Annotated in this window: 41 protein-coding genes and 6 pseudogenes (2 of these 47 only partly in view); 26 read left to right on the plus strand and 21 right to left on the minus strand. The window is 53.6% G+C overall.

Annotated elements, in window-relative coordinates; genetic code table 11:
• On the minus strand, positions 1-1,004 hold the beginning of the coding sequence (locus WH277_RS15740; RefSeq protein ID WP_445235320.1) for a hypothetical protein. The gene continues 1,150 nt to the left of window position 1, outside the view; 1,004 of the gene's 2,154 nt are visible here — the first part of the coding sequence; it begins with the start codon at positions 1,002-1,004; the stop codon falls past the left edge of the window.
• A 312-nt stretch (positions 1,005-1,316) separates the two neighbouring features.
• Between WH277_RS15740 and WH277_RS15745 the strand changes: the two genes are divergently transcribed.
• From WH277_RS15745 to WH277_RS15775, 7 genes are read left to right on the plus strand one after another with little or no spacing between them, the layout of a single operon-like run.
• Complete coding sequence (locus WH277_RS15745; protein ID WP_339505911.1) at positions 1,317-6,923, plus strand: Ig-like domain-containing protein; 5,607 nt, start codon at positions 1,317-1,319, stop codon at positions 6,921-6,923.
• 32 nt (positions 6,924-6,955) lie between these two features.
• Entirely contained in the window at positions 6,956-8,452 is a 1,497-nt protein-coding gene (locus tag WH277_RS15750; RefSeq protein ID WP_133843514.1) for a TolC family protein, read from the plus strand.
• Between the two features lie 16 nt (positions 8,453-8,468).
• On the plus strand, positions 8,469-9,260 hold the full coding sequence (locus WH277_RS15755) for an efflux RND transporter periplasmic adaptor subunit (protein ID WP_339505912.1): 792 nt from the start codon (positions 8,469-8,471) through the stop codon (positions 9,258-9,260).
• Positions 9,257-10,576: an efflux RND transporter periplasmic adaptor subunit gene (locus WH277_RS15760; RefSeq protein WP_339505913.1), complete on the plus strand. Its 1,320-nt coding sequence runs from the start codon at positions 9,257-9,259 to the stop codon at positions 10,574-10,576. Before WH277_RS15755 ends, WH277_RS15760 begins: the two co-directional genes overlap by 4 nt.
• A 2-nt stretch (positions 10,577-10,578) precedes the next feature.
• Positions 10,579-10,890 carry a hypothetical protein gene (locus tag WH277_RS15765; RefSeq protein ID WP_339505914.1) on the plus strand — a complete coding sequence of 104 codons (312 nt, stop codon included), beginning with the start codon at positions 10,579-10,581 and terminating at the stop codon, positions 10,888-10,890.
• Positions 10,805-12,658: an HlyD family efflux transporter periplasmic adaptor subunit gene (locus WH277_RS15770; protein ID WP_339505915.1), complete on the plus strand. Its 1,854-nt coding sequence runs from the start codon at positions 10,805-10,807 to the stop codon at positions 12,656-12,658. The genes WH277_RS15765 and WH277_RS15770 overlap by 86 nt, the downstream gene beginning before the upstream one ends.
• Before the next feature lie 33 nt (positions 12,659-12,691).
• A complete protein-coding gene (locus WH277_RS15775) occupies positions 12,692-13,357 on the plus strand; it encodes a phage tail protein (RefSeq protein ID WP_227536161.1) in 666 nt (221 codons plus the stop codon).
• A 157-nt stretch (positions 13,358-13,514) separates the two neighbouring features.
• On the opposite strand, the gene WH277_RS15780 is transcribed toward WH277_RS15775, so the two are convergent.
• The 3 genes from WH277_RS15780 to WH277_RS15790 all read right to left on the minus strand — a co-directional run bounded on the left by WH277_RS15780 (position 13,515) and on the right by WH277_RS15790 (position 18,608).
• Positions 13,515-15,056, minus strand: coding sequence for a methyl-accepting chemotaxis protein (locus tag WH277_RS15780; RefSeq protein ID WP_339505916.1), 1,542 nt, complete (start codon positions 15,054-15,056; stop codon positions 13,515-13,517).
• 213 nt (positions 15,057-15,269) lie between these two features.
• Positions 15,270-16,916, minus strand: a complete 1,647-nt coding sequence (fumA, locus tag WH277_RS15785) for a class I fumarate hydratase FumA (protein ID WP_339457457.1) — start codon at positions 16,914-16,916, stop codon at positions 15,270-15,272.
• Positions 16,917-17,096: 180 nt separating this feature from the next.
• On the minus strand, positions 17,097-18,608 hold the full coding sequence (locus WH277_RS15790) for a DASS family sodium-coupled anion symporter (protein WP_339505917.1): 1,512 nt from the start codon (positions 18,606-18,608) through the stop codon (positions 17,097-17,099).
• Between the two features lie 593 nt (positions 18,609-19,201).
• Here WH277_RS15790 and WH277_RS15795 point away from each other — a divergent pair.
• Positions 19,202-21,979, plus strand: a complete 2,778-nt coding sequence (locus WH277_RS15795; protein ID WP_339505918.1) for a flavocytochrome c — start codon at positions 19,202-19,204, stop codon at positions 21,977-21,979.
• Positions 21,980-22,483: 504 nt separating this feature from the next.
• Positions 22,484-23,446, plus strand: a complete 963-nt coding sequence (locus WH277_RS15800; protein ID WP_339505919.1) for an FAD:protein FMN transferase — start codon at positions 22,484-22,486, stop codon at positions 23,444-23,446.
• Here the strand turns inward: WH277_RS15800 and dcuR are convergent.
• From dcuR to WH277_RS15820, 4 genes are all read right to left on the minus strand, one after another.
• On the minus strand, positions 23,427-24,140 hold the full coding sequence (gene dcuR, locus WH277_RS15805; protein WP_339505920.1) for a two-component system response regulator DcuR: 714 nt from the start codon (positions 24,138-24,140) through the stop codon (positions 23,427-23,429). The genes WH277_RS15800 and dcuR overlap by 20 nt on opposite strands.
• On the minus strand, positions 24,137-25,777 hold the full coding sequence (locus WH277_RS15810; RefSeq protein WP_133843400.1) for a sensor histidine kinase: 1,641 nt from the start codon (positions 25,775-25,777) through the stop codon (positions 24,137-24,139). The genes dcuR and WH277_RS15810 overlap by 4 nt, the downstream gene beginning before the upstream one ends.
• A gap of 183 nt (positions 25,778-25,960) precedes the next feature.
• Positions 25,961-26,191, minus strand: a complete 231-nt coding sequence (locus WH277_RS15815; RefSeq protein ID WP_133843402.1) for a YgdI/YgdR family lipoprotein — start codon at positions 26,189-26,191, stop codon at positions 25,961-25,963.
• Between the two features lie 15 nt (positions 26,192-26,206).
• Complete coding sequence (locus WH277_RS15820) at positions 26,207-26,437, minus strand: YgdI/YgdR family lipoprotein (RefSeq protein WP_133843404.1); 231 nt, start codon at positions 26,435-26,437, stop codon at positions 26,207-26,209.
• A gap of 341 nt (positions 26,438-26,778) precedes the next feature.
• Here WH277_RS15820 and WH277_RS15825 point away from each other — a divergent pair, with 341 nt between their 5' ends.
• Positions 26,779-26,982 carry a hypothetical protein gene (locus WH277_RS15825; RefSeq protein WP_212816041.1) on the plus strand — a complete coding sequence of 68 codons (204 nt, stop codon included), beginning with the start codon at positions 26,779-26,781 and terminating at the stop codon, positions 26,980-26,982.
• Between the two features lie 24 nt (positions 26,983-27,006).
• On the opposite strand, the gene WH277_RS15830 is transcribed toward WH277_RS15825, so the two are convergent.
• From WH277_RS15830 to WH277_RS15840, 3 genes are all read right to left on the minus strand, one after another.
• Positions 27,007-27,516 carry a biofilm/acid-resistance regulator YmgB/AriR gene (locus tag WH277_RS15830; protein WP_339505921.1) on the minus strand — a complete coding sequence of 170 codons (510 nt, stop codon included), beginning with the start codon at positions 27,514-27,516 and terminating at the stop codon, positions 27,007-27,009.
• A gap of 253 nt (positions 27,517-27,769) precedes the next feature.
• Positions 27,770-28,015, minus strand: a complete 246-nt coding sequence (gene ycgZ, locus WH277_RS15835; RefSeq protein WP_133843411.1) for a regulatory protein YcgZ — start codon at positions 28,013-28,015, stop codon at positions 27,770-27,772.
• 51 nt (positions 28,016-28,066) lie between these two features.
• Positions 28,067-28,780 carry a helix-turn-helix domain-containing protein gene (locus WH277_RS15840; RefSeq protein WP_339505922.1) on the minus strand — a complete coding sequence of 238 codons (714 nt, stop codon included), beginning with the start codon at positions 28,778-28,780 and terminating at the stop codon, positions 28,067-28,069.
• A gap of 133 nt (positions 28,781-28,913) precedes the next feature.
• Here WH277_RS15840 and WH277_RS15845 point away from each other — a divergent pair, with 133 nt between their 5' ends.
• Genes WH277_RS15845 through WH277_RS15870 form a run of 6 tightly spaced genes read left to right on the plus strand, consistent with a single transcriptional unit; the run spans position 28,914 to position 34,947 of the window.
• On the plus strand, positions 28,914-29,831 hold the full coding sequence (locus WH277_RS15845) for a carbon-nitrogen hydrolase family protein (RefSeq protein ID WP_339505923.1): 918 nt from the start codon (positions 28,914-28,916) through the stop codon (positions 29,829-29,831).
• Positions 29,824-31,455 (plus strand): ATP-binding cassette domain-containing protein, encoded by a 1,632-nt coding sequence (locus WH277_RS15850; RefSeq protein ID WP_339505924.1) that lies wholly within the window; start codon positions 29,824-29,826, stop codon positions 31,453-31,455. Before WH277_RS15845 ends, WH277_RS15850 begins: the two co-directional genes overlap by 8 nt.
• Positions 31,456-31,457: 2 nt before the next feature.
• A complete protein-coding gene (locus tag WH277_RS15855) occupies positions 31,458-32,468 on the plus strand; it encodes an ABC transporter substrate-binding protein (protein WP_133843421.1) in 1,011 nt (336 codons plus the stop codon).
• Between the two features lie 9 nt (positions 32,469-32,477).
• The gene (locus WH277_RS15860; protein ID WP_133843423.1) at positions 32,478-32,699 is read left to right on the plus strand and encodes a hypothetical protein; all 222 of its coding nucleotides are present in this window, start codon (positions 32,478-32,480) and stop codon (positions 32,697-32,699) included.
• Positions 32,696-34,069 (plus strand): amidase, encoded by a 1,374-nt coding sequence (locus WH277_RS15865; RefSeq protein ID WP_339505925.1) that lies wholly within the window; start codon positions 32,696-32,698, stop codon positions 34,067-34,069. The genes WH277_RS15860 and WH277_RS15865 overlap by 4 nt, the downstream gene beginning before the upstream one ends.
• Positions 34,070-34,074: 5 nt before the next feature.
• Positions 34,075-34,947 (plus strand): DMT family transporter, encoded by an 873-nt coding sequence (locus WH277_RS15870; protein WP_374760126.1) that lies wholly within the window; start codon positions 34,075-34,077, stop codon positions 34,945-34,947.
• A gap of 46 nt (positions 34,948-34,993) precedes the next feature.
• Here the strand turns inward: WH277_RS15870 and WH277_RS15875 are convergent, their stop codons facing one another.
• Complete coding sequence (locus WH277_RS15875) at positions 34,994-35,695, minus strand: dTMP kinase (protein WP_339505926.1); 702 nt, start codon at positions 35,693-35,695, stop codon at positions 34,994-34,996.
• A 182-nt stretch (positions 35,696-35,877) separates the two neighbouring features.
• On the opposite strand from WH277_RS15875, the pseudogene WH277_RS15880 reads away from it, so the two are divergent.
• The 6 genes and pseudogenes from WH277_RS15880 to WH277_RS15905 all read left to right on the plus strand — a co-directional run.
• Positions 35,878-36,371 (plus strand): annotated as a pseudogene (locus WH277_RS15880) (hypothetical protein).
• Positions 36,372-36,382: 11 nt separating this feature from the next.
• Positions 36,383-37,141 (plus strand): hypothetical protein, encoded by a 759-nt coding sequence (locus tag WH277_RS15885; protein ID WP_159337306.1) that lies wholly within the window; start codon positions 36,383-36,385, stop codon positions 37,139-37,141.
• 47 nt (positions 37,142-37,188) lie between these two features.
• A pseudogene (locus WH277_RS15890) lies at positions 37,189-38,525 on the plus strand (lipopolysaccharide biosynthesis protein).
• On the plus strand, positions 38,522-38,761 hold the full coding sequence (locus WH277_RS15895; RefSeq protein ID WP_339505927.1) for a hypothetical protein: 240 nt from the start codon (positions 38,522-38,524) through the stop codon (positions 38,759-38,761). Before WH277_RS15890 ends, WH277_RS15895 begins: the two are co-directional and overlap by 4 nt.
• Positions 38,762-38,795: 34 nt before the next feature.
• Positions 38,796-39,548, plus strand: a pseudogene (locus tag WH277_RS15900) (LptF/LptG family permease); the annotation flags it as partial.
• A gap of 8 nt (positions 39,549-39,556) precedes the next feature.
• Positions 39,557-40,462 (plus strand): annotated as a pseudogene (locus WH277_RS15905) (LptF/LptG family permease); the annotation flags it as partial.
• Between the two features lie 18 nt (positions 40,463-40,480).
• On the opposite strand, the gene spt reads toward WH277_RS15905, so the two are convergent.
• From spt to WH277_RS15925, 4 genes and pseudogenes are all read right to left on the minus strand, one after another.
• Complete coding sequence (gene spt, locus WH277_RS15910) at positions 40,481-41,635, minus strand: serine palmitoyltransferase (RefSeq protein ID WP_339505928.1); 1,155 nt, start codon at positions 41,633-41,635, stop codon at positions 40,481-40,483.
• On the minus strand, positions 41,565-41,852 hold the full coding sequence (locus WH277_RS15915; protein WP_339505929.1) for an acyl carrier protein: 288 nt from the start codon (positions 41,850-41,852) through the stop codon (positions 41,565-41,567). The genes spt and WH277_RS15915 overlap by 71 nt, the downstream gene beginning before the upstream one ends.
• Positions 41,853-41,881: 29 nt before the next feature.
• Positions 41,882-42,793 carry an NAD-dependent epimerase/dehydratase family protein gene (locus WH277_RS15920; protein WP_339505930.1) on the minus strand — a complete coding sequence of 304 codons (912 nt, stop codon included), beginning with the start codon at positions 42,791-42,793 and terminating at the stop codon, positions 41,882-41,884.
• Between the two features lie 5 nt (positions 42,794-42,798).
• Positions 42,799-44,285 (minus strand): annotated as a pseudogene (locus WH277_RS15925) (AMP-binding protein).
• A gap of 169 nt (positions 44,286-44,454) precedes the next feature.
• On the opposite strand from WH277_RS15925, the pseudogene WH277_RS15930 reads away from it, so the two are divergent.
• The 4 genes and pseudogenes from WH277_RS15930 to WH277_RS15945 form a co-directional block, all read left to right on the plus strand.
• Positions 44,455-45,372: pseudogene (locus tag WH277_RS15930) on the plus strand (N-acetyltransferase); the annotation flags it as partial.
• A gap of 132 nt (positions 45,373-45,504) precedes the next feature.
• A complete protein-coding gene (locus tag WH277_RS15935; protein ID WP_339505931.1) occupies positions 45,505-46,131 on the plus strand; it encodes a hypothetical protein in 627 nt (208 codons plus the stop codon).
• A gap of 342 nt (positions 46,132-46,473) precedes the next feature.
• Positions 46,474-46,932 carry a hypothetical protein gene (locus WH277_RS15940; protein WP_339505932.1) on the plus strand — a complete coding sequence of 153 codons (459 nt, stop codon included), beginning with the start codon at positions 46,474-46,476 and terminating at the stop codon, positions 46,930-46,932.
• Positions 46,865-47,452: a hypothetical protein gene (locus WH277_RS15945; protein WP_339505933.1), complete on the plus strand. Its 588-nt coding sequence runs from the start codon at positions 46,865-46,867 to the stop codon at positions 47,450-47,452. The genes WH277_RS15940 and WH277_RS15945 overlap by 68 nt, the downstream gene beginning before the upstream one ends.
• A gap of 175 nt (positions 47,453-47,627) precedes the next feature.
• On the opposite strand, the gene WH277_RS15950 is transcribed toward WH277_RS15945, so the two are convergent.
• From WH277_RS15950 to WH277_RS15970, 5 genes are all read right to left on the minus strand, one after another.
• The gene (locus WH277_RS15950; protein ID WP_339505934.1) at positions 47,628-49,454 is read right to left on the minus strand and encodes a hypothetical protein; all 1,827 of its coding nucleotides are present in this window, start codon (positions 49,452-49,454) and stop codon (positions 47,628-47,630) included.
• A gap of 279 nt (positions 49,455-49,733) precedes the next feature.
• Positions 49,734-50,240 carry a hypothetical protein gene (locus WH277_RS15955; RefSeq protein WP_339505935.1) on the minus strand — a complete coding sequence of 169 codons (507 nt, stop codon included), beginning with the start codon at positions 50,238-50,240 and terminating at the stop codon, positions 49,734-49,736.
• A gap of 11 nt (positions 50,241-50,251) precedes the next feature.
• On the minus strand, positions 50,252-54,355 hold the full coding sequence (locus tag WH277_RS15960; protein WP_339505936.1) for a contractile injection system tape measure protein: 4,104 nt from the start codon (positions 54,353-54,355) through the stop codon (positions 50,252-50,254).
• 4 nt (positions 54,356-54,359) lie between these two features.
• Positions 54,360-56,555 (minus strand): hypothetical protein, encoded by a 2,196-nt coding sequence (locus WH277_RS15965; RefSeq protein WP_339505937.1) that lies wholly within the window; start codon positions 56,553-56,555, stop codon positions 54,360-54,362.
• A gap of 238 nt (positions 56,556-56,793) precedes the next feature.
• Positions 56,794-57,671 carry the final stretch of a hypothetical protein gene (locus WH277_RS15970; RefSeq protein WP_339505938.1) on the minus strand. 1,615 nt of this gene lie beyond the right edge of the window, so only the last 878 of its 2,493 coding nucleotides appear in the window; the start codon falls outside the window, past its right edge; it ends in the stop codon at positions 56,794-56,796.

The following is a 57,671-nucleotide window of genomic DNA, read 5'->3' on the forward strand; positions in this document are numbered from 1 at the left end:
CTTTGCAGCTTCAGATCGTTTTCTGCGATCAGCGCAACAATCTCATCATTATTCGTGGCCGCTTCCAGCGCCTCCTCATAGTGATCTGCCAGCAGGTCCCAATCCTCCCGATACCAGTCGATACGGCGTAGCATGCTGTAGGCGGAGTGCGCATATTGCCCTTTGGGCCAGGCGGTCAGATAGGCCAGTGCTGCCGTACGCGCCTCAGTGGCGGCATTTTTGTCGACCTTTTTGACATCGAAATCACCGTATTCACCGTTGGCATTCTCGCTGCTCTGGTTGAGTGCCGTGCGCATCAGCATATAACTGGCGGTTTCTGCCACCCACGGCTGTTTTGCCGTTTGCAGCGCCGTGAAGGTCTGCGCGGCAGCCGGATAGTCGCCCTGATAGAAGTCGCTGGCGGCCAGCAGATAATCACGGAAGGCGCGTGCCGATGATCCTTCAGGATAATCCAATGCCCCCGTCTGCTGGCGGTATTCAGCGCTATCAGACAGTGACATACGGGCAGTGCCCAGTGCCTGGCGCTGTTCTGCGCTTAGCGAGGTATCCGCCAGCAGTGCCCCGAAGAAAAGCGAAACGGTAGTCAGCGTATAAGAGACAAAACGATTTTCCTCTTCGCCGGGGGCCATCGGGGTAACTTTAAGGATGCTGTCGTTCAGACCCAGCGCGGCAATCTGATTTTGCAGTGTTGCAGACAGGGTATCTTCGGTAGCAGCAGGGCTGGCAGCGGCAGGAGCGGCATCATCATGGTAGCCGAAATAGAACGAGCGGCTGCGCGTCATATCTTGCGGTATGGGCTGCGACGTCAGGGTGACAGCTTTGGTTTCGCTGACCAGGCGTAGCAGGTTGTCACGGGTGTCGTTGGTCACGTCCAGCACAGGAGGGCTGACAATAAAACAGTCTTTACTGCCCCACATACAGGCCTCGATATCTGAAGAGGCAAACGTCTGGAAACTGGCGGTTAATGACGCCAGCACGGTCAGGGCAATCCTTGATTTACGCATAATCCTTTTCCGGCAGATGATGAAGCGTTGATAAGCTGGCGAATTCTAAGCTGAAAACGGGCTTTTCATCAATGTGATAACCCCGCCACTGTAAACTTTTGTTAATTTATTGAAATTTTTGCACACAAAAACATTTCGAAAATAACACTTTTATTAATTAATGTTTTTTGATAAAAGTCTGTTTGGTTAGTGTTATTAATAGGACTTTTCTTAATGTCGGTCATGCCAGAAAGCTTCTGAAATAGCGCTCAGCCCAAAAATGTTCAAATTTATAGCCCATTGCCAGCGGCTGTGTGGCTCAGGAGTCTCATCATGGCATGGCAAAACTGGTTCACTGGCGCGAAGCTCTCTGCGGCCAAAAAAGCAACAGATAATAAAGCATTCATAAATAATTCATCCGATCGCATCCTGCCTTCCGCCTGGCTGCTGGAACCGCGCATGCTATTCGATGGGGCGATAGCCGCCACGGTCGCGGATACTGCCGCCAGCACGCCTGCGGCAGATGCCCACGCCACGGCTATTGCAGACAGTCAGGCAGAGAGCAGTGACAGCAGCCACACCCAGGCCACAGCGGACAACAGCAGCGACACGGCAACGGCTAACGATCAGAGCCAGACCAGCGATACCCCGAGCGATGCCGTGGCGACCAGTGCCAGCTACACGCGCCACGAAGTGGTGTTTATCGATACCTCCCTCAAAGATTATCAGACGCTGGTGGATGGCATTCAGCCGGGCGTCGAGATCGTGTTGATTGATGGCAGCAAAGATGGCTTGCAGCAGATCGCCGACTGGGCCTCGACCCACAGCGGTTATGATGCGATTCACATTTTCTCGCACGGTTCGGAAGGCACGCTTAACCTTGGCAGTACGGTTCTGACCGACACCTCGATTAAATCCGCAGATGTGCAGGCGGCGCTGGCAATTATCGGCCAGTCGCTGACGGCGGAGGGCGACCTGCTGCTGTACGGCTGTGATGTCGGTGCTGGCAGTGCAGGCGATGCACTGCTGACCGATTTAGCCACGGCGACGGGCGCGGATGTGGCCGCCTCGGTAGATGCGACAGGCAGCAGCCTGATTGGCGGCGACTGGGTGCTGGAAAAAACCGTGGGGGATATTGACACCGCAGCACTGCATGTTGATGGCTATCAGGGTGTGATGACGGTACTCAATTTCAATGAGTCTCAGAATGACATTGCCAGCGGGAATAACGTCAGTGTTGTGCGCGTGGTTGATGGGCAAAACATCACGTTTACTTCCGGCGGTTATATGGGGCTGGATGGGTCATTTGGGGCGTTGGCACTCTATTCCTACGACGGTACGTCCGGGACACGACTGGTGATCAGTGCACCGACGGGCTACACCTTCGACCTCAGCGGATTAAGCGCGGGGGGATACTCGGGAATGCTGCATTTTGAGCTCACCTACGCGAACGGCACCACCAGTGTATTTGATGTGTCGATGAGCAGCTCTACGGTGGGCGCTATCAGCAGTTTACCGGCCATTAACGATGTGACTCAGGTGGTGATTTCGTCCGACGACTTTTCCGTACAGCAGGATATCAATATTGTCGATGTGAAACAGATCGGCCCGACGGTCAGCTCCGTTAGCTCAACCACGGCAGACGGTGCTTACAAAGCCGGGAGTACGGTGCTGGTCAGCGTCGATTTCTCCACAGCGGTGACCGTCAGCGGTGGGATACCCACACTCCTGCTGGAAACCGGGGCAATCGATCGTCTGGCGACCTATGTCGGCGGATCGGGCACCTCAACGCTGGTGTTCAGCTATGTGGTGCAGAGCGGCGATCAAAGTGCCGATCTTAACTATGTCAGCAGCAGTTCACTGGTGTTGAATGGTGCGACCATCATCGACAGCAGCAACGGGAAGAATGCCTCGGTGACGCTGCCGGACACCGGGGCGTTGACTTCGCTGGGTGGAGCGAAAAATATCGTCATTGATACCCAACTGCCGACGGCCATCATCTCGCTCAGCGATACGGCGTTGAAGGTGGGGGATACCTCACTGGTCACCATCACCTTTAGCGAAGTGGTCAGCGACTTTACCAATGCGGATCTGACGGTTTCCGGCGGCACATTGAGTGACGTGTCCTCAGCCGATGGCGGCAAAACCTGGACGGCGACCTTTACGCCATCCAACGGCACCACCAGCAGCGGGAATCAGATTACCCTGGGGATGAGTGGGGTGCAGGATGCAGCAGGTAACAGCGGCAGTGGCACTGTTATTTCTGCCAGCTACGCCATTGATACCGTGCGCCCGACGGCCAATATTGTGGTGGCAGATAACGCGCTGTCTGTCGGGGAAACCTCGCTGGTGACCATCACCTTTAGTGAAGCGGTAAGCGGGTTTACCAATGTCGATCTGACCATCCCTAACGGCACGTTAACCCCCGTCAGTTCGGTAGACGGGGGCATCACCTGGACCGCCACCTTTACCCCGAGTGCGAATATTACAGACACGACCAACCTGATCACGCTAGATAATACCGGCGTGACAGATCTGGCAGGCAATACTGGCAGCGGTACAACAGATTCGAACAATTACAGTATTGATACCCAGCGGCCAACGGCGACGATTGTGGTGGCAGATAATGCCCTCAAAGTGGGCGAAACCTCGCTGGTGACTATCACATTTTCAGAAGCTGTCACAGGTTTCAGCAATGGAGATCTGACCGTCGCTAACGGTACTCTGAGCGACGTCAGTTCAGCCGATGGGGGCAAGACCTGGACGGCAACCTTTACGCCGACCAGTAACCTGGCCGATGCCACTAACCTGATCACACTGGATAATACCGGAGTGACAGATGCCGCAGGAAATGTGGGCACGGGCACCACCGACTCTAACAACTACGCTATTGACACCGCGCGTCCGACGGCATCGATTGTGGTGGCGGAAACGGCATTACGCGTAGGTGCAACCTCGCTGGTGACCATCACCTTCTCTGAGCCTGTAACGGACTTCAGCAACGAAGATTTGACCGTGGTGAACGGGACCCTGAGCAACGTCAGTTCAGTCGATGGCGGAATCACCTGGACAGCAACCTTCGCACCCACGACGAATATCACCGACAGCACTAATCTGATCACGCTGAATAATGCTGGTGTGACGGACCTGGCGGGCAACGCAGGTACGGGCACCACGGATTCCAATAACTACGCCATCGATACCCAACGGCCTACGGCGAGCATCGTGTTCGCTAATAACAGTCTGAGCGTAGGTGACACCTCGCTGGTGACCATTACCTTCTCAGAAGCGGTGACGGGCTTTACCAATGCTGACCTTGCGGTTCCCAACGGGAGCTTGACCCCGGTCAGTTCCTCCGACGGCGGTATCACCTGGGCGGCAACCTACACTCCTGCTAGTCAGGTTCAGGACGCCACTAATATCATCACGCTGCAGAACACCGGAGTGAGCGATCTGGCGGGGAATACGGGGTCTGGCGCCACCAATTCGAATAACTTCAGCATTAATACCCTGCAACCGACCGCCACCATTGTGGTCGCGGATACTGCGCTGAGCATTGGTGAAACGTCACTGGTCACCATCACTTTCTCGGAGCCGGTAACCGGTTTCAGCAATACGGATTTGATCTCTTCTAACGGCACCCTGAGCGAGGTCAGTTCATCTGACGGCGGCATTACCTGGACGGCAACCTTCACGCCGACCAGTGACATTACCAATTCTGGCAGTGTGATCCGGCTGGATAACAGCGGGGTGCAGAATGCCTCAGGCAACGCAGGTAGCGGTTTTTCCTACTCCAACAACTACACCATTGACACCCAGCGTCCGACGGCAACCATCGTGGTGGCGAATAATGCGCTCGGCATAGGGCAAACCTCGCTGGTGACGATTACCTTCTCGGAAGCGGTGACCGGTTTTACTAATGGGGATTTGACCATTGAGAACGGCACCCTGAGCGAGGTCAGTACCGCTGACGGCGGCATCACCTGGACGGCAACGTTTACCCCCGCAGCGGGCATCACTGACACGACCAACCTGATCACGCTGGATAACACCGGAATTACGGATCTTGTCGGTAATGCGGGAAGCGGCATTACCGATTCGAATAATTACAGCGTTGATTCTCAGCGCCCGACCGGCACCATTGTGATGTCAGACAGCACGTTGACCCCGGGCGAAACCGCACTGGTGACGATTACCTTCTCGGAAGCCGTGAAAAACTTTGATAACGACGATCTGTCGGTGTCTAACGGTACCCTTAGCGCCGTCAGCTCATCCGATGGCGGCATCACCTGGACCGCGACCTTTACCCCTAATCAGGGTGTCACCGATGCCACGAATCTCATTGTGATGAATAACACCGGGATAATGGATCTGGCGGGGAATACCGGCACGGGCACCACCAGCTCAGCCAATTATACGGTGAGCACCGAGCGGCCCGTCGCGACGATTGTCATTTCCGATCCTTCACTGATCGCGGGGGAAACCACGCAGGTGACTATCACCTTCTCGCAAGCCGTGACCGGCTTTGACAATCGCGATTTAACGGTCGCTAACGGTACGCTGACGGACGTTGCGTCATTCGATGGCGGCATCACCTGGACGGCGACCTTTACCCCAGCGAGTAACATCACCGATACCAGCAATGTGATCACGCTGGATAACAGCGGCGTGCAGAATGCGGCAGGCAACGCAGGCAGCGGCACCACTGACTCGAATAACTACGCCATTGATACCCAGCGACCGACGGCCACTATCGTAGTGGACAATTCGCTGATGGGCATTGGCTCATCGTCATCGGTGACCATCACCTTCTCCGAAGCAGTCAGCGGTTTTGATTTATCGGATCTCTCGGTCGCTAACGGCACCCTCAGCAACCTCAGTTCATCTGACGGCGGCATCACCTGGACGGCCACCCTCACACCGCAGGCGGGCGTGACGGACAGTACCAACTTGATTGTGCTGGATACCGCCGGAGTGCAGGACAACGCGGGCAACCAGGGTAGCAGTATCGCGATCTCCAATAATTATGCGCTGGATGCCGCACCTCCTGTTGGCACCATAACCCTGAGTGATGCCCAACTGACCGTCGGGGAAACCGCTAAGGTGACCATCAGCTTCGGTGAAGCGGTGACAGGCTTCAGTAATGCCAATCTGACCGTCACCAACGGCACGCTGAGTGCCGTCAGTTCATCTGATGGCGGCATCACCTGGACCGCGATCTTTACCCCTGCGGCGGGCATTGTCGCGGCGGGAAATATGATCACGCTGGATAACAGCGGCATCACCGATCTGGCGAGAAATACCGGCAGCGGCAACAGCAGTTCACCGGCCTTCAGCATCGACAGCCGTCCGGTGGTTGCCACTAATACCGTTAACGGTAATCCGCAGTTTATGTTAACCGACGGCAAACCCGGCACGGTCAGCCTTGCCGGTGGCGACGGCCCGCACAGCCAGATTGCGTTGATTGCGCTGCCAGAAGTGCCCGTATCACTGCTGGGCGGCAGTGAGTCTATCTTCGGCGCAGCCCCAGGTTTCAGCACCACGCCATCGGCGGCCATTGTATTCAGTCAGACCGGACAGGGCGGCGGAGCGGCTGCGCCCTCTGCGCTGGCGGCAGTCTTCAGTCAGAACGATGTCAACCATTACGAGCCCGGCATTGTGCGTAGCCAGGTCGTCGACCTTAATCAACCGATGGGCGGCCGATCAACGCTGGCCGGGCTGTTTGGCGACATCCCGCTGCCGGGCAGCACCGCGCTGGAAGTGTTCTCCGGCAGCAGCTGGCAGAACGTGTCGGATAACACCCTCACAGGCACGATTGCCCCGACTTCGGTGTTTGGTGCGCCCGTGTTCAGCCAGCAACTGCAATGGCTGGACGAGGTTCAGTCTCAACAGGTGGCCTCGCTTGAAGTCGCGCTCAAAAACAATAAATCAGCAGTTTGAAAATAACGCAGGTCTGGGGTAAGGAATTGATGATGCATAAGTATGGAAAAATCTTCACCATCAGCATGATTGCATTACTGGTGAGCGGCTGTGCGGTCTCCACGCAGCCGATCGATAAGCAAGCCAGCCAGCAACGTGCCGATGCGGACCTCAGCGCGATGTTCAGCCAGCAGGATCCGGTCACCGCGCCGATCACCCTGCATGATGCCATGGCGCGCGCGCTAAAATATAACCTTGAAGCCCGCCTCAAAGTGCAGGAGCAGGCGCTGTCACAGTCGCAGGTGGATCTCTCGCGCTTTGACCTGCTGCCGAAAATGGCGGCGGAAGCCGGGTACGTTACGCGCGATAACTACAGTGCCTCCAGCAGCCGCAGCGTGGAATCGGGTAACCAGTCTCTGGAGCCGTCCACCTCGCAGGATCGTACCCGTCAGGTCGCGGATCTCACCATGGTATGGAACATTCTTGACTTCGGCGTCAGCTACGTCACTGCACATCAACAATCGGATAAACGCTGGATTGCTGAAGAGCGCCGCCGCAAGGTCACGCACACTATTGTGCAGGATGTCCAGTCAGCGTACTGGCGTGCCGTGGCCGCTGAACGTCTGTTAGGGCGTATTGATGCCTTAATCGGGCGCGTGAATATGGCGCGTGAGAACAGCCAGAAAATGTCGACGCAAAAAGTGGGTGATTTGATTGAAGCCTACAGCTATCAGCGCGCACTGCTCGATGCCACTCGTCAGTTGGAAGAGCAGCGCCGCGCGCTGTCGCTGGCCAAAACCGAGTTGGCCACCCTGATGAACCTGCCGCTGGGCAGTGCCTATACGCTGGCGCTGCCGGACCGTGAACAGCTGGTCGAGCCGGTACTGAACGTACCGATGAACGATCTCGAAAAAGCCGCACTGGTTAACCGTCCCGAACTGCGTGAGCAGGATTATCAGGTGCGTATCAGCGCTGCCGAAACGCGTAAATCCCTGCTGCGTATGCTGCCAGGTATCGAACTCTCTCTTGGCGGGAACTATGACAGCAACTCGTTCCTGGTGAACCAGAGCTGGGTTGATGCCGGGGCAAAAGTGACCTGGAACCTGTTCAACCTGATCTCCGGCCCGGCGGCCTATGACGTAGCGAAGGCAGGAGAAAGCGTGTCAGAACTGCGCCGTCAGGCGATGTCGATGGCGGTGCTGGCCCAGCTGTACGTGGCGCGTGCTAACTACAATGAAGCGCTGCGCCAGTACCATACTGGTAAAGAGTTGCAGGTGCTCGACAGCGAAATCCTTGCCCAGCTCAATAACCGTTACAAAGCGGGCAGCATTGGTGAGCTACAACTGATCCAGGGCGAACTGAACGCGGTGAATACCTCACTGCGTAACGACCTCGCCTATGCGGAACTGCGCAATGCCTACGGCCAGGTATTTGTCACCGTCGGCCTTGATCCCTTGCCGGAAGCGCAAAAACTGACCGATATTTCGTCGGTTGGCCAGGCGCTGGATCGCACCGAAAAACGCTGGGCAGCCGGCAATATTTCACTGTAGGACGCAGGGTGATCTGTTGAACAACCATATTCGAAGTTCTCTACTGATGCTGGCCGCACTCTGTGCGGCCCCCTTGCACGGTTATGCCGCCAGCGAACTCCAGCTCGACCCGGTTCCTGCTGCGGGGGTGAAAACCTCTGAAGAGGGCAGAGAAGCGCGTGGCGTGCTGCGGGCGATTGACCAGGCGATGCTGTCCAGCGAGCTGAACGCCAAAATTATTGAGATGCCTTTCCGTGAAGGGGAGGCGTTTAAAAAAGGCGATCTGCTGGTGCGCTTTGATTGCTCTGCCTATCAGGCACAGCAATCAGCCTCTCAGGCGGCGATGCGTGCCGCGCAGCAGGAGTTAAGCCAGAACCGCCAGCTGGCAGAGATGAAATCCGTGGGCCGTAATGCGGTGGCGCTGTCTGAAGCGCGGCTGGCACAGGCGGCGGCGGAAAGTCAGGTGTACCAGATCCAGACCAGCCGTTGCCGCATTGTGGCACCGTTTGCCGGGCAGGTGGTGTCGCGCAAGGCGCAGGTGTCGGAATATCTGGCACAGGGTGCACCATTACTGGAAATCGTCGACAACCGCCATCTGGAAATCAACCTGCTGGTGCCGTCACGCTGGCTATCCAGCCTGAAGCCGAAACAGACCTTCACCTTTACCCCGGATGAAACCGGCACCCCGTTACAGGCTGAAGTGGTGCGCGGCGGCGCGCGCATTGATGAAAGCAGCCAGACGCTGGTATTGATTGGCCGCGTGACGCAGGTGGACAGCGCTCTGATCGCCGGGATGAGCGGCAGTGCACACTTTACGGAGCTGAAGTGAGCGTAACGCCTCCAGTAGCACCGGAGCGGGTATTTGCCGAGTTCTTCCAGCTTGAACGCAAGGCCCGCGCGGCAAAGACCAGCGAAACCCTCGCCTGGTCGATGGTTAACGACGGTCTGAAACTGTTTGGTTTTCGTCATGTGGCGCTGATCATCAACGGCCGTGTACGGGCAGTGACCGGCGTGTCCGTCCCCGATCCTCACGCGCCGTTTATCGCCTTTATCGAACGTGCCGCGAAGCAATTGATCGCCGGAGGACATGCCGTCGAGGCTGCCACCATCAAAGCCGACTGGCTGGATGCACAGTCACAGCGTGACTGGCAGGCGTTGTCCGCCGCCGAAGCACTGTGGGTGCCGCTGAACGATCGTAACGGACAGTTGATTGGAGGCTTATGGCTGGCGCGGGACATGCCGTGGCAGGAGAGTGAACGGCTGCTGGCACAGCAGCTGGCGGATGTATACAGCCATGCCTGGCTGGCGCTGGAGCCACATAAAACCTGGCAGCCCGGCTGGCCTAAATTCAAACTGCTGGCAGGTGTGATTGTGCTGGTGGGCGTGATGTTGATCCCCGTCAGGCAGTCGGTGCTGGCCCCAGCCGAAGTGGTACCGCAAGGGGGGCGAGTGGTGACGGCACCGCTCGACGGGGTGATCGCTGAATTCAGGGTGAAACCCAATCAGCCCGTGAAAAAGAACGATCTGCTGGTGCGTTTTGATAATACGGTGCTGAAAGCGCAGGTTGACGTGGCCGAACGGGCGCTGGACGTGGCGGAGGCCGAGAGGCGCACCGGCGGCCAGCGTGCGTTTCAGGATGCCGACTCCAAATCCAGGCTCGACCTGCTTGCTGCTCAGGTGGAGCAGAAGCGGGCTGAGCTGAACTATGCCCGTGACCTGCTACAGCGCAGTGAGGTGCGCGCTGAACGAGACGGCATCGCCGTCTTTGCCGACGCAGACCGTCTGGTGGGGAAACCGGTCAGAACCGGGGAACGCCTCATGGAACTGGCCGATCCACAGCAGGCCGAACTGAAAATTGAGCTGGACGTGGGGGATGTGATCCCGTTTCCGGCCGATGCGGGCGTGGCGCTGTTTCTCGACAGCGATCCGCTGCAACGCCATGATGCGCAGCTGACCAGCGTTGCCTATGAAGCGGGGATGACCGCCGCCGGACTGTTGGCTTATCGGCTGGATGCGCGTTTCCTTAACAGGGCACCACGCATTGGATTACGCGGTACGGCCAAAATCTACGGTGAATACGTTCCGCTGGCGGCCTATCTTTTCCGTCGCCCGCTGGCCGCGCTGCGTAAAACGGTCGGCCTGTAAACATGGCGGCACTCCCGGCATTACGTGACGACCTGCAACTCTCCGCGGCAGCGCCTGCACTGGATGGCTCACCGCAGTGGACGCTGGCGGATTCGCTGGCCGGGCGCTATTTCAAACTGAACGGCAGTGCGATCAGGCTGCTGCGCCACTGGGCGCTGGGGGATGACCAGCAGGTGCTGGCGGCGGCGAATCGCGAGCCGGGCATTCCGTTGCAGGCAGAAGAGTTGGATGATTTTCTGCGTTTTCTGCGCACCCACGATCCAACGTGCCAGCTACGATCTAAAGTCGGCGGCACGTCGCCAGAGCCTGTTTAAAAAAGTCCTGCATCAGTATCTGTTCTTTCGCATTCCGCTGTGGCGGCCCGATCCGTTCCTGAATCGAAGCTGGCCCTGGCTGGAGAAGTACGGCACAGGCCTGCTGCGCTATCTCTTTCCGCTGCTGTTAATGACGGGGCTGTTTCTGGTTAGCCGCGACTGGCCGCGCTATCAAAGTTCGTTTTCCCATCTGTTCACGCTGGGCGGGGCGATGGCCTTCGGCTGTACGCTGGTTGTGGCGAAATTCATCCATGAACTGGGGCACGCGTGGATGGCAAAGCGGGCAGGTTGCCGGGTACAAAGCATGGGGGTGGCATTTATCGTGATGTTCCCGATGTTTTATACCGATGTCAGCGATGCCTGGCGAGTGCGGGAACATCGGACTCGCCTGTTGATCGGTGCCGGAGGGATTCTGGCAGAGCTGCTGCTGGCGGTCGTGGCCCTGTTTGCCTGGTCGCTGCTGCCGGAAGGTCCGCTGCACACCGCCGCATTTCTGCTCTCCAGCGCCACCTGGGTGACCACCGTGATCATTAACATCAACCCACTGATGCGTTTTGATGGCTACTTCATGTTAAGCGACCTCTGGCGCATCGATAACCTGCAAGGCCGTGCTTATGCGCTGTGCCGCTGGCATCTGCGTGAAGCACTGTTCGGCTACGGTGAGGCCCCCCCGCAGCGTTGGTCAAAGCGTATGCGTCGTCGGCTGCTGCTCTGGGGATATGCTTCCTGGCTGTGGCGCTTCTTTTTTTTCATGGGGATTGCACTGACGGTCTACCACTACTTTTTCAAAGTGCTGGGGCTGTTTCTGATGATGGTGGAAATCGGCTGCTTTATTGTGCTGCCGGTGATACAGGAGATGGGGATGTGGTGGAAACAACGTCAACAGTCGCGCCGAAAAACGTGGATACGTAGCACGCTGCTGTTGGCCCTGGTCCTGACGGTGCTGTTTGTGCCGTGGCGCAGCGGGATTGAGATCCCGGCGCTGATGGAGGCCAGCCGGGTCAGCACACTCTATGCTCCGGCCCCGGCGCAGATTGTCACATTACACGTGCACGACAGTGAGCAGGTCAGTGCCGGGCAACTGCTGCTGGAGCTGGCCTCGCCCGACCTCGATGCCCGCTTAATTATCGTGCGACAGCGCGTGGCCATTTTGCAGCTTCAGATCCGCCGTCAGGCGGCCCGGCAGGACACGGTAGGCGACATGCTAGTCCTGCAACAGGAACTGGCGGCGTCGCTGGCAGAGCATCGCGGACTGACGGCCCAGCAGGAGCGCTTACAGGTACGCGCCCCGCAGTCGGGCGTGGTGCGCGATATTGCCAGCGATCTGACGCCGGGCCGCTGGCTGTCGCCGGAGGCTGTCCTGCTACGCATCGTTGGACAAGAACAGAGCCGGATTTATGGCTATCTGCGCGAAGATAATCTGCAGCGAATTGCCCCCGGCGACGACGGACGCTTTATTGCCGATGACCCGGCACTGGCAGCGATCCCGGTGCGGTTAACGGCAATCGATCCGACCGGCAGCCCGTTCCTCGAGGAGGAGAAACTGGCCTCTGACCGCGGGGGGCCGGTGGCGGTCAGACGCGATGAACAGAAAAGGGCGCGAGCGGTGCAGGCGTGGTATGGCGTCAGTATTGAACCGATCGACCAGTCCGTCGCACCGCAACAACCGGTGCGCGGTGTGGTGGTCATTAACGGTAAAGCGGAATCTCTGTTTACCAGTGTATGGCGACGCGTTGCCGCGCTGGGGCTGCGGGAAAGTGGTTTTTAAAACTGTTATCAACGGCATAAAAAGGAAGTGACGATGAAATTCTCAATGAAACTGGCGTTATCTCTCACAACATGCGGTCTGGCGCTGATGTCGGTCTCTCAATCGGCAAAGGCGACCTGTAGTGCAGAACCTTATACCGGGTCGATCTGTTATACCGCGGCAACCTATTGCCCTCAGGATTATCTGGATGCTGATGGACGTGACATGCAGATCAATAGCTATCAGGCATTGTATTCCCTGATAGGCGTTCAGTATGGCGGTAGCGGCAGCACCTTTAAACTGCCCGATCTGCGGGCAAGGCTGGCAATCGGCCAGGGGCCAAACTTACCTCAGGGGACACAACGAGGAGCAGATAGCGTGCAATTAACGGTGAATCAGATGCCGATCCATACGCATGCAGCGGTCCAGACCACGCCGCCAGTGACCACGGTGGTGGTTAATGCCAGCGGCAATGTTGGCACCTCGGCGACGCCAACGGCCACTGAGAGCCAGCTGTCAGCGTTGACCGGTCCTGCGGCGAAAGCGTATGTCGCGCCGGGCGGCACTCAGGTTGCGCTGAGCGGCACCAGTGCCACCACCACCGGTGGCGCCATTGGGGTGTCTAACAGCGGTTCGAGTCAGCCGTTCAGCATTATCCCGACAGAGACCACACTGCGGGCCTGCATCGCGGTTAACGGCTTGTATCCGCCAAGACCGTAAATCGTCACTGAGCGGGAAGACCCGATATGGATTATCCCGCTGATCATGGTGCTCTGGCTTTGCTGTAAGAAAAACGTTATGCCATCCGGCGTGGCGGAATAAGCCGATTTTCGGCCCATTATGCAGTTTCAGCATGCCGGGCCGCTCACGCCGTCTGTTACTCTTCCCGCAGTTTAAACACTCGCACCATCTCTAACAGCTGCTCAGCCTGCTGCTGCATTGCCTGCGCGGCGGCGGCCGATGCCTGAGAGAGCGTGGCGTTCTGCTGGGTGGCGGCATCCATATGCACCACGGCGATATTCACCTGATCGATGCCGCTGCTCTGCTCGCCGCTGGCCATCGAAATGGTTTCCACCAGCTGGCTGACGCGCTGCACGCTGCTGACGATCTCTTCCATCGCGCTGCCCGCCACTTTCACCAGCGAGTTACCTTCATTGATGCGGGTAACAGAGCTGTCGATCAGCGTACCGATCTCTTTCGCGGCGGTGGCAGAACGCTGGGCCAGTGCCCGTACTTCGGCGGCGACCACGGCGAAACCGCGTCCTTCGCTGCCTGCGCGTGCGGCTTCAACGGCGGCATTTAGTGCCAGAATATTGGTCTGGAAGGCGATGCCGTCAATCACGCTGATAATATTGCTGATTTGAGTGGAGAACTGGTGGATATCGCTCATGGTGCGTACCACCTGTTCCACGACTTCACCGCCCTGGCTGGCGACGGCACAGGCTTCAATGGAGATATCGCTGGCGATACGCGAGTTCTCTGCATTGTTTTTGACCACTGACGTCAGCTCCTCCATTGAGGCCGCGGTCTGCACAATGGCGCTGGCCTGTGCTTCATTGCGCGTGGACAGTTCGCGGCTGCCAACGGCAATTTCGCTGGAGGCCGACGCAATGGTTTCGGTGCCGGAACGTACCCCGGACACAATACTCGTCAGGTTGCCGTTCATCTCCTGCAGGGCATGCATCAGTTCGGCGGTTTCATCGCGGCCGCTGACGATAATCGGCGTCTGCAAATCACCGGACGCCACCGCTCGTGCAATCGAGACAGCCTGCGCCAGCGGGCGGGTGATGCTGCGGATCAGCCAAAAGGTGATCATAAAGCCAGCCAGTAGCGTCAACCCATTGCCAGCAGCAGCATCATTACTCTGCTCGCGGATCAGCACCGCCTGTTGCAGCGTGGCGGCAACCATTTCATCGATCATCCGCGTGGGCTCACGGTCAATTCCGGCGACCAGACCATCGACTTTGTGCGCGCTGTCGCTGTCCTGAATGCTGTACTGTTGCAGGGCTTTTAGATAGTGCTGCTCCAGCTCGGCGTGCAGCGTGCGGGTTTTCAGTACCTCGCTGTTGCTCATGCCAATCTCAGGGAGCAGTGTGCTCAGCTGGCCCAGCAGCACCTGGGTTTTCTGGCTCTGTTTTACAAACGCATCGCGGTACTGATTGAATTTCGCTTCGCCCTGCGTGCCGCGCAGCAGGGTGTTCTTCCACTCCTGCACCTGAATTTTGAACTGCACCTGCGCATTGCGTGCGGTATCAATGCTCTCTGCGATGGTCTGCTCTGTAGCCATAATATGCTGATTCTGCGTTAACCCGTCGGCGTTAACCGTCAGACCGCGTATACCGATAAACAGGGTGGCCAGCAGCAAAATGGCCGCCAGCATGCCGAGGCGTTGCCCGATAGAGAGATGATTAAGTTTCATAGCGTCAGGATTTCCCGGTGAATAAAAAATGCAAAAAAGCTCACAGTCGCCAGAGATATCGACCTGGCGGGCAGCGACTTTAATCGGGAGAAGGGGGGATAACAGAGGATGTGAAGGCTAACTGACTCATCTGTAGAGAGAAGTCTGGTTTATGACGTTTTCGTGACAATTGCATTCCCCTCCTGAAACGGTGGGTAATGCCGCCTCAGGCGGTTACTTCACGCATTTATCGCACTGATTCTGTTGGATCTGAGCGAAGAAGTCGTTGCCCTTATCATCGACCAAAATAAAGGCCGGGAAGTTTTCGACTTCGATTTTCCAGATGGCTTCCATACCCAGCTCAGGGTACTCAATGCACTCCAGACTTTTGATACTTTGCTGTGCCAGCACCGCCGCCGGGCCACCGATGCTGCCGAGGTAGAAACCGCCGTGTTTATGGCAGGCATCCGTCACCTGTTTGCTGCGGTTGCCTTTCGCCAGCATGATCATACTGCCGCCGTTGGCCTGAAGCAGGTCAACGTAGGAGTCCATGCGGCCTGCGGTGGTCGGGCCGAGGGAACCGGACGCATAACCTTCCGGGGTTTTCGCCGGCCCTGCGTAGTAGATCGGGTGATCCTTGATGTACTGTTGCAGATCTTCGCCATTATCAAGGCGCTCTTTCAGCTTGGCATGAGCAATATCACGGCCCACGATAATGGTGCCGCTCAGAGAGAGGCGTGTTGAAACCGGATACTCAGAAAGATGGGCCAGAATCTCTTTCATCGGACGGTTCAGGTCAACATGCACTACATCGCCTTCGCCCTGCTGGCGCAGTTCGACAGGGATATACTGGCCTGGGTTATCTTCCAGTTTTTCAATCCAGATGCCTTCGCGGTTGATCTTCGCTTTGATGTTACGGTCAGCGGAGCAGGAAACCGCCATCGCCAGCGGGCAGGATGCGCCGTGGCGCGGCAGACGGATGACGCGGATATCATGTGCGAAGTATTTACCGCCGAACTGTGCGCCCAGGCCCAGCTCTTGTGCGGCCAGCAGCAGTTCCTGCTCAAGTTGCACATCACGGAAGGCCTGGCCGTGTTCATTAACTTCGGTTGGCAGCTCGTCGTAGTAGTGTGTTGAGGCCAGTTTCACGGTTTTCAGCGTGCTGTCGGCGGACGTACCACCGACCACAAAGGCGATATGGTACGGCGGGCAGGCGGCCGTGCCGAGGCTGCGCATTTTCTCCGTCAGGTACTCTTTCAATTTACCCGGGGTGAGCAGCGCTTTGGTTTCCTGGTACAGGTAGGTTTTGTTGGCTGAACCGCCGCCTTTCGCCATACACAGGAATTTATACTCGTCACCGTCAACGCTATACAGGTCGATTTGCGCAGGCAGGTTAGTGCCGGTGTTGACCTCTTTGTACATATCCAGCGCGGCGTTCTGCGAATAGCGCAGGTTGTCTTCGGTGTAGGTGTTGTACACCCCCAACGCCAGGGCGGCTTCGTCACCGCCGCCCGTCCAGACGCGCTGGCCTTTTTTACCCATGATGATCGCGGTGCCGGTGTCCTGACAGGTTGGCAGGATCCCTTTGGCGGCGATTTCGGAGTTTCTCAAAAACTGCAAGGCAACGTACTTATCGTTCTCACTGGCTTCCGGGTCGGCCAGAATGGCGGCCACCTGGCGCTGGTGGGCCGGGCGTAGCATAAACGAGGCATCATGAAACGCCTGTTGCGCCAGTAACGTCAGAGCCTGAGGCTCTACTTTCAAGATTTCCTGCCCGTCGAATTCGGCCACGGAGACGTGATCGCGGGTTAACAGGTAGTATTCGGTATCCTCTTTTGCAAGAGGGAACGGGGTCTGATAATGGAAAGGTTTTTTCGACATTGTGCTCTCACTTAATGATGTGCTGCCCTCCTTCTCGGATGCGGAGGCTCGGCAACATTAATGGCGATATCTGTTTTATTGTTTTCCTGCCGACCCTGAGTCAGGTCGGCAGGTCAGGAATGGTATAACATTGTTGCAACAACTGCATGTCTGAGTGCGTGATTAACCGTTAAGCGGGCATCAGAACATCATCACCATCCACGGATAACCAATCAGCATCCGGGCGCAGAGGAAGACGGCCCCGAAGATGGTCCCCAGACGCCAGTAGTCTTTGGTTGGCAGGTAACCACTGCCGTAGTAAATCGGGCTTGGACCTGTACCGTAAGGTGTGATGATGCCCATCAGACCAAGTGAGGTACACATCATCAGGCAGAACACCGGCATATTGATGCCCGGAATCGAGGCGGCAATGGTCAGCATGGCCGGTAACAGCGCGGTGGTATGCGCAGTGGTACTGGCGAACAGGTAGTGCAGCAGGAAGAAGGCAATCATCAGCACCACCGCGGAGACCTGCGGGTCGTAACCCTGCAGCAGCATCCCACCTTCTTTACCCAACCAGGCGATAAAGCCAACTCGTGCCAGGCCATCTGCCAGTGCCACCAGGGTGGCGAACCAGGCAAAGGTGTTCCAGGCCGGTTTGTTACTGGTAATGTCATTCCAGTTGAGTACGCCAGTCCACAGCATCAGCACGACGACCAGCAGGGCAGCCATAGCCGGTTCAATCCAGGCGGTGGCGAAGATCCACATCAGCAGGGCAGAGACCACAAACACCAGCAGCAGGATTTCGTTACGGGTCAGTTTGCCCAGTTTTTCCAGCTCACTGATGGCCCAGCGCGGCACTTCATCGTTGAACTTCACTTCCGGCGGATAGAGCCAGTAAGCCAGCAGCGGCATGGTCAACAGCAGTAACAGACCTAACGGCAGGAAGGCCAGGAACCACATTCCCCAGGAGATATCAAAGCCCACCACACTTTTCACCAGCGCCAGGGCCAGCAGGTTAGGGGCCAGCGCCGACAGGAACATCGAACTGGTGATACAGGCGGCGGTGATCGCTACCCACATCAGGTACGAACCAATCTTACGGGCGCTGGGGTCGTTAGGTTTTGAACCATACAGCGGCGGCAGGTTGGCAATAATCGGGTAGATTGTGCCCCCGCTGCGTGCGGTATTGGACGGGGTGAACGGGGCCAGCAGCAGGTCAGCGAAGGTAATGGCATAACCGAGGGTCAGACTGCGACGCCCCAGATATTTCACCAGAATCAGCGCCAGGCGGCGGCCGAACTGTGTTTTGTCATAACCCGCGGCGAACATAAAGGCGCCAAAGATCAGCCACACCGTAGAGTTACCGAATCCGCTGACGGCCCATTTAAATGCCTGAGCGGCCGTTTTGAATTTCGGGTCGGCCAGTTCTGCCGGGCTGAACAGCACCCACTGACTGAACAGCGCGATGACCACCACGCCGGTAAGGCCGATCACCGCACCAGGCAGGGGTTCAAAAATCAACCCAACAATCACCCCCACAAAGATAGCGAAGAAGTACCATGCATGAGGTTCCAGCCCCTGAGGTACCGGCACCAGTAGCAGTAACACCGCAACCAGTACAGGCAGGAACAACATAAGCAGGCGTTTTTTTTGCCCCGCAGCGGCAGGAGGTGCCTTTGCGGTTTCACTGACCATAGATGTCTGTTTCATAGTTTTAGTCTGCAAGTTAATAAGAATTCGTTAAGTGTCCCGGTAGGTTATAACTGATTTTTTTACTTTCTTTTCTATTTATTTGGTTTTTCTACCGTGAATCTTGAAGTCGTTTTCGTCTTTTCCCAATGAAAAAGCATCTATTTATTGGGTTGATATAAATATAATGCGACATCCTTAAATATAGACTTTGATCTGGATCAATAAAAATTGCAGCACCCTTTTATTTTTAACAACTGGCTATCATTTATTAAGCGTTGTTTTCATTTAAGAGGCTTAATCTTCATCTTAGTGTACATTTTATTTCCAGTAAAGTCAGATTTGTTTTGGTAAGAATATGATTTTATTGATTATAATTTTTCTGTAAACGATAGGTTGATTTTTTGTGTTCATTAGTTAACAATTAATAAAACTATTTGTAGCATTTCGGGTAAATAAAAAGTATTCGTTTATTTAAAAGTTAAATAATTAAAGTTATCGATTATATAGCTAAAGAAATTGTTATATTAGCATCATGACGTCGGGCTATTAATATAAATAATAAAATAGCTGCCCGCTAAAGAATTCAAAACTTTTAATTTGGAGTACACCTAATGAATACGCTAACCCCTATTCTGAACCCGTTGACCCTGCCAAACGGGGCGGTTCTGAAGAACCGCCTGCTGATGGCGCCGATGACCACCTGTACCGGTTTCTACGACGGCACCGTCACCAGTGAACTGGTTGAGTATTACCGCGATCGTGCCGGCAGCATAGGTACGGTGATTGTTGAGTGCTGCTTCATCGACCCGAAAGGCCCGGCCTTCCCGGGGGCCATTGCTATCGACAGCGATAACAAGATTTCGGGTCTGGCGAAAATTGCCAGCGCTATCAAGACCAAAGGGTCTAAAGCTATTCTGCAAATCTATCACGGCGGCCGTATGGTTGAGCCGGAACTGATTGGCGGACGTACGCCGGTCGCGCCAAGTGCCATAGCTGCACCGCGTGACGGTGCGACCACCCCGCAGGCGCTGACCGCCGAAGAAGTCGATGTGATGATCACCAAATTTGGCGATGCGGTTAACCGTGCAATTAAAGCCGGATTTGACGGCGTGGAAATCCACGGTGCCAACACCTATCTGATCCAGCAGTTCTATTCACCGAACTCCAACCAGCGTGATGACAAATGGGGCGGTAGCCGCGACAACCGCGCACGCTTCCCTCTGGAAGTGCTTGAAATTACCCATAAAATGGCAGAGCGCTTTGCAGATTCTTCCTTCATCATTGGTTACCGCTTCTCACCGGAAGAAATTGAAGTCCCGGGCATTCGTTTTGATGACACGCTGTATCTGCTGGAAAAACTGGCTGCACGCGGCCTGGACTACGTGCACTTCTCAGTGGGGCAGCTGTTGCGCTCCTCGATTGTTGACCGCAAAGATCCGACGCCACTGATCACCAAATACCTGGCTGCACGTTCAGAAACCCTGGCAAAAGTGCCGGTGATTGGCGTGGGCGGCGTGATCAACAAAGCGGACGCTGAACAGGCGCTGGAATACGGTTTTGACCTGGTCGCGGTAGGTAAAGCCTGTATTGCTTACCCGGACTGGGCCGATCGCATTATTAAAAACGATCATCTTGAACTGTTTATCGACAGCACCCAGCGTGAAGCGCTGAACATTCCTGAACCGCTGTGGCGCTTCTCACTGGTTGACGCCATGATCCGCGACGTCAGCACCGGTGGCCGTAAATATAAAGCAGGGGTGTACCAGGAGAAAGTGGAAGCCGAAGCGCTGAAACTGAAAATCAGTGTCACCCTGGATACCGATCGTATTACCGATATTTCACTGGTGCCGGATGACACCCTTGACGTGGACTTCACCACCACCTTTGAGAGCCTGCGTACCCGTATGCTGGTGGCGAACAGCCCGCACGTGGATGCCGTGACGGGTGCCACTACACAGAGTGAGGCGCTGAAAAAAGCCGTCTCCCGTGCCATGGCCACCTCAAGCAAAGAGCATGTCATTGAAGAGGGGGGCAACCCGCAAGCCCCGCAGAACTACGATGTCGTCGTGGTCGGCAGCGGCGGTGGCGGCCTGGCAGCGGCCATTCAGGCCAGCGATGCGGGCGCGCATGTGGTGATCATCGAGAAAATGCCAACCATTGGCGGGAACACCATTAAAGCCTCGGTTGGGATGAACGCCGCGGAAACCCGCTTCCAGAAGCTGAAAGGCATCGAGGACAACAAAGAACTGTTCTATGAAGAAACGCTCAAAGGCGGCAAGTTTAAGAACAACCCGGAACTGCTGCGCGAGTTTGTTAACCTGGCACCCGAAGCTATTGAGTGGCTGGCGACTAACGGTATTGAGCTGAACGATATCACCATTACCGGCGGCATGAGCATTGACCGCACGCACCGTCCGGCTGACCGTTCTGCGGTCGGTGGCTTCCTGATTAGCGGCCTGGTGAAAAACATTAATCAGCGCGATATCGAAGTGCTGCTGGAAACCTCCGTGGCGGAAATTCTGCTGGAAAATGGCGCGGTGAGCGGCGTGAAAGTGGTCGATGAATATAACGACACCCGCATCCTGAATGCCAAAAGCGTGATTGTGGCGACCGGTGGCTTCAGCGCCAACCGTGAGATGGTGGTGAAATACCGTCCTGAGCTGGATGGCTTTGTCACCACTAACCACAAAGGGGCCACCGGTAGCGGCATCGCCATGCTGCAAAATATTGGTGCGGATACCGTCGATATGGGCGAAATCCAGATTCACCCGACCGTGGAACAAACCACCTCTTATCTGATTTCGGAAGCGATTCGCGGCGGCGGTGCCATTCTGGTCAGCCAGGCCGGCCAGCGCTTCTACAACGAAATGGAAACCCGCGACAAAGTCTCCGCCGAGATTATTGCGCTGCCAGAGAAGAGTGCGTGGATTATCTTTGATGACCAGGTTCGTGCGAATAACAAAGCCGCCGATGAGTACATCGCCAAAGGCTTCGTGATCAGTGCACCCACGCCGCACGAGCTGGCAGTGAAACTCAATATGGACCAGGAAACCCTGCAAACCACGCTGGGTCGCTACAACCAGTTCGTTGAACAGCAGAAGGATGAAGACTTCGGCCGTACCACCGCGCTGCGTCATCCGCTTAACAAGGGGCCGTACTTCGCTATTCGTATCGCCCCGGGCGTGCATCATACGATGGGCGGGGTGACCATTAATACCGATACTGCGGTGCTGGATGCGCAGAAACAGGTGATTAACGGCGCCTGGGCTGCGGGCGAAGTGGTCGGCGGTATTCACGGTGCTAACCGTATCGGCGGTAATGCTGTAGCCGATATCATCATCTTCGGGATTCTGGCAGGGCGTAACGCCGCTGCATACGCGAAACGTTAAACCCCGGGCCGGGCATGCCCGGCCCCTACAGGACGTCGTTGGGGCCGGATCATACCCGGCCCCGACAGAAAGCATCACATCGTAGGGGGAAGGATAATATCCGGCCCGACAGAAAGCATCACATCGTAGGGGGAAGGATAATATCCGGCCCGACAGAAAGCATCACATCGTAGGGGTAGGATAATATCCGGCCCGACAGAAAGCATCACATCGTAGGGGTAGGATAATATCCGGCCCCGACAGAAAGCATCACATCGTAGGGGGAAGGATAATATCCGGCCCCGACAGAAAGCATCACATCGTAGGGGGAAGGATAATATCCGGCCCGACAGAAAGCATCACATCGTAGGGGGAGGATAATATCCGGCCCCGACAGAAAGCATCACATCGTAGGGGTAGGATAATATCCGGCCCCGACAGAAAGCATCATATCGTAGGGGAGGGGCATGCCCCTCCCATTGACTCCGGGCCGGGCATGCCCCCCGTTGACCAGAAGGAGAGCCAATGTCCGCAGGTTCCTACGCTTACTCCGCTGTCCTGATGGGATCGCCCATCCTCCTCAAACTGTTTGAACATGACGAGGCACTCGCAGGGCGGGTGTTTCGTCTGATCAAGCATCAGGAAAATCTGTTTACCGTTAACCGTGCACCCTCGGAAGTGATGGCGATCAATCACGCGGCGGGTCTGCATCCGGTCGTCGTCAGCGCGCCAGTCTACCAACTGATTAAACGCGCCAGCGAGGTTAGCACGCAGGCAGGAAGTAGTTTCAACTTCGCCATTGGTCCGCTGGTTAAACGCTGGAAGATTGGCTTTCAGGGGAATACGGTGCCGCCTGAGAGCGAGTTACAGGCGCTGCTGGCCCTGACCGATCCCCACCAGGTGATTCTCGACGATGCGGCACAGTCCGTGTTCCTGCAACAGGCAGGCATGGAGATCGACCTCGGTGCGATTGCGAAAGGTTACATTGCCGATGTGGTGCGTGATTATCTGCATCAACAGCAGGTCACGAACGCGTTGATCAATCTGGGGGGCAATGTGCAGACGCTGGGGCATCCGGCGCAGCAGGCATGGGGGATTGGCCTGAAAAAGCCTTTTGCCGGGCCTGATGCCCTGATTGGCGTCATCCACGTCACTCACCAGTCCGTGGTCACTTCCGGGGTGTATGAGCGGTATTTTGAGCTGGCAGGGCGTTGCTATCATCACATTCTTGACCCGCGTACCGGTTACCCGCTGGATAACGAGTTGCTGAGTGTGACGATTATTTCCGATGATTCCATCGACGGGGATATCTGGACCACATTGCTGTATGGACTTGGGGTAGAAAAAAGCCTCGTCTGCTTGCGAGAGATGCCGCAGATCGAGGCTATTTTTGTCACCCGGGACGGTCAGGTAATCTGTTCTTCACAGCATAAGTACCGCTTCACGCTACTGGACGACAGCTACCGGGTTACTGACAATACTGTTTAAGCAGGGCGGTATGCTCTGGCTGGAGGCGGTAACGATAAACCGGACGACCGGTGGCACCATAGTGGATGCTGGTGAACAGAATATTGCTGTGCGCCAGCCAGATGAGGTATTTACATACGCGCGAGATATTGACTGCCGCAGCGAGATCGTCCGTGGAAAATTCCTCATTCGGATGGGCGTCAATCCACAGGCACAGAGTGCGTAACGTCTGTGGCGTTAACCCCTTTGGCAGGCGTTTATTATCCTCAACTGCCGGATGATTACCGTGAATCAACTGATCGACATCCGCCTGTTCATAGAACTGATGGTTATCCATCATGGTTTTTTTCTGTTTCCAGCCGGTCAGCGCTTCTTCAAAACGCGAGAACTGGAACGGCTTAATCAGATAGTCGACCACGCCATAATGCAGAGACTGTTTGATCGTAGCGGCATCGGCGGCGGAAGAGATCACAATCACATCCACCGGACGCTTTGCTTCGCGTAGCGCAGGCAGAAGATCCAGCCCGTTATCCTGCTGCATATACACATCCAGCAGGATCAGGTCGACCGCCAGTTCGCTGTTCAGCACCAGATCTTTCGCCTGCTGCAAGGTTGAGGCAACGGCGCAGCAGGCAAATCCTGGCAGTTGGGCGACATAGCAGCGGTTCAGTTCTGCGACCATCGCATCATCATCGACGACTAAAACATTGATCATGCGTTTTTACTCTCTCCATCCCAGGGCAGTTGTACAAAAAATTGCGTATAAACGCCAGGTTCGGACTCTACAATAATTTTCCCGCCAAGGCTTTCAGTTTGTTGTTTTACCAGAAACAGCCCGACGCCCCGTTCATCGCCTTTGGAAGAAAAACCCTTCTCAAAAATCGCCTCTAACTGGCTGGCCGCAATGCCGGGGCCGTCATCGCTGACTTCGCAGGCCAGGAAACCCTTCTGGTAGTGCAGTAATACACTCACCTCGCCCTCAGCACTGGGGCCAAGGGCATCCAGTGCATTATCAATCAGGTTACCCAGCACGGTGATCAGCGCGGCAACCTGCTGTTCGCTGCCGCTGTCCGGCAGCATACAGTCATCGCTGATCAGCAGGTGGTTGCCTGTGTCCGAGGCGCGATTCATTTTACTTAACAGGAAACCGGCAATAACCGGTGACTTGATTTTTCCTAACAGAGAACCGATCTCTGTCTGATAATTATTAGCCGTTTTGAGAATATAGTCCTCTACTTTGCCGTAACTTTTCATATGCAACAGACCGAGGATCACATGCAGTTTGTTCATAAATTCGTGGGAGCGTTCGCGCAGGGCATCCACATAGCTCACCATGCCATCCAGCCGCTGCATTAGCTGGCTGATTTCTGTTTTATCTCTGAACGTACAAATGGCACCGATGATCACGCCGTTGCTGCGCACCGGCATGGTATTGCAGAGTAAGATGCGGCCTTTAAAATTGATCTCCTCATCGCGCAGTGGCACGCCGTTGTTCAGCACATCGCGCAGGTTGGAGATCAGCGGGCCTGAGGCGGCCACCATTTCGCCGACGTCGATGTTCACCGCCTGCTGACGGTCGGTTTCACGCAGCAACTGCCGTGCGGCACGGTTAATCAGCGTCACCTGCATATGATCATCAACGGCGATCACCCCTTCTTTCATGGATTGCAGCATCGCCTGACGCTGTTCAAACAGTGTTGAAATCTCATACGGCTCCAGCCCGAACAGGATACGCTTCGCGGCCCTCACGAGCAGAAACGTGCCGATGGCACCGACCAGCATGCCGCACAGCGCGGCCCAGATGATATTCCAGCGGCTCTGGCTGATCTGTAAGGCCACTTCGCTTAACGAAATGCCGATAGCGACCACGCCAATCTGCTTATGCTGACTGTCGTAAACGGGGGTGAACAGCCGCAGTGCTTCCGCCAGCTTACCGTGGTTGATCGCCATGTTTTCGCGCCCTTGCAGGGCCGGAATAATGTCCTCACCGATGAAATGCTGGTTGATCAGTTCTGCTTTTGGGTGGGAATAACGAATGCCGTCCATATTGGTCACCACCACAAACAGCAGGTCGTTGCTTTCCTGCACCGCGCTGGCAATCGGCTGAATCACGCCGCTGTCAGGAGGAAGCAGCAGCGCGCGCTGGATCTCGGGAGAGTCCGCCAGGGTGCGTGCCACTGCCAGCGCCTTATCTTTGACGCTCTCCTGGGTCACATGGCTTATCTGGAAAAAATAGAACAGATGAACAATTAGCAGCACCGTTGCAATCACGGCGCTGACCATCAGGCTGACGGACGTACTCAGTTTCATCGGACGCTTGCGCACAACAGGCGGCTGCAGCGGGTCGCTCATGGAGACTCCTGAAAGAAGGGAACCAGCGTTATTTCTGGCTAATATAGCGCGGGACGCTATGAGGCATGATGATTTTACATCAGAAAATCAGCGGTCCGGGCGAGTTTTTCAGGTAGAGGAGGAGGGAGCAATGGCAGCAGGTAAAAAGCAGGCAGCAAAAAGCCCCGTGAGGGGCTGTAACGATTATTTCGGCAGCTCACTGAGCTCTTTAACGTCACCTTTGTTAATCTGTTGTTCAGTGCCGTTAGCATCGGTGTAAGCAATCAGACCCGTTTTGGCGTCTTCTTTCGGTTTGCCGTCACTGATAATCGTTCTGCCATCGTTAGTATGAATGGCATAACTGCTGCGGGTGCAGCCAGACAGCGCGGTCACACAAAACAAAGCTGCGAGAGAAAGTGCCATGATCTTTTTCATCTGAACTCCTGTTATTTAGTTATCTAGTTCACTCATGTTTTTAATCTGCTCACGATTAATCTGTTCAGTCTTACCCGTTTCGGCATTCTTATAGGAGACCAGTCCGGTTTCATCATCGACCTGCGGTTTACCATCGGTGACGATCGTTTTACCGTCGGTGGTTTGAATGGACTGATTTGAAGCACAGCCAGCAAGCATGAACAGAGACGCTGCGATAAAGGTCGCTTTAAACAGTGTGACTTTCATTTGGGATTTCCTTATAGATATCTTTCTCATTCGAACGTTTTAATTATAGAAGGGTTTGGCGATTTTGCGCGTTTACATTTAAAAATATGAGAAGAAACGGAATATTCTGAAAAGATTAAGTCAGGCTTGATTTTTATTGTTGTTATTGCCATTCAGTAGTTAGCGAAAGGGGTTGTAAATTTACCCTTCGCGAAAATTAATAGTAAATCGTTTAAAATCAATTTGTTAATCTTTTTTGTTATGGCGATGAGCATATTGTAGCGGGGTGTTTAGTGCAGCATGTGCATTATTTAAGGTGAAATGATAATATGTAAGTACATACAGCCAGACAAGGGGTGCATGTGCACGGTAATAATAAGGACTATCCAAAAGAAATTTATGCAGTTATTGGCAGGGCAGTCTCAGAACTGATTGCGGCCAACCAGCCTCTGGATAAGAAGAGCGTATTAATTATGCTCCAGGCTCACAGCACCAGAGCAAATGATGCCCACACTCAGGGCATCTATCGACAGGCATTTCGTTATCTGCTGGAAAGCTTCCATTGATAACCCTCATTAATAACAACGCGGTTACGCATCGTCAGGCGTCATGCCCACCACAACTTCCAGCACCTGACGATAGACATCCAGTTGGATCACATCGGTGGTGGTCTCCAGCTTCTCAATCAATTTCAGGATCATGGCTTTATTGCTGACGTGCGTGCCCTCAGCGGAGAGCTCCTTAATCACAGCCCCCAGAACCTGCACTTCGTGTGAATACTTTTCACCGCCGCCCTGAAAGTAAGACAGGATTTCGGATTCAGGGGATATATGCTGCATGTGCTCCATGCTGTTCGCCTTATCAATAAAGTTAAAGTGGAAACGCTCAGTGTTTTTTGGTGCCGTCAGCCGGGCCTTCACTGGTAAACAGGTGTGTGACATTGTCGCGATCGCGATCTCTTGCGTATCGCTGTCACGAACAGGAGCCTGGTGATCCCGTACCTCCGCAATCGCCCGCCGGCAGGCGCGTTGCCGCGAGGTATCTTGCTCTGCGGCAGCCATCATTTGTAACTGGCGAACCTGCACTGCTGATGGCGGCATCGGCTTTCAACAGAACCATCACCGCTTCACCCAAAATAATATCGGAGAGTAACTCTTCTTCGTCTTCGTTTCTGTACATACCAACTTCTCTGAATCAGTGATACGGGCATAGCGTACATGCCCGCAGGAACCTGCATCCCGTTAATGCCATGCCTGCTTAACGCTGGCGGCCGGGACGGTCAGATGGTCGGACTGAGTTGTAACCTAACGCGTACGTCAATGTCGTTAATCCGCAAACATACTGCTTTGAAACTCAGTCCCCGCGGCCAAACAACAGGCCGATCAGTTCTTGATAGTGCCGTTCCTGCTCCGGTCCTGATGCCAGTTCAAGGCGCGTCAGCAGCTTTGAACAAATAGCCTTCCGGTTAATTTGACGCCCTGAACGCAGGATCTCAACCACAATCTGGCCAAGCGTTTCCTGCTGAGAAGGCATCGTTACTTCGCTAAAATAACGGCTGATGTCATTTTCAATCTTCGGGTTGGAACCGTCCTGACGCATAACAATGTCCCTCAGTCGTAAATCAATATAGTCAAAATTTCCGCAATAAAGTTATACATCTATGATTAGTTTGTACAGAAATAGTGAATTTTCATTCGCTATTTGCTCGGGTCTATGTGTCTCTGCGCTGAAATCCAGTTTCTCCGTCAGGCAAATCGACAGCAGGCTGGCGTCATCGTCACTCTCACGCACAAAGGTATGCGCCATTGTGCTGTCTATGTAGGCGCTGTCACCCTGATTGAGCCGCAGGGGGGTATAGAACAGGGTATGCACGCTGACACTGCCGCTCAGAACATAAATAAACTCTTCTCCTTCATGCTCTGACCAGGCCTCACGCGGCGGCAACTCACGGGTTTCAATGCGCATCACCACCGGAATCATCCCCTTCACCAGCAGCTCTGCCGCGTGTACTTCGTAGTGAAACCACGGGTTGGTGAACATCAGGCCTTTACCCGCCAGCGTGTAGGTACGGCGCCCCTGGATGGCCACGGCGGCAACCGGCACCTGCGGTAGGTCTTGCGCGAACAGCTCTGCCAGCGAGTAATCAAATGCCCCGGCGATTTTGGCGATGGTATCGAACGACGCAGATACCTGACCTTTTTCGATTTTCGACAGCGTAGAGATCGAGACCGAACTGACCTCAGCCACCTGTTCCAGCGTCATCTCCCTTGCCAAACGGATCGCTTTGATGCGCATACCGAAATCTTTTTCGTTCGTCAGGGCGGCCCCCAGGCCGGTGGTTTCATGTTGTCTGGATGTTTGCATCGGTATCAAAGTCCTTGAATGCCTGTGATTGTTATCATTTTCTCATATATGACAAAAATTATCCTATAAGAAAATTGTATTGGTGGGATGAGAAAGGGGTGCGTAGTTTAAGAAAAAACAGCAGGAGGGGGTTATGTCAGAGATTACCGTGGCCAGCATCACACTTCCGGCATTTTATGATAAGTCGCGCAATCTCAGCCAACTAATGACGTGGATGACGCGCGCTGCCGATGCCGGAGCCGATTTAGTGGTGTTCCCCGAACAGATTTTGCAAGGGTATCTGCCCGATACCCTCAACTGGAGCGCAGACGCGGTGACCTGGCAGATGGCGCAGGCAGAGGTGATCCCGCAGGGAGAGAGCGTACAGGCGCTGTTACAGCAAGCCGCGCAGCTTGGTTTACACCTGGTATTTGGTATGACTGAACGCCATCCGGACCATGACGAAGTGCTGTTTAACAGTGCGGTGCTGGCTGGGCCGGAAGGCGTGATCGGCGTCTATCGCAAAGTGCACCAGCCGGGTGATGAGAAACATATTTATTACCCGGGGGATGATTTCCCGGTGTTCAGGACTGCGCTGGGCCGTATCGGTATGTTGATTTGCTACGACAAAGTGTTCCCGGAGAGCACCCGCGAACTGGCATTAAAAGGGGCAGACATCATGATCATGCCCACCGCCTGGGGCTTTGGCGGCGATGGCAGTGCAGGGGATGCCGACCCGATGGTGGACAGCTATACGCTGTTTGGCCGCGTACGTGCGCTGGAAAATCAGTGCTGGATGATTGAATCCAACCTGTGCGGCCATCACGGCAATCTTCACTATCACGGCCACAGTCGCATTATTGATCCGATGGGCACCATTATTGCGGATACCGGCGAACAGGAAGGCATGGCGATCGCCACCATTGATGTGCGCCAGGCCATCCGGCGGGCGCGCAGCACGGACTACATCGGCTACCACTTCTTAAAAGACTATGTGCCGGTTCAGGCGCCGCCGTCATCGTTAACCGTTTTCAACCGCCATGCGCGGCCTTTGGGAGGACAGGATGAGTAAAGTGCTGGAGGCTGCGGGGATCTGTAAAGCCTATCCCGCTGCGGGGGGCGAGGTGACGGTGCTGAATAACCTCAATTTTTACGCCAACCGTGAGGAGTTTGTGTCGTTTGTCGGGCCAAGCGGCTGCGGGAAATCCACGCTGTTCAATATCATCACCGGCCTGCTGATGCCGGACAGCGGCAGCATCGTGCTGAAAAACCGCGAAACCACCGGCACGCCATCGCCGGAGCTGGGTTATGTTCTGCAAAAAGACCTGCTGTTTCCGTGGCGCACGGTAATGGACAACGTGATCCTCGGCCTGGAAGTGCGCGGCACGCCGAAAGCTGAAGCCTGTGACCGGGCACGAAAACTGTTTGAGCTTTACCACATGCAGGGCTACGAGAAAAAGTTTCCCTCACAGCTCTCCGGCGGGATGCGCCAGCGTGTGGCGCTGATGCGCACCATGGTCACCAACCCGGAAATCATCCTGATGGATGAAGCTTATAAGGCCCTGGACTATCCGCTGAAAATCGCGCTCGAGAGTGAGCTGCTCGGGGTAGTTAAAGAACAGCATAAGACAGTGATTTTTATTACCCACGATATCGAAGAGGCGGTGACGCTGTCGGATCGTGTGTATGTGATGAAAGCGCGTCCGGGCGAAATCGTGCAGGAGATTAAGGTCGATCTGGGGGTGCAAAGCCTGTCGATCCCGGAACGCCGTCTGTCGCCGCGGTTCAATGAATATTACGAACATATCTGGCGCAGCATCGGCACGCTGCCGTTAATTGAAAAAGAGGAACCTATGGTGATGAACACTGTTTCACCCCGTCCGGCGGTGGCCAGCCGCTCTGGCCGCACCTCGGGAGAAGCCGTTTTCCGTTCGGAGAGCGCCCGGCGCTACACGCTGATTGTCCTGCAAATTGCCATTGTCGCCAGTCTGCTGGGCGGTTGGGAGTGGGGTGCACGCAGCGGCAGCATCAATCCGTTTCTCTTCTCCAGCCCGTCGCAGGTGTGGGAGGTGCTGGTCGCCCGATTCCAGTCAGGTGAGATGCTGACCGATATCGGCGTCACCGCCAGTGAAACGCTGATCGGCTTTGCGGTGGGGGCGATTGGCGGTTCCGTGCTCGGTCTGCTGTTGTGGTACTCACGCTTTATTTCCGATCTTGCCGCGCCGTTTATTGCCGCGATTGGGGCCATTCCGGTGCTGGCGATTGCGCCGATTACCATCATCTGGTTCGGCACCGAGATGCTGTCAAAAGTGGTGATTGTCGCGTTCTCCTGCGTGGTGGTGTCACTGACCACCTCGTACAAAGGCGCGCTGCGTACTGACCCTGATTTGATCAATCTGCTGCGTTCGTTTAACGCGAGACGCGGCACCATCTTTATCAAGCTGGTGGTGCCCTCCGCGATGCTGTGGGTGCTGTCGGGTTTACGTCTGAACGTGGGATTTGCCCTGGTCGGGGCGATTGTCGGGGAGTACATCTCTTCCGATAACGGCGTGGGTCATATGATCCTGCTGGGCAGCTCCAACTTCGGTATGAACATCGTGCTGGCCGGTATTGTGCTGGTCATGCTGATGATGCTGTGTTTCAACGCGCTGGTGGCCTTTATCGAACGCCTCATTCTCTCCTGGGACAGGAAATAATCATGAAAACATTTCGTCTTCACACGCTCGGTACTGCACTTTCTTTGATCGCCCTGAGCTCCTCTGCGCTGGCTGCCGAGACGCCGGTGCGGATTAACCAGGCATTCCAGTCGCTGCTTTATCTGCCGCTGTATGTGGCGCAGGAGCAGGGATTTTTCAAACAGCAGGGCGTGGCGGTGAAAATCAGTACCGCCGGGGGCGGATCGCAATCCTGGGCGGCGGTGATTGGCGGGTCGGCTGAATTTTCTATTCAGGACCCGGTATTTGTGCCGAAAACCCGTGAAAATGGCGGGCAGGGCGTGGTGGTCGCCGGCGTACAGAATGCACCGACGGTATTTATCTTTGGTAAAGACAGCACCTCATTACAGAACAACCTGTCGCTGCTGTCAGGCAAACGCGTGGTCACCAGCCCGCAGCCGGATACCACCTGGGCGTTTATGAGCTACCTGATCAAACAGGAAAAGCTGAAAGACGTGAAGCTGGTGCATGTGGCGATTGGTAATGAGATCCCGGCAGTGGCCGCAGGGCGCGCCGACTATGCGCTGGCCGTGGAGCCGCAGGTCTCAATGGCCGAACAGCAGAACGGTCTGCATGCAGTTTATTCCTTCTCCGGCGCACAGGCTTGGTATCCGTTTGCCTTCTCCAGCCTGACGACCACGCAGCAGTATATCGACAAGAACCCGCAGGCGGCGCAGGCGGTGGTCACTGCGTTTGAACAGGCCTCCCGCTTTATCTATCAGCACCCGGACGAAGCGGTGGTGATTGCGCGCAAATACTTCCCGGCGCTGCCTGCAGACCTGGTGAAGAAAGCGGTACAGCGTGAAATTGATGCGAAGGGTTACCCTGAAAATGTGCTGGTGTCGCAGAAAGCCTGGGATAACAACATGAACATTGCGCTGTATGCCAAAAATATCAAAGCCTATCCGTCTGAGGCGACCTCATACCAAAACAACGTCAATACGGCGCTGGCGACCAAAGCCAAAGAAGTGGTTGATGCGCTGGGCGATAAGTAAGGAGCGGGTATGAACGATGAACTGATGATGAGGCTGGCGATGATTCGGCGTTATTGTCCTGCGGCGGAAGCGGAAGCACTGCAACCGCTGCTGGCCGATGTTGCCCTGCGAGTGCAGGGCGTTACCGCCTTTGCTGCCAGCCAGTTTTCGCCGACGCTGCTGCCCGCGACGGCATGGGTTTCTCCGTTGCATGCGCCGACAGCCGATTTGTTGCAGGCAGGTGAGCTATGAGCATTCTTGACCGCTCAATGCTGACGCTGGGCCAGCAATTACGCAGCCGTCAGCTCAGCGTGCCGGAGCTGGTGGCGGGGGGCCGGGGGGGGGAAAGCGCCACGCAGGATCTTAACGCTTTTAACGAAGTCTACCGCGAACAGGCACAGCAGCTGGCGCAGGCCAGCCAGATCATGCTGGAACAGGGCTACGATCTCGGGCCGCTGCACGGGATGCCGATTGCGATTAAGGCCAATATCAATCTGGCCGGGGAAGAGATGCATGCGGGCAGTCAGGTACTGAGCGGATCGATTGCACAACAGGATGCCAGTGTAGTAAAGCGCCTGAAGCAAGCGGGCGCGATTATTATCGGCAGCACCAATATGCATGAGTTTGCCTGGGGCGGCACCACCAACAATCCGCACTATGGCGCCAGCAGTAATCCGTGGGATGACACCCGCATCCCGGCCGGTTCCAGCGGTGGTTCTGGGGTGGCGGCAGCGGTGCGCAGTGCGTTGGCGGCGCTCGGCACCGACACCGGCGGATCGATTCGCCTGCCAGCCTCGATGAACGGCATTACCGGTTTGCGTCCCGGCGTAGGGCGTTTAGCCACTGACGGTATTTTTCCGCTGGCCGCAAGCCTGGATACCGTTGGGCCGCTGGCACGCTACGCTGAAGAGTGCGAGCTGTTGTTCAATGTGTTGAACGGTCAGCCGAATGCGGGCCTGCTGCATCCACTGCCCGATTTGCGTGGCCTGCGTATCGGACTGCTGGAGGATCGCCATCTTGAGGTACAGCCGGGCGTGGCTTGCGCCGATCAGGCAATGGTGGGGTGGTTTGTCGCCGCCGGTGCGCGCGGTGAAACGGTGAAGTTCAGCGGGCTGGAGCAGGCGGTGAATGCGCTGGTGCTAATCAATCTGGCTGAACCCGCTTCGCTGCATGCCCCGTGGCTGGCCGACCGTCCTCAGGAGTACGGTGAGGATGTGCGTGCACTATTGCAGGCCGGGCTGGGCATCAGTGCGGTGGAGTATTTGCAGGCACAGCGCTACCGCACCGGATTGCGTCAGCAGATGATGCAGCAGTTGCAGAAGGTTGATCTCTTCCTGATGCCGACGCTGCCGTTCACTGCGCCACGCAAAGGGCAGGAGCAGGTGCGCATCGGTGACCGTGACGAGAGCGTGCTGACCGGCAACATGCGTTTCAATGCGCTGGCCAGCCTGTCTGCGCTGCCGGGGATAAGCCTGCCCGCCGGTTTTGATGCTGACGGCTTGCCGGTGGGGATGCAGTTGGTGGGGCGCGACGGCAGCGAATCACAGCTGCTGGCCCTCGGGCGTGCTTTCCAGCAGCAGCATGATTTTCATCAGCGTATGCCTGACAGACTGCGCGCATGACAGCCTTGCGGCCGCGTGACGTGCTGATCCTCGGGCTGGTGGTGTGTGGCTGGGCGTTCAATGTGATTGCCATGAAGCTGGGGCTGACGGAGCTGCCCCCGCTGTTTATGCTGTGCCTGCGTTTTTTGCTGGTCGCGCTTATTCTGGTGCCGTTTCATCCCATTACTGCTCGCCAGTTGCCGTGGCTGCTACTGCTGGCCTTTACCTTTGGGTTGGTGCACTTCGGCATGATGGTGCTCGGCATGCAGAGTGCGGATGCGGGCAGCACGGCAGTGCTGATCCAGATGGGAACGCCGATTGCTATGCTACTGGCGGCCGTGTGGCTGAAAGAGGCGCTGACGCTGAAAAAAGTGCTGGGTGTGCTTGCCGCGTTTATCGGTGTGATGTTTCTGGCGGGTAGTCCGTCGCTCGGCAACTGGCATGGCACACTGATGCTGCTGATCAGCGCCAGTGGCTGGGCGCTGAGTACTATTCTGATTAAGCGCGCCCCGGCGATCGCAGCGCTGGCAATGACTGGCTGGATTTCGCTGCTGGCCATACCGATGCTGGCGGCCGCGTCGTTCAGCATGGAGCAGCACCAACTGACCCTGCTGATGCAGGCGGGCTGGCGTGGCTGGTTAGGGGTGATTTACAGCGCACTCGGTTCATCGGTGCTGGCTTATTCGCTGTGGTACGGCTTGCTGAAACGTTATCCGGCTAACCTGATCCTGCCCTGGTCGCTGTTCAGCCCGGCGCTGGCGGTGATGATGGGGTCGCTGATACTCGGTGAACACCTGGATGAGGGCAAGCTGGCCGGTGCCGCGCTGATCGTCGGTGGGATTTTAATCGCGGTCACGCCGGGACGACGTGCGATAAGCGCGCTGAAACTGAATGGATGAACGTAGCAGACCAGGCCCGCTTTTCAGACATAAAAAAGACCTGTCGTTATTCACTTAGAGTATAGCCGTGCGCTTCCATAAAATCAGATACGGCTTTTTCGGCAACAATAAGGACCTCTTCCAGTGATTGGTTTGCATCAATATCAACAATGTGGGCACCTTCGAAGGTCAGCAAAGGGGTAATGGCAATCTTTTTTGCCAGTGATTCAGCAAGATGGTCCGGTTTGCGAGCGCAGGCGACATCCAAATCAACATTCAGCTTTATCACTAAGTCTGGTTTTTGTGTCGTCATCCAGTAAAACGCTTTACGTTCGAGAGTCGCCAGCCAGGAAACAAAGCGACTGCCGGACGCATTAACCGGGAATACCGGGCCATCATAAGTTCCGGGGATTTGTACCTGGGGAAAACGGTCGGTTAATACCATCATTCCACGGCGACGAGAAGCCAGCATATGCCGGAAACGCAACAAACGGCGCAGGACGAAACATATAATGACCAGGGACGGCAGCAAAGCGGGAAGCGCTGTGGGGTTGACAGTATTATGGCGCTTAATCGACTTGCCCAGTGAATTCCCTAACAGAGGCAACTGGGTGAGGGCGCGGCCTACGTTTCCAGATTGTTTCCCAAGATGAATGTGTATTGCCGGGCCGTATTTTTTTACATAATGAATAAGATATTTACAGACAGTCGATTTTCCTGAACCATCACTGCCAATAACCGCAATCAGTGGGGGTAATGTGATTTTCATTCGATGACTCTTCTCCTTTATTTCTCCGTGAAAATACGCTTTTATTTCCAGCTCATCAAGTTTTCTTCATTTTAGAAAACACATGAAGTCACAAATGATATTTTTTATGGCACGCAGAGCAAATATTTTCGCAGATGAGATGACTTAATATTAATGCAACATTTATTAATATTGGGCTATTTGTGCGAAAACAGATAAATCGTTTAACTTATTCTACGCCATTGCGAGTTGTTGCTATTATTGGGTGCGATGGTTCAGGTAAATCAACGTTGGCATCTCGTCTGGTCGCTTATCTCTCCCTATCAGAACCGACAGAGTTACTTTATCTCGGGCAGTCATCGGGGCGTATCGGGGAATGGATGCTAAAACTGCGGGGGGAAACTGGTGGGTAAGCACACTCAGAAAACGTGAAAAAAAAATGTATCAATGGATGGCCTCCTATCCGCCCATGTTGTTAATCAGACTGAATATTGATGCAGATACGGCGCACTTACGTAAGCCCGATCACACATTGCAAGCGCTGCGCGAAAAGATTGAGGTCATCCCTCATCTTAATTTTAATGGTGCGGCTATCTGTGATTTAAATGCCCGTCATCCGAAAGATGACGTGTTTAGAGCATCGTTACGTGTGATTAATGCTTATATTCCACTATCGCACGATCAGGCCTGTGATTGAGATTATCATTGATGATAAGGCGGGAAAATAAAGTGAATGAACATAATCCCTCCCGTTCGCGTGTTATTCCTGGTCTTATCGCCGTGGTGGGATGTGACGGAACGGGAAAGTCGACACTGACTCTCGATTTGGTAAAGATGTTGAATCAATACCGCGTGACGGAACGCCGTTATTTGGGGCTGGTATCCGGGGAAGATGGCGATAAAATTAAACGCGTGCCCTTTATTGGCATATGGCTTGAACGCTATCTGGCGACGCGCTCTTCAAAGAATCAAAACATGAGTACCCATTCCCCTGCTTTATGGGTTGCATTCATTATGTATTTATTCTCGTTACGTCGCAGGGCTAAATTGCGTCACGTGCTGCATCTGTCACAGCGCGGCGTATGGGTGATTAGCGACCGTTATCCACAGGCCGAAATTTCAGGTTTTCACTATGATGGACCCGGCATTGGCGTGGAGCGCGTGACTGGCTGGTTTTTGACGCATTTAGCAAAACGCGAAAAACGGTTATATCAGCAAATGGCGTTATATCGTCCTGCGTTAGTTATCCGTCTCGGCATTGATATCGATACCGCTTTTTCGCGCAAGCCGGATCATGATTACGATGAGCTAAGGGATAAGATCGCCGTCATGGAAAGGATTCATTACAACGATGCGACCATCGTTGAGCTGGACGCAAGAGCACCCTATGGCGACGTTCTGGATAAGGCATTGAATGCCGTATTGTCTGTCGCTGAGATATCTTCGGCTAGAAAACCGATGCTGTGAATGTCGCGTTTTCTCTGGTTGAAATGGAATTTGGCAGGTGTTAACCGATGAAGCATGGGTTCTCAGATGGTGTTTTTCGTACGATTATTCGTAACGCCGCGTATTTAGGTTCCAGTCAGGTTGTCAGTGCCTTACTGGGACTACTGGCACTGTCTTGCGCGGGAAAAGGCCTGTCACCAGAGATGTTTGGGGTGCTTGTTGTCATTGAATCCTATGCAAAAGCGATAAGTGATTTTGTAAAATTCCAGACGTGGCAATTGGTGGTGCAATATGGTACGCCGGCATTAGCCAGTAAGAACCTGGAAAAATTTCGTGATGTTATTTCCTTTTCTTTTGGATTAGATATCGCCAGCGGTGCCGTGGCCGTCATTGTGGGGATGTTACTGCTGCCATTACTTTCTCACTCATTGGGGCTTGATTCCGATAGTTTCTGGCTTGCCATGTTTTACTGCACGCTGATCCCCTCGCTGGTGGCAGCGACCCCGACGGGTATCTTGCGGGCCGTAAACCGTTTCGATCTGATCGCAATTCAGCAACCCACACGACCCTTTCTTCGTGCCGCGGGGAGTGTGCTCTGTTACTTCAGTGAGTTTGGTTTCGCGGGGTTTATCATCACCTGGTATGCCTCAAACATGATCGGTGGTTCACTCTATTGGTGGTTTGCCTGGCGGGAGTTACGCCGCAGGGATATTCATCATGCATTACGGCCAGGGCTATTTGGCACGGCACGTAAAATCAAAGGTGCATGGAATTTTGTGTGGATAACCAATATTGCTCACTCTGTTTGGGCTGCGCGGAATTCAGGTAGTGCGGTGTTAGTGGGGATTATGTTAGGACCTTCAGCGGCCGGGTTATTCAAGATTGCGATGACGTTTTTTGATGCTGCTGGATCGCCGGCTAAATTGCTGGAAAAAAGTTTTTATCCTGAAATTATGCGCCTGGACCCACGAACGAAAAGACCGTGGTTATTGGGCCTTAAGTCGGCTTGTTTAGCGGGGGGAGTTGGCATACTCGTTGCGCTGGTGGTGGTGGTTGTCGGTAAGCCGGTAATTTCTCTTTTTTTCGGACAAAGCTACCTGATGGCATATGACTTAATCCGGGTGATGCTCTGCGCGATTATCGTTTCTATGATAGGTTTTCCCCAGGAGTCATTGTTATTTATGGCGGGAAAACAACGCGCGTTTTTAGTGGCTCAAACGGTAGCATCCGCTGCGTATATCATTCTCTTAATCGTATTTTTCATTTATTCGGCGTGTCGGGTGCCGCGTTTGCCTATCTGGGCGGACAATGTCTGGACGTTATGTTGTCATTTATCCCTGTTTTATATACCTGGAGGCACCGCCATGTATTGATTTTTAGGGAACCAAAGGAGAGTCATCAATGACGAATGGATACGTAGGGAAGACATTTTCACCTGAAACCCTACAGCTGCTCTTTTCTGCAATCAATGAAGATGATCTTGTGGATGAAAATGTCAGTCTTCCCCAGCGGATCGATGTGCAATGCACACAGGATAGCCTTAAAAAACATCTATCCAGACTCTGGTTCAGTAAAACAACGGTCCTGCTCGGGAAACTTCAGGATGCATTTCGTAACAGTAATATAAGAGCGGTAAAATAAAAAACGCTACCCCTGGGCACAATTTATTATCGACGTCTTTTATAAAGTACTTATTTCACTCGAAATGCTGATCCCGGTGGGGCTCTATGTTGCCGTTGGGGTCGCTCTGGGCCAACTCTACAATGACTCAGAGATCACTGCGATGCACGCTGCGGGGGCCAGCCCGATAAGCATTTATAAAGCCGTGCTATGGCTTGCCATTCCTTTCGGAATAGGGGTCATGCTTCTCTCGTTGTACGCCAGACCCTGGGCTTACGGACAGATTTATCAGTTAGAACAGCGCTCGCAGTCTGAAATGAACGTGAATCATCTGATAGCCAATAAATTTAATGTGAATGACGATGGGCGGATGGTGGTCGCTTCAACGGTTGACGCGGCGAACAACGTATTAACCGATGCGCTGATTTATACCTCATCCGATAACAAGAGCCATATATACCGGGCAAGAAAGGTCACAGTGCTGGGTACGCAGTCTTCATCGCCCTCTGTCCTGCTGCACACAGGAACGTCTTATGTGCTGGATCATCGGGGATGGGGGGACCAGGAAATGCGTTATCAGGATCAGCATCTGCACCTTAAAGCGATCCAGCCAACGACATTGATGAAGCGTAAGTCGGCATCAATCACGACATTATCGCGCTCGACCGCTCCGGCTGATATCGCCGAACGACAATGGCGAGAAATGCCCTTAACCCTCGTATTTACCCTTATTTTTTATGGCGGCAATCTGTGCCGCACACTGGTAGCCAATAGCGCCTTTCCTGTTATTCCGGGCGTGGTTTTTGTTTATGATCCGGATTTGCGGCTGCAGCAGGATTGCTCATTCCGCTTTTTACTACGTTTAACCTGATTAGTGAGCTGGATGATGTCACTCCGGGGGGATACCACTGGACTCAGGCCATTCTGGTGGTGCTGATGACTCTGCCCAGAAGCCTGATTGATATGGGGCCATTTATTGCGCTGCTCGGTGGGATCGTAGGATTAGGACTGCTTTCTAAAAACCTGGAGTTAACGGCGATGCGAACGGTGGGTTTTTCCATCTTTAACATCGCCATGGCAATGGTGTGTGCCGGATTGATTTTGACCCTGGCTCTCAGCACAGTCCAAAACAGGCTGTGGGCCAGGCGCAATGATGAGTTTGCTACGGTAAAAAATCTGGATAAACATCATCAACCGCTGGGCGTTTAAATATTTTCCTACCAGAAAGATCTCTCGCTGCAATCCTACATTTATGCCGAACACGCCACCATTCTGGATAATGGAATATTGTTGGTTAGCAGGCTGGATACGCTGCCCTGGGCCTCTCTTTTTTCTGATATCAGCCTGACTGAACTGACTATGCCCGCTAACAGCTTCTCCATCAGACAGCTCTGTCGTTATATTCGCTACCTGCAAGATACGCATCAGCCCAGTCAGGAATTTGCTATTGCCCTGTGGCAGAAACTGGGAAGGCCTATTTTAACGCTTGCCATGATATTACTGGCGATCCCCTTCACCTTTAGCCTCCCTCGCTCGCCAGGCTTGGGAAGCCGTTTAGCCACCGGTGTTATTGTGGGGCTACTGGCCTGGATCACCGATCAAATCATCATCAACTTAGGGATATTACTCTCACTGAATGCACCGCTAACGACAGTGGCACCGCCTGTATTGCTGTTGATCCTCGCCCTGTTGCTGGTATATCGCTTTGATCAACGGCATTAGCCGCAGGGCAAGGGCGTACTAGCGCTTTAGATCGGCGAATGCCTGAATGATGGTATCGATTTGTGCTTTACTGTGGGCCGCGCTGACACTGCAGCGCAGTAGCGTTTGACCCGCAGGAGTGGCGGGGGGTAATACCAGGTTGACATAGACATGCTTTTCTATCAGATCGCGCCAGAAACGCAGACCTTCTTCTTTCGACTCCATCACCACCGGGACCACCGGGCTGATGTTGGGGCCAAGCGTGTAACCCCATTTTTTCAGCCCCTGATAGAGCCGACGCGCATTATCCCAGAGTGTTTCACGCAGCTCCGGATGCTGTGAAATGGTCCTTAAAGAGGAGCGAACAGAGGCTATCGTGGAGGGCGAGGGGGAGGCGGTGAAGATATAAGGGCGACTGCTGTAGCGCAGTGCCTCCATGGCCAGCGGACCGACGGCAAAGCCACCAACGGAAGCCAGACTTTTGCTGAATGTGCCGGTAATGATATCAACATCCTGCTCAACGCCGAGTGCTTCAGCCAGACCGCGGCCCGAGTGGCCCATCACGCCAAAGGAGTGCGCTTCATCGACGATCAGATACCCCCCAAGACGGCGTTTAACATCAGCAATGTCAACCAACGGAGCCACATCACCCAACATGCTGTAAATGCCTTCAACAATAATGATGGCTTCGCGCGCGCGCGCGCCAAGACGCAGCATGCGGCGTTCCAGATCCCGGGCATCATTGTGACGGAAGCGAATGATGTCCGCGCCTCCCAGGGTGCACGCATCATAGATGCTGGCGTGGCAGTCTGCATCCAGTAACACAACGGCATCGTGATCGGCAAGGGTGCTGATAACACCTAAATTAGCGGTATAACCAGTAGAGAAGACAATGGCCGTCGGCCGGTTAAAAAAAGTGGCCAAATCGTGTTCTAAAGCCAGATGCGTTCCGTAACTCCCATTCGCCATACGTGAGCCGGTGGTGCCTGTTCCCTGAGCGGCTAATGCTGCCTGACCGCTCGCGATCGCCTGAGGATTAAATGTCAGGCCCAGATAGTTATTGGTCCCCGCCAGAATAATCTTTTGATGGCCAATGCGTCCTTCCGTCGCTGAATAGATTTCATCAATACAGGTGCCGAAAGGACATAACCCGGATGCCTGGACGTGTTCCCGATAGTTTATATAGTAATGCATCCCGCAGCTGTTCGGGTGTTCTGACATCCAGCAAAATATTTATCGGAATGGGAATATCAAATCTGTCTTCTAACATCATTAACAGATCCATGACCTTGATGGACTCCAGGCCCAGTTCATCAATGAGATTGCTGTCAGGATGTATCTCCACGTCACTGGCGACCATATTCTGCAAACATTGAATAATATAATTCATTACAGCATCATGATTTATCATAGAAATTTAAATTCCTTCTTATCTGATGATTAAAAGAGTCCTTCACGCAGGGCATGAATCAAACTTATCATCGGGCTCCAGTGAATATGTCGGGACAAACTGAGATGACTTGCAGACCAATCCGGATGGGTTAATTCATGAATTTTGCTGCGCGTCAGCATCGGTTCTTTTCCAGAAAGTCTGCTCGACACCTGGCTGATATCAGCCATAAGGTTGAGCACAGGGAAAGGAACTGTGATTAAGCGCACTCTTCCATTACGCACGTTCTCACCAATCTGTTGTAATCGCTGCCAGCTATAGGAATTACCATCACAGAGCTCATAGGGAAGAGTCGGCTGTGGTTCGGCGACTAGCCATTGCCCAACGGCCTCTGCTAAATCGCTGACGTGGATGAAAGACAGCCGGGCATCTGATGCTCCCATCCGGGGAAGCACGCCACGCAAAAGCCAGGTGAACAGCGGTTTGAGTTCTTTGTCGCCGGGGCCGTACACCGCCGTTGGGCGAAATATTCCGAGGGTCATATCCGCCGCTCGGGCAGTTAACTGCTGTTCTGCAACATATTTGGAATGGGCATACCATGACAAACCAGGGTGGCGGGCACCCAGAGAAGACATAAATAAGAAACGCTTAATGTGGCCACTTTTTTTAGCCGCCTGTAGCAGTTGCAGACTGCCGGTGACATTACAGTGAGTAAAGATCGCTTCTTTGTGCCCACGAACCTGGCCCGCACAATGCACCACGCTCTCAGCACCGTAAACTAATTCAGAGAGCGCATCGGGGTTATCCAGATCGCCTGTTATCCACGTCAGATTGTTCACTGATGTTTTATCAGCTTTGCTGCGGGTGAGCGCCCGCACGGCATAACCCCGCGCCAGCAAATTCTCAGCAATATGCCTGCCGATAAAGCCTGTCATGCCGGTGAGGGCGATCGTGACGGGCATGGCGGTCAACCTGCCAGCTTTGCATGCGTGTTGATGGCTTCATTCCGCGCGTTAAGATAGCGTTTCTTCGCCTCCGCACGGGCCGGTTTACCTGAAGAGGTGCGCGGGAGACTATGCGGTGGCAGCAGTTCAATCCCGACAGTAACGCCAAATTCGCTGTGAATATGCGATGTTAACGTATGGATGATTTGCGCCCGACGCTCTTCGGAACTGACCCTGCACTGGATTTGCAAAATGATCCGTGCATTCTGATCGTGAGCGGTAACGAAGGCTATTGCATCACCGGAATGAATTTCTGGCTCCAGCTCGGCAATATATTCAATATCCTGAGGCCATATATTACGGCCCCGGATAATCATCAGGTCTTTCTTACGCCCGGTGACAAACAGGCAACCATTGAGCAAATAGCCTAAATCACCCGTATCCATCCATCCTTTAGACTGGATCTCCTGTTGCGATGTGGCATCCTGAAAGTAGCCGCTCATTAAACTGGGGCCTGAAATAAAAATATTTCCGACTTCACGCTCAGATAACGGAATGCCCGTGTCGCTACGAATCTCGATGCGGTGATGCGGCAGGGCTTTGCCACAATTAACAAAGGCCGAGGTTGATTGAGTGTGCGGGCCTGGTGGCACTGCTTTATTCTGATATTCAAGAATGTTACGGTCAACCTTGTCAATCAGCAGGCCTGAGTTCTCTTCCACGAAGCAGACCGCCAGTGTATTTTCCGCCAATCCATAACAAGGCATAAATGCCTTGCTATTAAAATTAACTTGACTGAAGTGTTGAGCAAACAGAGTCAGTTGCTCAGCGGAAATAGGTTCAGCGCCGACACCGGCGATACGCCAACTGGCGAGGTCAATTCCGGCTAATTCTTTATCATTACATCGGCGCAAGGTTGCTACTGGCGTCAACAGGAAGCCCACCAGCCCCATATCGTGATAAAACGGTAGCCAGGAAATACAACGGTCGCCCACCCGTGCGTTGATACCGTGACGGCTTATCACCTGCAGATTAGACATAGCCGCGCGGTGGGTAATCATCACACCACGTGGAAAGCGCGTACTGCCCGATGTGTACTGGAGATAGGCAATATCATTGGGTGATGGCAGGGGTAATTCGACCTCTTTCTCCGGCAACTCCTGAAAGTCAGTATTGCTAAGAATATGAATGGTCATCGCATCCGTGCAGGCCGGGCGAATCAGGGGCAACCACTCTTCATTACTGATAATAGCAACAGGCTGACAGTTGATTAATAGCCAGCGGTACGGCAACCAGCCCTGCATACTGGCAGGCAAAGAAAGCCTCGACAAAGCCTACCTCCGTCTCAGCAATCAGTGCCACGCGGTCGCCCCGATTAAGATTGAGTGATAACAGGCGTCGCGCTCCTGCAATAGCACGCTGCTTTAGTGTCGTAAAAATTCATTCCGGTATTTCCCTGGGCTGCGTAATTTAATGCTTCGACCAGACTGGGGAAATCAGCATGGCGCAGGGGAAGAGAATGGGTTGAACTGGTTTCAGACAGATATAATGGAGCCATAGATTAACAATCACCCTAAAAGATGCCTTAATTTATTTTAAATGTGGGAGTAAATAGCAGTGAAACGCAAGTTTAATGATTTTTTTTCAGGTTACTATTGTTTCCTTTATAGTAAAGCTTGGTCGATACCTTACATCGCGAGCGTTATGGGGCTGACACCGGGCATTTTGGCATGATTGAGGCCATTGACGATCCCGAGGTGTTTAGCGCGCTGTTTAGCGCGGCAGAGAGCTGGCTGAAGTCGAAGGGCGCACGGAAAATCACCGGGCCTTTTGGACTGAATATCAATCAGGAGAGTGGGTTGCTTATCGAGGGTTTTGATACACCGCCTTCGACCATGATGCCGCACGGTAAGCCTTATTATGCGAAGGCGCTGGAGCAGCAGGGTTACGCGAAAGGCATAGACTTAACGGCCTGGTGGATGCGCCGTACCGATCTGCACTTTTCCCCGTCATTAACCCGCCTGATGGACCAGGTGCGCAAAAAGGTCACCATCCGCCGTCTCAACCGTAGTCAGTTTGGTGAAGAGATGCAGATCATGCGGCAGATCTTTAACTCCGGCTGGCAAAACAACTGGGGCTTTGTTCCTTTTACGCAGCATGAGTTTGCCGTGATGGGCGACCAGCTTAAGTTTTTGGTCCCTGACGACCTGATCTACATCGCTGAAATCGATGCCAGGCCCTGCGCTTTTATTGTCGGCTTGCCCAATGTTAATGAGGCCATCGCGGATTTAAACGGACGCTTATTGCCCTTTGGTTGGGCAAAATTGTTATGGCGCCTGAAAGTGAGCGGCGTTCGCACCGCGCGCGTGCCGTTGATGGGAGTGCGCCAGGAGTATCAGTTTAGCCGGACAGGACCGGTGATTGCGCTGCTGCTGATTGAGGCGTTACGCGATCCTTTTGCCAGGCGCAGGATCGAGGCATTAGAGATGTCGTGGATTCTGGAAACTAACCGTAGTATGTGTTCGATGCTGGAGCGGGTAGGTGCGGTGCCGTATAAGCGTTATCGGCTGTATGAGAAGGTGTTGAGTGACGTTTAGCGGCCGCTTCGCGCGACAGGTGCTGTTGAAAAAACGACCGGATTAAATGACGTGCGCTATAATAGGATCGTTGCATACGCTTCTGGCAAAAAGCAGTCTTAATCTTAACGCTTCTTTTTTCACGGATGTGCCATGACCCTACAAGCCGATGTCGAAAATCAACAACAAGCAAACAACGTCAACGTGCTCTACCGCGAGATGACGTGGCTGTCGCAGGTTATTAATCAGGTTATTTGCAGCTATCTCAAACAAGAAGGGCATGAACGCCACTGGTCAGATATTTCACCACCGGAACTGGCGAAAGGCACACCTTATGCCGATCTGATTATTGGCTGGCAATTATCTGTTTTTGAACGTCTGGCCCTGGTGCTTGCCATGGCACCCAGCGTTAAACCCAATACCCTCGATATTTTCTTTGGTCTTAACAGCCTTATCGATCGCCCTTTTACCGAATTTGGCGGCGTCAGTGACAAAGCCTTTAGCGGTTTCATTCCCACCGGGCAAACGCTCAACTTTCTTATCAGCGGCAATGACCCAGACTGGCGCGTTTATGCTCAGGCCCTCTTTTCAAACAAACATCGCCTGATGGCTGAGCAGGTCACCCAATTGCTGTCTGTTGATGAAGGTGTGCCCAAATGGGCCGGCATTTATCGATTAAATGAAGAGTGGCTGCACTATTTTACGACCGGTGAACGATTGCGCCCGGAGTTAAGCGCGAGCTTCCCGGCCCATTTACTGGAGTCTCCGCTGGAATGTTGACGAAGGGGACGCGCTGTTTGGTAAACGCTCGGAAGTCAGCTCATCCAATGACCGGCATGCCAACCAGCTAACCGGCTATTTACTGCAAAAAATAAAGAAAGAGGACGATTTGTGATGTTTTCAAAACAGACGGCACGACATCAATCAACCCGGCGGGCTGTTTCTCCGGCGGCAGTATCGCAGCGCAAAGCCTATAATTTAAGATGATAATCATTAGCGCTTTTTACTATGAAGAAAAATCACAGTGAAAGGTGAATACCATTAAATATATCTGCCACCTCCTGTTTTTTTAAAATAATCAAGTAAGGTTAAGGGTGGGGCGGGAAATCAAAGGGTTTATATATGAATGTGAAAACAAAAGAAAAAAAATACAGAAAAACCTTGTTGAATGCCGGGAGTCATTCCGCAGGGAAGAATAATACTACGCAATGTTTTAGTTTTGTTGATAACCGACCTGAGGCTAAGCAGTTTGTACATTTGCAGGAAAATTCAAACGAACCTGTTCAGTGTGTTTCGCTAAATGCAATAAAGAAGAATAAGGATAAGACCAATAAGGCGGATAAGGTTAAAGGCATGAAGTCTGCACTTATAAGTAAGAACGTATTGACCGTTAGACGGGTAGATGGTTTACCGACAGGAAGAGTGAGATATGGTGCTGGCCAACATGGCGCTAAAAGCCGTGAACAGAAACGACTGAAGGCGTTATATAAGAGAAGAGTATCTGGTGCAACGCATGAATCTGAACCAGATATTAGAAAACATAGCTCCAGCTTACCAGGAAGTGAAGGTTTTACATCGTGATCATATAGGGACAGGCTCTAGCTCAAAACCTGATGAAACAAATATGAACGCCGGACAGTACCGAGAGATGCAACGTGGTTTACTGGCAGGTGATACTGACTATCATAAATCTCTGTCTAACAGACCTGACAATCCAATAGGGCAGTCACCGACTGAAAGAACAAATGCTGTTAGTAATGCCGTTCAGATAAATCAACTTGGTTATGGTCAGCAGTTACAAAATCGTGATTATTCCGGCATAGATAAAACTGAACTTGGGCAGGCTAATAATTCCTACCGAGAGATGGTAAATGGTATGAATAGTGTTACGTATGTTAAAGATGCAAATAATGCTGATTCAGTTTCCGTATTGGACCACTCTAAACTGGAGATGATCTTGGCTCGCTATGTCGCTGTAACGGGCAAGTGGCCCCAGCAGCAAGTTATTGAAATAAATAAGCTTATTGAAGAGTCGGAGTCGACTGAGGTCTTAGATGTAAACAAGATTAATACAATTATTAAAACTCTTGGCTTTTACTGATCTTGAGGCGATTTAATGATGATCGGCTATTAATTAGAATAACCAGAATGAAGGCTGTAACTAAAATTGTTTAATTTCCTGTTTTTGATTTTTTCTTATTTGTACGTATGAAGACAGGTAGAAAAAGCCCTGGGGATAGCGTCTGTGCCAGCTATCCCCAGATGGCAATTCACACCTAAGGCTTATCCCCCTCCTTCCTCACCATCCGTACCGCAAACAATATCCAGCCAATCACTATCATAAAGATAATCAGAATAGGCCCTTGATAATCCTGGAAGGCCGGATCGGCGACAAACACCAGCATCAATCCACTGATCGATAGCGCCGTCAGCGCGACAAAGGGCAAGCCGCTCAGGTGTTTTCTCAGTGGGAACAACCAGATACAGACGATGAGGAACAGCAAAATAAAGACGAACGAGACAAATAAACCGGCTCTTATCTCCCAGCGATAAATACACACCCAGTTTAACAGGCTGGTGACGCTATTTAATACCTGATTGATCGGCTGCGGGTATTGCGTTGCTTCCGGGAAGAACGTTTGATCGATCAGCTTCTCATTGGCGTCACTTAATGGCAGCGGCCAGTAACCCGCGCCCAGGAAGGTCCAGCTGGAAAGATTAACCAGCTGAGTCAGGTCCGCTGTTTGATCGCGGTTATCCTCACTGATCAGCATCGGGACCAGCCGTTTATATACCTGTTGCACTTCTAACTGATTGGTCTGGCTGCTTAACCATTGCTGTAGCGCTTTTATTTGATCGAGCTCGTCACTGGCTTTATCGCGCGTTGCCGGTGAGCCAGGTCGGACGATCAGCAGGTTGGTGTGTTGCGATAAAGCATTGAAATTTGTGAAATTATAAAAATTTTCATTCCCTGTTACATCTTTATTCGCTACCACGTTTTTGACGGGGACAATAACGCTTAAATAATAGAGATCACCGTCGGTGACAGGGCCATCTACGTCACGGGGACTGGGTTGGTGCTGATAGCTCTGACGTAGCGCAATTTTCAGTTTGTCGAGGAACGAGAAGAAGACCTGCTGGCTCTCCGGAGTGTCCAGGATGGAAAGGTCGATATCCAGCGTAATGCCGTCCGCCATCGACGGCACGTCTTCGAGGCCAAAACTTATCCATGGCCTCACATGATTAATAACGTATTGATCCATGGGGGTGGTGACGGAGGCGACCAGCTGTTTAACCATATCGTCGGTAAACAGTGCGGTTAGCTGGTTGCGCGAAAGATCGCGTGGCGTGGTGACCACCAGGTCAAGTTTTGTCCTGTATCGGTGGGTCGTCTGAATAAACTGGCTGAACGTTGGCCCGGCTAACCAGTTTTGCGGCAGCACTAACGTATTACCGTTCCCTTCGGGTTTCATCACCGCACCAATGTAGCCAATGCGATCCAGGCGACTAAAATCAATCGTTTGCCCTTTCTCAAGATGCTGCCAGTAGGGGTAAAATCCGTAAAAGGTTCCCACATTAAAGATAGATTTGGCACTATCCTGACACCCGCAGTCCGGCGGTGCTGCCCAGTGTTGGGGGACTGCGTGGGCAGGGCTCAGGCCGCTTTTCCTGGCCAGCTCGAAAACACCCATGTTTTGCAGGCTGCTGGGCGGAATACCCGCCTCATTAACCGCCATTTGTAAAAAATAGAGGCTCGGGAAGACTTCATCCTGCAGCGGTGCCAGCGTTTTCAGCACCTCTTTGGACAGGGCGGTGATCTTCAATTCCTTGATGGTGTTGCTCAGGGCCTCTGGGCTCAGTTGCCACACGATCAGCGGTGCCGATGTTTGCGTATCGCTCTGTGTACTGGTTTCAATCATCTGCGTTGAGGTAGCCGGCGTCTCGCTGCTCTTATCAGCGCTATTTTGCGTCTCTGTCTCACTATTACTTCCTTCCGCATTGGCGGCTGGATTGGTGCTTGTACTTGTACTTGTACTGTTGCTGGTACTGGTGGTCGCACTGGTACTGGGTTGCGAACTCTCTATCGTATAAGAGTCAATCAAGCTGTCGATATCAAGTGGTGGCGCAATGGGAATATTCAGTTCAGTAAATAACGCGCTGAGCTGATTATAAAGCTGACTGCGTTGATCGAACTGCTGCTTTTCTAATTTTGCAAAGGTGGCCAGTACGGTCTGACGCAGCGTCAGGCTGGCGAAGTCTTTTTCGGTCAGCTGGTAATAATAGGGGGCCGTATCGCTATCGGGTCGTTCCTGAGCAGGCGGTTCTGCGGGTTTGGCTGCACCAGAACGATTACCGGCGTTTGAGCTGTTGTGGTCGAGTTTTTATTCTATCTCAGCGGAGGTAAAACTCAGCAGTTCCGGGGGCGTTATCGCCGTGCGCCACGTCGGATAAAGCGCATTTCTCTCGGCAGCGCGGTTTAGCGCAATCATTAAAGACTCAATGAAAATCTGGTGCGGATCGTTAGAGGACTCCGGTACGGTGAAAGCAAATTCATCGCAGAAATAGTTAAGCCAGTAGCGCGTTGTGGGGCCGACGATGCCATCGTTCAACCGCTGGCCTCTTTTGTACTGGGCCTGGAAATCGCTGTTGCTCTGATACAACGCGGCAAGCTGCGTTTGTATCGCTCTCCCTAAATTGCGCTTATCACTCGCCGTTAGCTGTTTGCTGCAGGTTTTAAACGGCTGGACGCTATCGATCAGGCCGTTTTCCGCGGCGTAACCCAACGTGGGCAGAGCGCAAAGCAGGAAGAACCCGCAGGCAACACGCCTGGCGAACCGCAGTGCCCGCTTACGAATGAGTGATAACAGACTGAAACCAGGGTTTATCATTTTGTTCGTCCTTAGCGCCATGAAACAAAAAGGGGGATATCCATCCATGGGTATTTAATGGTCTGAAAACTCCACGGCAATTGGGCAAGTAGCATGTCAAAAGTGGCGGGGATGACATTCAACTGCCAATGATTAGGGGTGAAGGTGAGCATACCTTCACGTTGAATAAAGGTAGTTTGCAGCCCGCTGATGGAGGTTTTTCCTAAGACTTTCCAGTGGGCAATTATGGCCGTGAGCAAACCCTCTATCAGCGTTTCGGCCCCTTCCGGTAATGCAACCTGCTGGGGGATGGCCGTAGAGGGCGCAATCCCGCAGAGCACCTTGTTCAGTAGCAGCTGATATTCAGGCGCGCTGTTAGTGTGATTCGTCATCCATTGCAGGCAGAACAGCGCTTGCAGCTGTGCCTGGGGATCAACAAAATTGCGCCCATCGGTCAGCGCTAGCTTTTGAAATAACATGGAAATATAGGGTGCAGCGATCACTAATCCCGCATTGTAAACGGTGATCGGTTCCGCGCTGACTTCTGCGTTATCCTGCGGTTTTTCCCATGGGATCCCCGCGCTTTTCCTCTCATCTTTTTCTGTCATATCAATGGTCTCTATAAGCTGTTTAATGTCTTGTTGCTGATGATTCAGATGGGACACCCACGGTGCTTTTGCCGGCGGTTTTTGTTCCCCCAGGCTGGCGATGTGTATTAACGTTTTTCGCTGTGACGTAGAGGATATCAACGGCAGTAACCGCCCAATCAGCGCGGCAACCGATGTATCGTCAGATGCTTTGTCCTGATGGGTATGCGTTCGCCATAACGGAGTTAACCCGATGAGTACATCCTGCATGAACCGGTCGCCGGTCATGGCCATACCTTTGAGCCAATGCTGGCGATAAAGCGTTTGCCAAAACAGATATTCTCCCTGTTTTGGTGATTCAAAAAGTTGGCAGAACGCCTGGCGTAATGCCAGCAAGGCGAGGGCCGCGCTGGTGAGCGTTGGGAACAACATCGCCTGATGTGTTTCAGCCGATACCTCTTCAAGCCATCGCTGCATATGGCGTGGGTTTGCCAGGGTACGCTGCAACCATGGCAGTAATGAGTGCTGCGCTAAACCGGTCAACAGGCCCTGCGCCGGGGCGGGGGCTTTACCTTCAAACCACAGCTGCAATGCTTCACGTAGTGCATCTTCGGGCAGAAGGCTGTCTAACCAACGCCGGCGTTCCGCCGGGTGCTGATGAATGTCGTTACTGCTGAGCACTAACTGCTGCAACTGCTGGTAGTGCGTCCGGTCGGGTGATGCAGGGTGCCTGTATATCTGGCGCAGCAACTGTTGCAGCCATTGCTCTGGCGTGGCAGGGCATTGATGGCTGAGCAGCAGTGGGTAAAACCAGTGCCGGGATAATGTAAAATGATGGACGATCGCCAGCAGCAAAGGCAGCAACGCGATCATGCGCTCACTGAGTTGTGGCTGCATGATGTGTACCAGGCGCGTTAACTGCGGGGTGTCCCATGTCTGCAACTGCGTTGCAATCGCCGAAGCGTTGATCGCGGCATAGCGCTGTAAAAGCGCGTGCTGCTGCTGGCTTATTGCTAATACGTGGGTATCGGACAGTATCGCCGTGAGCAACTGAGGTGCCGTTGCCGGAGGTCGCTGGTGATGTTCAACCAGATCAATCAACTGCTGACGCCATAAAAAGCCGCTATCGCTCAGACTTAACCACTCGTAAATGAAGACTTCAACGCCAATCTGGTAGCGGGAAGAAAGCTGTTCGGTGATATTCAGCAAATATTGATATTGATTAAATTCACTTCCCCGGCGGCTGATCAGGTAGTGCAGCGTCAGTTCCCACAGGGCATTTCGGGTATTGCTGGTGTCGGGTGGATTTGACGCGTGACTGATGGCCCTGCCGATGGTATGGCTCTCGCGAATAACCGTACGTACGGTCTCTGCGGCATGTGAATTGACGATGGCCGTTAAGGTGAATAAGGCGGAATCATCGAAATGGGCTACCCAGCGCATTAATACGGCAAGTGAGCGCCCCAAACTGACAATGAGCAGCGGCAGCCGTTTTCCATGGTCGCGCTGCCAGTGATGAATCTGGTTGTTCCAGTGGATTTGACTGGCACTTTGCAGCGTAGTGATGATGTCTTCGATGTCGGCCAGCTGTGCCAGCGAGAGGCCATCGATCAACGAGGGTGAGAGTGACAACCGGAAAAACGCCGGTGAGGGTTCATCTCGTTGAGCGGATTTTTCCGGGAGGCTGGACGGAGCGAGTTCCTGTAGCAGGTGGCTTAACGTGACGCCAGACAGGGAAAAATCACCGGCAGTGATAACGCGCTTTCTCAGTGCTTCCAACTGGTTGATATAAGAAATATTACGCCAGGATGCCATCCGTTGGATGAGAGATCGAAGATAGCTTTTGGGGTTAAACCCGCCGCCGCTTTCCACAATGAGAAAGGCAAAAGTGAACTGCCATAAACTCATCGCCGTCGTGCGATTGGTAGCCGTGGCGTTCTCGGGGGCAAACAGGCGATGTTGCACGATCAGGATGCGTATTAACGGCGTGGCAAGGGGTTCCAGCGCTTCGGCCAGTGCCAATAAGGTGCGATCAGAATAGGTTTCTGACCAGTGGCGGCGTACATACTCCAGTTGGCCACACCAGCGTAATAAGGCGGCAAAGGGTGACGAAAGAGGTGGCCAATAGCGCATGAGCTGATGTTCTTCGCCGGAACAGAGCGCTATAACCAGCTCGTTAATATGGCGTAAGGGGACTGCGCGGCTGGACAGATTCGCCTCATCAGGCTCTGCTCCGGCAGGCGTGGATACGGGCAGGCGCGTGTCAGCGACCTCCTGTTTATCCGCTGCGTTTAAAAAGGCCGGTGAAGCAATAACCGGCGCGAGGGTATGGAGTAAATGCAGTAACTGCTCCCGCAATGCGCTGTCGATGGTGGTGTTGTTCAGCGTTGCAATTAACGATGCCAGTAGCGTATCCGCCTTTTGGTTTTGCGAATTTGCCATCCGGACTATCAGGCCTGCCATGTAGCTTTGGCGGTTGAACGCACTGCCACGATCGTTGAGCAGGTACTGCAGCGTAAAAAGCCATAAATGCGGGTGGAGTTGCGCTGCGGGTAACAGTGCAACGGATTTCTCAGGGCTTGATGCCTGCGTGGCGTGAGCGTCGCGCGAGGATAAACCGGCGGGGCTTTTTACCTGCCACCAGTCTGGCACACGCAGAATAGCGCTCAAAAATGGGTATTCCTGCGGTGTTAATACGCTCAGCAGCAGCAGACGCTCCGCTTCCGTTAAATCATGCACCAGACACCCGGGGAGCTGGCTATCAGTGTGCCGCTCATAGAGGGCTTTAATCAGCTGCGGCGCAAACCGGTGGATCAGCCTTTCCCAATCGGGGCGGAGTGGAGCCAGGTTGTGTTGTGCGAGTAGCTGCGTGAAACGTGTGAACCACGCCAGTGCCAGTCGGTCAGTTAAATCACCCTGACGGCTTTCAGGATGCGCTAATAAAAGTGACATCATTTCCCATTGCTGCGCAGGCGCTAACGACGGAAACAACGCCGCAATGTGGCTGGCGGGAAATTGCTCAACGATCCGTCGTAATATTTGCTCAGGCCTGCTGGTGGTATTGAGCGCGTTAACCAGGCGGGCTGGATCCCCGGTCAGCATGTCAGATAAACCCAGTGATTCCAGCGGCTGTTCGCCGGGAACCGACCACGGGAGCGCGCCGGTGCTGAGAAACTGCCAGAGCACGTTCCAGCGCTGTTGCTGCTGGCTCAATACCTGCACGCGATGAGGCGCAGCGACAGGCGTGGCCTGATATGTCTGCATGGCGATGTGCAGCTGTGATCGCAGTGCTGCTTCCAGGCTGTGTTTGAGTTTTTGGGGTGCCTGCCGGTAAAACGTCTTAGCGTTTAGCTCACCAAGATCGAGGGTCAGCGTGTCGATCACCAGGATTTGCTGCTCAGGGCACACCTCGTCAAATACTGCCTCCATCACCGGGAGAAATTGCTGTACCACCCACTGTGCGGCACGTAACTCAAAAGTTTCTGCATCCGCAAATCCGGTGAAGTCGAATTCGAGGCTGGCGTGGTTTATTTTGTGGCGTTGACTCATAGGCTCAACGCCCCATCTGTTTCATTGCGTGAGCGCTGAATAAACAGGTGACGCTGGCATCGCACGTTGGCTGATTTTCTTTGTGCTGAAGTGCGCTGGATTTTGCCTGACGCCAATGGCTATACAGCGTTTCGAATTGGCCAAAAGCGGAGAAATCAAGCCACAGGCATTGCGTTAACAGGTGCGCCGGGCTGTTATCAATGATTAATTGTTGCGCCTGTTCGCGGAACCTGAGGTTGCTAAAGCGTGCGGTGTAGCCCGGCAAAACAAGCATGACCCGGTTGGCACGGTCGTTTAACGACGCGTTATCGTCCCCTGTACGCAGTAAAATCGGTTCAACGACATAAAGCCCTTCACTGTTTTGGTTAAGCCCAATCAACCAATGTTGCAGCTGGTGGCAAAGCGCGGTGAGTACCTGTTTATCGGGGTGGCGGGCAATATAAAACCACTGCGGGTTACCTTCGATCCCGGCGTTAAATAACAGCTGGTCATCGTCATGCTCAGCGCCTGGGAGCAGGCGGTATCTGCGGTTATCAATACCAAACCGCAACAGCACGTCAGGCAGCGTGCGCTCGTGGAACAGGGGAGTGGCTAACAGGCTGTGCTGAATAGCATCGTCATTCGGGGATTCTACCAGGCGATTAGCGGCTAAAGGCAGCAGGTTCGCCTGTGCTTCTGGGCTGAGTAAACGCAACACGTTTTTGCCAGCAACGCCTGAGAAGTAGAGTGCGTCTGGCACCAGGTCCAGTGAGTACCGGGCAATAGCCTGCGTATAACTCCCCTGGGACGACGCCAGTGGGAAGAGCCCCAGCAGTAACGAAAGACGCTGACGATATCCACCCTGATGTTCAGGCTGAAGCAAATTATCACCAAGGCCCCGTCCATTAGTCATCGTGACGATATTCAGAATAAAGGTTTGTTTATATTTCAGCAGCTGTTTTTCTAATTTTGGGGCGGTGAAATACGGATTGAACTGGCGATGTAACCACTCCGGGAAGCGTTCGCCATACAGGGCAAGTAAATAGGTAAAGATGCGATTTTTCCGCTCAGGATAATCATCAAGCTGGGCACGCAACTGGTCCAGGCGCGTGCCTGCATCCTGAGGGTAATGCTTGCCGATATTATAAAATTCATCATCTTGTAACCGATGCGCGTGGTAGGTGGCCTCGGGCGTTAATGACAGCGAAAACAGCGCATTCAACCCGGCAATGTCGTCACAAAAATTAGCCATTAGCTGGTCAAACAGCAGCAGGTAGCTGCGCAGCTGATGTCGTTGGGCCTGCTGTTGCGCATGGTAATGATTCGGCGTGCCTGGTGCTAAATGATAGTTTCTGGGGAACAGCGTTTGAATGGATTCATAACGGCTGAAATCATAATATCGGCCAGTGGGCAACGCGGGGGGCGTGGCCGTTTTGAGCTGTACAGAACGTTGCTGGTATTGGATCTGCTCTATTTTAATGGCGAGATCGGCATAGTCGATGGTAACCGGGTGCTGAAACTGGATGATCTCGATGCCTGAATGCGCTGAGGGTTCAGGCAGCATCAAATAAGAAAAAGGGGCGATATCATCAACGGGAGATGACTCACCGTGACTGCTGTTATCAGGGTAGTGGATAAACTGCAGCCGATCGATTTGTTGGATCCCGTCTTGAGCGAGCAGCGATTCTTTCATCAGCGTTGCGGGCGTGTTTTGCGTATTAGCTTGAAGCCAAAGGCCAATCCGGTGGTAGAGGGTGGCTGCAAGCCAGGTGACATCCGCAATATCGTCGCTGATGTGAATGACAGCAGTCAGCGTCAGAGGATGTTGTCCGGTTAATTCAATGGCGGATAAATCTTCTCCCACCGCCCGGACCTGATAAAACTCCTGGCGAATGCGATGAATAGCGGCATGTTGCTGTATATAAATCGAACGCTGGCCAGCCATTGAACGCTGCTGGCTTAACGCGTAAAAATGATTGAGCTGTGCATTGAGGGTGTAAATACCCAGCTGCGGGGCATCTTCACTCCAGCGTAACCACACTTTATCCAACTCAGGAAGCCGGGCTAATAACCATGTCTCATACTCTTCAGGCTGCTGCGGGTAGGCCGGGATGATGTCCTGGGCGAATGCTAATCCATGCGCCCGGTAATCAATGTTCCCTGAGGGTTCACTGAGATAGTCGGTTACTTCAAATTCACAGCGATAGATAAGGTCGGTCAAGGCGTAGCATACCGCCAAGCTGATAAAGGTGTTCAAAACTATTTGGATTATCATTATGGCGTTGTTTTGAAATAGCCTTAGACATTATGATGTGGTACTGGATGGTCTGGCCTTCTCCAAAGGGCGTGTTGGTGCGAATTTGTAATGCGTAAGGGCGTACTCAATCAGGTCTGAAAAATGTTCGGCTGATGGCATGGTCCCATGACGAAAATAATTCTTAAGCGTGCTTCGGTTACGTTTAGCCATTATTTTTTGCGCCTTCAGGGTCAGACGATGTTGATGTGCTGACAATAAATTGTTCCCCGATAACCAGTTCGCCAATACCAACGGTAACGGGTTGATGGGTCAGGTTGTCGGGTGAAATTTGAATGTACTGATGTTCTTCAGGAATCAATAAATACCATGGGTAGGCAGCACGAATGGCTTGATGGGTTGCCGCACTGTCCTGGAGCGAGTATTCCGTATCTTCATCAATACTGATTTTCAGCGCGGAAAGTGCACTGACCTTTACGACGTTTTCTTGCCTGAGAATAAAGGCGCTGAGCTTCTCAAGTGATAAGCAGAATCCTAGCCCTGTATTCAGGGTATCCGGCTCCCAGGGGCATAATTGCGATTTGACTGCATATTCCAGTCGGCGTAATGCGGGGCCATGACTGATACCGTCTTTTAACGTGACTTTGCACCTGATCTGGATTTTTTCGTAGCCAGGATTACGGACTTCTATCTGTACTTGCGGGCGAGACACGGCCAGCAGGAAACGGCGAATAGTGAGCAGGTATGACGAATCTAACTGCTTTGGCGAACAGAGCGAGTGATCGCAATCGGTATTGACCGGGGTCACGATGACCAATACACAGCCGGGCTGCTGGACATGAGAATAATAGCTGCGGGTAGGGAAACAGTGTACGGAACCCACTTCCGGGAAGTGTTCCAGAATAAGATGCTCGTAATCCCACGGGGTTAAGGCTTTGCCTTTGTGACGCAGGCTTTCACTGACCCGCATCTGAAAGTGCCGATCGCTCTCCGTTTCGGGGATTTTTATTATCGCATTCAGTTGTGCGATAGCCGCCAGATTGGCTTTTCGTGGTGTGCTACGCCATGCAGAAAATGAGCGCG

Source organism: Erwinia sp. MYb416 (genome assembly GCF_037479575.1).
Taxonomy (GTDB): Bacteria; Pseudomonadota; Gammaproteobacteria; order Enterobacterales; family Enterobacteriaceae; genus Erwinia; species Erwinia rhapontici.

What these genes read in the sequence shown, in the direction of transcription:
- WH277_RS15855 (WP_133843421.1), top strand. Translation starts at nt 31,458, where the DNA reads ATGAAAACATTTCGTCTTCACACGCTCGGTACTGCACTTTCTTTGATC.
- WH277_RS15955 (WP_339505935.1), bottom strand. Translation starts at nt 50,240, where the DNA reads ATGATAAACCCTGGTTTCAGTCTGTTATCACTCATTCGTAAGCGGGCA.
- WH277_RS15875 (WP_339505926.1), bottom strand. Translation starts at nt 35,695, where the DNA reads ATGAAAATCACATTACCCCCACTGATTGCGGTTATTGGCAGTGATGGT.
- WH277_RS15860 (WP_133843423.1), top strand. Translation starts at nt 32,478, where the DNA reads ATGAACGATGAACTGATGATGAGGCTGGCGATGATTCGGCGTTATTGT.
- ycgZ (WP_133843411.1), bottom strand. Translation starts at nt 28,015, where the DNA reads ATGCGTCAGGACGGTTCCAACCCGAAGATTGAAAATGACATCAGCCGT.
- WH277_RS15745 (WP_339505911.1), top strand. Translation starts at nt 1,317, where the DNA reads ATGGCATGGCAAAACTGGTTCACTGGCGCGAAGCTCTCTGCGGCCAAA.
- WH277_RS15770 (WP_339505915.1), top strand. Translation starts at nt 10,805, where the DNA reads ATGATTTTCTGCGTTTTCTGCGCACCCACGATCCAACGTGCCAGCTAC.
- WH277_RS15800 (WP_339505919.1), top strand. Translation starts at nt 22,484, where the DNA reads ATGTCCGCAGGTTCCTACGCTTACTCCGCTGTCCTGATGGGATCGCCC.
- WH277_RS15850 (WP_339505924.1), top strand. Translation starts at nt 29,824, where the DNA reads ATGAGTAAAGTGCTGGAGGCTGCGGGGATCTGTAAAGCCTATCCCGCT.
- dcuR (WP_339505920.1), bottom strand. Translation starts at nt 24,140, where the DNA reads ATGATCAATGTTTTAGTCGTCGATGATGATGCGATGGTCGCAGAACTG.
- WH277_RS15885 (WP_159337306.1), top strand. Translation starts at nt 36,383, where the DNA reads ATGATAAGGCGGGAAAATAAAGTGAATGAACATAATCCCTCCCGTTCG.
- WH277_RS15845 (WP_339505923.1), top strand. Translation starts at nt 28,914, where the DNA reads ATGTCAGAGATTACCGTGGCCAGCATCACACTTCCGGCATTTTATGAT.
- WH277_RS15820 (WP_133843404.1), bottom strand. Translation starts at nt 26,437, where the DNA reads ATGAAAGTCACACTGTTTAAAGCGACCTTTATCGCAGCGTCTCTGTTC.
- WH277_RS15895 (WP_339505927.1), top strand. Translation starts at nt 38,522, where the DNA reads ATGACGAATGGATACGTAGGGAAGACATTTTCACCTGAAACCCTACAG.
- WH277_RS15945 (WP_339505933.1), top strand. Translation starts at nt 46,865, where the DNA reads ATGAATCTGAACCAGATATTAGAAAACATAGCTCCAGCTTACCAGGAA.
- WH277_RS15795 (WP_339505918.1), top strand. Translation starts at nt 19,202, where the DNA reads ATGAATACGCTAACCCCTATTCTGAACCCGTTGACCCTGCCAAACGGG.
- WH277_RS15790 (WP_339505917.1), bottom strand. Translation starts at nt 18,608, where the DNA reads ATGAAACAGACATCTATGGTCAGTGAAACCGCAAAGGCACCTCCTGCC.
- WH277_RS15810 (WP_133843400.1), bottom strand. Translation starts at nt 25,777, where the DNA reads ATGAGCGACCCGCTGCAGCCGCCTGTTGTGCGCAAGCGTCCGATGAAA.
- WH277_RS15830 (WP_339505921.1), bottom strand. Translation starts at nt 27,516, where the DNA reads ATGCCGCCATCAGCAGTGCAGGTTCGCCAGTTACAAATGATGGCTGCC.
- WH277_RS15865 (WP_339505925.1), top strand. Translation starts at nt 32,696, where the DNA reads ATGAGCATTCTTGACCGCTCAATGCTGACGCTGGGCCAGCAATTACGC.
- WH277_RS15750 (WP_133843514.1), top strand. Translation starts at nt 6,956, where the DNA reads ATGCATAAGTATGGAAAAATCTTCACCATCAGCATGATTGCATTACTG.
- WH277_RS15915 (WP_339505929.1), bottom strand. Translation starts at nt 41,852, where the DNA reads ATGATAAATCATGATGCTGTAATGAATTATATTATTCAATGTTTGCAG.
- WH277_RS15935 (WP_339505931.1), top strand. Translation starts at nt 45,505, where the DNA reads ATGACCCTACAAGCCGATGTCGAAAATCAACAACAAGCAAACAACGTC.
- fumA (WP_339457457.1), bottom strand. Translation starts at nt 16,916, where the DNA reads ATGTCGAAAAAACCTTTCCATTATCAGACCCCGTTCCCTCTTGCAAAA.
- WH277_RS15780 (WP_339505916.1), bottom strand. Translation starts at nt 15,056, where the DNA reads ATGAAACTTAATCATCTCTCTATCGGGCAACGCCTCGGCATGCTGGCG.
- WH277_RS15920 (WP_339505930.1), bottom strand. Translation starts at nt 42,793, where the DNA reads ATGCCCGTCACGATCGCCCTCACCGGCATGACAGGCTTTATCGGCAGG.
- WH277_RS15765 (WP_339505914.1), top strand. Translation starts at nt 10,579, where the DNA reads ATGGCGGCACTCCCGGCATTACGTGACGACCTGCAACTCTCCGCGGCA.
- WH277_RS15960 (WP_339505936.1), bottom strand. Translation starts at nt 54,355, where the DNA reads ATGAGTCAACGCCACAAAATAAACCACGCCAGCCTCGAATTCGACTTC.
- WH277_RS15775 (WP_227536161.1), top strand. Translation starts at nt 12,692, where the DNA reads ATGAAATTCTCAATGAAACTGGCGTTATCTCTCACAACATGCGGTCTG.
- WH277_RS15840 (WP_339505922.1), bottom strand. Translation starts at nt 28,780, where the DNA reads ATGCAAACATCCAGACAACATGAAACCACCGGCCTGGGGGCCGCCCTG.
- WH277_RS15815 (WP_133843402.1), bottom strand. Translation starts at nt 26,191, where the DNA reads ATGAAAAAGATCATGGCACTTTCTCTCGCAGCTTTGTTTTGTGTGACC.
- WH277_RS15940 (WP_339505932.1), top strand. Translation starts at nt 46,474, where the DNA reads ATGAATGTGAAAACAAAAGAAAAAAAATACAGAAAAACCTTGTTGAAT.
- spt (WP_339505928.1), bottom strand. Translation starts at nt 41,635, where the DNA reads ATGCATTACTATATAAACTATCGGGAACACGTCCAGGCATCCGGGTTA.